Below are 57,671 nucleotides of genomic sequence, written 5' to 3'. Positions count from 1 at the left end.
GATGCATAATAACGGTCAATTCTTAACCAGTGCATCTCTCTACCTCTTCTAACTTCATCACGACCAACTACTGGTACGTTATTTTCAGAAGTACATGCTACTACACATGATCCACAACCAACACACGAATTTAAATCGATAGTCATTGCCCAACGGTGACCAACATGCTTTACAGGATGTTCTTCCCATAAATCAAATTCTTCCGTTAATTCTTCTTTATGATCCCATCCAGAATGTAAAACATGACGATGGTTGTATGCTGAAGACTCTTCAGCTTTATAAATATCAAAAGTAGTTTCTTTTAAGATCGAATTTCTTGCCATTACAGTTGCATGTGTTTGTGTACATGCAAGAATGTAAGTTTCGTTTGTATCTTCAATAGCCGCATCAAAAATGCTGAAATCGCTATTCGTTGTTAAAGCATATGCATTTTGACCGATAACATTGGTTGATGCTTCGCCATAAATACCATTTTGTTGATAAGCTGCCTTACCAATTTTCTCTCCATTAGCTCCTCTACCATATCCAACAGCGATACCGATAGTACCAGGTGCTTGACCAGGTTGAGGGAAAACTGCTAATTTAAGCGTTACGCCATTTACAGTTACGTTTACAACATTTTGAGCACTTTCTTGCCCCATTGTTTTTGCGTAACCTCTTTCATCCATATCTTCTGGAGACATTGTTACATAATTGTCCCAAGTCACTTTTGATATTGGATCTGGTAATTCTTGTAACCAAGGATTTCCAGCTTGTGTCCCTGAACCAATTCCAGCTTTTTGATATAAAGCTAATTCCCAAGTTCCACCAACTATTTTCGATTCTGCTTTACCAGCTGCAGCAAGATCACCATTAAATACAATAGCTTCTGCTTTTACTTCGCTTATATTATCAGTACTGTTATGTACAGTTTCTGACCAGTAAGATTCAAAATCAAGGTGTTTAGTTTGCATTGGGAAACCCCATTGCTTCCAAATTCCTCTTATATAATTGTAATAATTTTTACTTTCTTTACCAACATGCTCTGCTTTACCAGCCCAGATCAATAAAGATTCTGCCGCCGGACGCGTATCGTGTAATGGTCTAATTGTCGGTTGCGCTAAGGCATACTCTTCGCCTTTTGGATTGAAATCATTCCAAGCTTCTAAAGCATGACTTGCAGGACAGATAAATTTACATAAACTTGCTGTCTCATCAGCATAAGCAGACATAGACACAGAAAGACCAACTTTCGATAAACCTGTTTTGAATGCCTCAGCATTTGACAAGGTATAAACTGGGTTCGTGTTCCACATTAAAATGGCACCAACTTTACCTGCGTTCATATCTTTGACTAAAGCTGACATTTTATCATCTTCAGATTGGTACAAATTGATTGGATTATTCAACTTAATTGTACCGTTATAATTATTCAATGCGCTGTTAATTGCATTGACAATAGTTTGAATTGACTTTCTGTTTGAACCAGCAACTACGATTGATTCTCCTTTAGTTCCTTTTAATTCGTTTGCAGCTTCTTTAATATTAGCAACAACGTCTTCACTTAATGAAGAAAAATCAATTCCACTTACAGATTTCCCAGTAATTTCTCTATATAATAGAGCAACGACCTTACTTTCTTCAGAAGGTTTGATCATTGATCGGATATCCGCATTTGCTCCTGTTAAAGACATATTCGTCTCGAATTGGAAATGACGTGACATCCATTCTTTATCTGGATTTCTTGTAGATAAATAATCTCCTAAAAATTGTGTAGGTAAAACCCAAGAATTAAAGAAATCAGCGCCAATACTTACTACAGTTTTAGCTTTAGAAAAATCATAATCTGGAATTACTCGTTTTCCGAATGACTCAAGATTTGCCTCTCTAATACCATTGTATGAAATAGCATCATACTGAACGTGTTCAATATTTGAATTTGAACTTGCAGGAATTACTGCTTCTACAGCTGCTACAACATCGCCTTCAGCTACAGCCTCAGCAGCTGCCACAATAGGTTTTGGACTTGTTCCGTTTAATTCGTTTTTAAGATCTTCTATTATAGTTAAAGTAGAAGGACTAATTTCAGTGCCAGAAAGTAGAACTACCTTCTTACCACTATCAGTCACCGACTTTAATTGTTTCTTTATTGTTTCATCGATTGTATTCCAATCAGCAACTTCACCATTTACAGTTGGCTGTTGAAGTCTTTCACCATCGTACAATGATAACACCGACCCAACAATACGCGGATTAGATCCACCTTTAGTAATACCAAAATCACGGTTACCTTTAATATGGATAGGTCGACCTTCTCTTGTTTTTACTAAAATATTTGCATAAGTATCACCATCGTAATAAGTTGAAGCATACCAATTTGGCATACCTGGCGTTATCTCTTCAGGTTTTACTGCATAAGGAACTGCTTTAACAACAGGCGATTCACAAGCTGCAATAGTTGCCGCTGCTACACTAAATCCTAAAAATTTCAAAAAATCTCTTCTTCCTGTAGATGATTCCTTTAGCTTGTCGTCTGCTAAAAATTGGTCAACACTAAGTTCTTGTGGAAATTCATTTGCCGCTGTTGCTTTAAACTCCGGCGTTTGATTCAACTCCTCAAGACCTTTCCAATATTTTCTATTTGTTCCCATATCTGTATATAAGCCTCTTTAATCCTGTATTAATAGTGACATTTTGCACATTCCAAACCACCTAATTCTGCCACTGATACTTTGTCGTCTTCTAAATATTTCTGATACGTTTTCTTGTCTTTCAACAAACGTTCATGAATTACATTATAATAACTACCATCAGGTGCATTTGCAATATCAATATTTGACTCTTTATGACATTCAATACACCATCCCATTGTTAAGGTTGGCTTAGTAAATTTAACATCATTTTCATCGTAATCCGTATCAGTTACACCAACATTATTTAAATCTTCAGTAGACATCACTTTTGCCACTGTTTGTTTTTTCATATTACCGTGACATTGCTTACAATCAATTCCACCTGCAACTACGTGTTGTTGATGACTGAAATAAACGTGATCTGGTAAATTGTGAACTTTAACCCATTCGATAGGTTCAGTTTCACCTGTATAAGAACTAGTTGCTACATCATAACCAGCAGCCTTGTGAATTTTCGCTATTTCTTCCGTTCCAGTTGTTGAACCTTCAGTAACTGTTTTATGACAATTCATACATACATTCACTGAAGGAATGGTAGCATGTTTTGATTTAGTAACTGAGTTGTGACAGTATTTACAATCAATACCTAATTTGCCTGCGTGTAATTCGTGAGAATAAGAAATTGGCTGTACTGGTTTGTAGTTTTCATACACACCTAAATCTAACCATTTCACCATACCCATTGCAAGTAAACCAATTATTGCTATAAAAACAGTAACACCAAACCAGCCTCTATTTCTCCAAGCCCATGATTTTGCTGATTCCCCCATTGTAAGGTCTTGAGCCGGAGCATCACCTGCTTCTTTTCTAGCAATCGCTAATAAGTTTCCTTTAATTCCACCTACAACAGCAATCAAAGTCACCAATAAACCAGCGAATAACCACCAGTATAATGAACTTGATTCGTCTGTATTAGCAGTTACAAGACCAGTATCAGTTGGAGTCTCAGCTACAGGAGGCGTATAACCATCAATATAAGCCATAACATCATCAATCTGCTCGTTTGTTAAAGCCTGCGGCGTCATTACTGATCCCCACTTAGCAAACAAACCAGAAGCATATGAATCACCACTAGCAATTACTGCTGATGAATTTTTCACCCATGCATAGAAGTTTTCTTCTGATGAGTTTTCAATCCAACGTTCTCTCGCTCCTTTCAAAGCGGGTCCAGTCATGTCCTTGTCAGGAAAGTGACAAGAAGCACAAAAGCCACTGAATATTTTTTTCCCTTTTTCTGCATCCCCAGTTTGGGCATGAAGATTGGAAGAGAATGATACAAATACTATAAGCACTAATGCTGATAGCTTGATTTTACTAGAGATGAACAAATTTTTTAGTTTCATTTGCAAAATTTTATTCTTTTTTTGCTCGGTATATGTTACACGCAATTGCTGACAAAATTAGTAGAATGTCTGTTTATCCATAGTGTTTGGCGATAATTTTCAAGTTGGTACAGCTAATTTAAAACCATTCTAAATAATGAAACATTCGTTAATGCTTATAAAACAATTATATCTCGTAAAAAAGGTTAAAAATTAAAAGCAATTAAAGTTTGCAAACTAATCGTTATAAAGTATTTTTTTACCTTTGTTTTCAAATCATAAAATATATGTTCATTAAATTAATTCCAACATCATTACTTTTTGTAAGTACGATGGCTTACGGCCAAAATGATTGGCTTAAATTCCCAAATAGTAATGCTGATAGTGCAAAAGTTACCGTGAAGGAACTTAATTATAATGCGCCTGATGGAAAGGTAATTGTTGAAAAAGATGCAAGGCTTGATAAATTAGATGAATTTGTTAGAGCAGGCGATGGAACAATTCAAGGAGTAAAAATAGATGGTTATAGAATTCTGATATTCTTTGATCAATCCAAAACTGCAGCTGAGCAGAAAAAGGCGGTTTTTTTAAGTCAAAATAGTGGGGAGAAAGCCTATATGGATTATTCGGCTCCAAATTACAGAGTGCGCGTTGGAAATTTCAGAACTAAATTAGAAGCAGAAGCTTTAAAAGCAGAATTGATGGGTACTTTTCCAACTGCTATTGTTGTAGAAGATAAGATTCAATTACCAACTATACCAGAATAGGAATAACAACTTTATTTGATCACGACAACTTATGTGAGTTTGATTAAATCTGAATACTAGACATAAAAAAAACCAGCTCAATTATTGAGCTGGTTTTTTTTATGTCTTACTATGTTGTTATTAAAGTTTTGCTTCAACTTCCACTTCGTGGTATGCTTCAACTAAATCACCTACTTTAATATCGTTGAATTTATCAATATTCAAACCACATTCGTAATTTACTTTTACTTCTTTAACATCATCTTTGAATCGCTTCAATGAACCAAGTCCACCAGTGTAGATTACAATACCATCTCTAATAACTCTAACATCAGAATTTCTCATGATTTTACCTTCCGTTACAAAACAACCGGCAATTGTACCCACTTTAGAAATTCTGAATGTTTCTCTGATTTCTGCAATACCTAGAATCTCTTCTTTAAATTCTGGCGCTAGCATTCCTTTCATCGCTTCTTGAATTTCTTCAATCGCTTTATAGATGACAGAATATAGTCTTACATCGATTCCTTCTTTCTCAGCTAGTTTTCTAGCAATAGCAGAAGGTCTCACTTGGAATCCTATAATAATAGCTTGCGAAGCGGAAGCCAATGTAATATCAGCCTCAGAAATTTGTCCTACACCTTTATGAATGATATTCACTTGGATTTTTTCAGTTGACAATTTCAATAATGAATCAGACACAGCCTCAACCGAACCATCAACATCACCTTTCACAATAATATTTAATTCTTGGAAATCTCCAATTGCGATACGACGACCGATTTCGTCCAAAGTCATTATTTTCTGAGTACGTAATCCTTGTTCTCTGTGCAACTGCTCACGTTTGGAAGCGATTTGTTTCACTTCACGTTCGTCAGCTAAACAATGGAATTGATCACCTGCACTTGGTGCACCATTGAATCCTAAGATTGAAACTGGTGTTGAAGGACCTGCTTCTTCAACAGATTGTCCTTTATCATTATGCATCGCTTTCACTTTACCATAATGTTGACCAGCAATAATCGGATCACCAACACGCATTGTTCCAGACGAAACCAATACTGTAGTCACATAACCACGACCTTTATCAAGCAATGATTCTACGACTGTACCATTTGCACGCTTATTAGGATTCGCTTTTAATTCTAATATTTCTGCTTCAAGCAATACTTTCTCAAGTAACTCTTCAATATTTTGACCTTTCTTCGCTGAAATTTCTTGAGATTGGTATTTACCACCCCATTCTTCAACTAAGATATTCATTTGAGAAAGTTGCTCTTTTATCTTATCAGGATTTGCACCTGGTTTATCAATTTTATTAATTGCAAAAACAATTGGTACACCAGCAGCTTGCGCGTGAGATATTGCCTCTTTAGTTTGAGGCATCACATCATCATCTGCCGCAACTATAATAATTGCAATATCCGTTACTTGCGCACCACGAGCACGCATCGCTGTAAAGGCTTCGTGACCTGGAGTATCTAAGAAAGTAACTCTCTTACCACCTTTAGTCTCTACAGAATAAGCACCAATATGCTGTGTAATTCCTCCGGCCTCACCGTCAGTTACATTTGCTTGTCGAATATGATCCAATAAAGAAGTTTTACCGTGATCGACATGCCCCATAACAGTTACGATTGGTGGACGATCAGATAAATCTTCAGGTTTATCTTCTTCAACTACAATAGACTCTTGTACTTCAGCACTAATAAATTCAGTTTCAAAAGAGAATTCATCTGCAACCAATTGAATCGTTTCACGATCCAGTCTTTGATTTATTGAAGCGAATATACCTAATGACATACATGCACCAATAACCTCAGTTGGACTGACGTTCATCATTGTTGCCAATTCAGACACTGAAACGAATTCAGTAATCTTCAATATACTTTTTGCTAATTCTTCTTGTTCTAATTCCTCAGCTCTTTTATCAGCACCTAACTGACGTTTCTCTCTTCTAAATTTAGACCCTTTACTCTTTCCACCACCTTGTAAACGTGCTAGTGTATCCTTAATTTCTTTTTGGATTTCCTTATCAGTAACGACAGGTTTTTCCTTTTTCTTAAACTTGCTATTTTTATTTCTATTTGCAGCAGGCGAAGCAGATCTTTGCGTTGTTGACGGAGCTTGTTTTTCAGGATTAACCTTTTTAATTCGCTTCCTTTTCTTTCTCGAATTTGCTTTCTCTCTCTCAACAGGTAAAACAATTTTACCAACTACTCTCGGTCCTGTTAACTTTTCAGAAGTTGCTTTAATAGTCTCAATTGGTGCATTCGGTTCTTTAACCGGTTTAGCTGCAGGCTCCTCCTCTTTTTTCGGTTCAGGTTTCACCTCCTTTTTAGGCTCTTCCTTCTTCGGTTCTGGAGTTGGTGCTGGTTTAGCTTTTGGCTTTTCAGCAACTACTTTTTTCTTTTTATCTGGTCTAGTTTTTTGATTTATTGCATCTAAATCAATACGTCCGAGAACGGCTAAGCCGCTTTTGTTATCCGATTCGTCCTTTTCAATGATAGGCTTTTTGTCGATTACAGCGGCAGGCTTTTCTTCTTCGACAGGAGCTTCTTCTTTCGGCTTCTCTTCAGTTTTTGTAGGCTCTTCGGCTACAGGCTTTTCGACAACAGGCTCAGGTATAGGCGTTTCCTTTACTGCTTCTACTTTTTTAGGAGTTTCTTCAACAATTTCGTCCACATCGTCGTCGTCGTCATCATCGTCATCGTCTGAATCTTCGTCACTTGCCCCCTCTTTCTTAATATCCTTAAGTGAGATAGATTCACGTTTTTCACGCACAATCCCAGCACCTTCAGAAATTTGTTTCGCTTCCTTGTCGTCCGCGAACTCTCCTTCTAAAACACTCAAAATCTCGCCTTCGATTTTGGTATTCGGTTTAGAATCAATATCGATTCCTTTGGTTTTCAAAAAATCAACAATAGTACTAATACTAATGTTAAACTCTTTTGCCACCTTATTCAACCTTTTTGCCTTACCTGCCATTCTTATTTTTTACTTTAATGCCTCAAATGTAAAGAAATACTTTACTTATTTTTATTAATCAACTTTAATTTAATAAAATCTTATTCGAACTCTGCTCTAAGTACACGTAATATGTCTTCGATTGTTTCAAGTTCTAAATCGGTTCTTTTTGTCAGTTGTTCTACATCCAATTCAAGTACTGATTTTGCTGAATCAAGGCCAATTGATTTCAATTGTTTAATTACCCATCCTTCAATTTCATCAGAAAACTCTTCTAAATCCACATCTTCAATATCCTCAGCTCCTTCACGGTATACGTCAATTTCGTAACCACTTAATTTACCTGCTAATTTAATATTGTGACCACCTTTACCAATTGCTAATGACACCTGGTCAGTTTTTAAATAAACCTCAGCTCTATGATTCACCTCATCCAATTCGATTGAAGTTATTTTTGCTGGAGATAATGCACGTTGAATAAATAATTTTTCATTCGTTGTATAATTAATTACATCGATGTTTTCATTTTTCAACTCTCTCACTATTCCATGAATTCTTGCACCTTTCATACCAACACAAGCTCCAACTGGATCAATTCTATCATCGTAAGATTCAACTGCTACTTTTGCCCTCTCTCCTGGCTCTCTTACAATTTTCTTAATGGTAATTAAACCATCAAATACTTCTGGTACTTCTAATTCGAATAAACGCTCAAGGAATTCAGTTGCTGTACGTGAAAGTACAATTACTGGGCTATTGTTTCTTAAATCAACTCTTGCAACTACTGCACGAACAGATTCACCTTTTTTGAAATAATCAGATGGAATTTGTTCTTGTTTAGGTAAAATTAACTCGTTCCCTTCATCATCAAGGACAAGTATTTCTCTTTTCCAAACCTGATAAACTTCACCAGTAATGATTTCTCCAATACGCTCTTTATATTTTTTATAGATATGATCTTTCTCTAACTCAAGAATTCTAGAAATTAGATTTTGTCTTAATGAAAGTACGTTTCTTCTTCCAAAATCATCTAATTTCACTTCTTCTGCAACCTCTTCCCCAACTTCAAAATCAGGCTCAATTTTAATCGCGTCTGATAATGCAATTTCAATATTTACATCTTCAACCTCACCATCTGGAACAATCTCTCTATTAATCCAAATTTCCACATCACCTTTATCTGGATTGATAATCACATCAATATGCTCATCATTTCCATACTTCTTTTTAAGCATAGATCTGAAAACATCTTGTAAAATGTTCATCATCGTCTCTCTATCGATGTTCTTAAATTCCTTAAACTCTGAAAAGGATTCTATTAATTCCAACGCATTCATTCTGTATATATTTAGTTTTTTAATCAATTAAAAGAACTGCATTAGCCATAACCAGTTCAATTAATCTTTTTTAAAATGAAATAATCAATTTTGTTTCTTTTATATCTTCAAACTTTAATTCTAATTGCTTAATCTCAAGCACTTTTTTCTTTTTCCCTTCCAATCGAACCTTTTCTTGGGTCTCAACTGTAATTCCTTCTTCACTAAAGTCCTTTAATTCGCCTTCAATACTCTTCCCATGCTCTTTCAAAAACACTTGAACATTGCGACCAATATTTTTTTCGAATTGCTTTAAAACACGCAAAGGTTTGTCAAGTCCCGCAGAAGTTACCTCAAGTGAAAAATCTTCCTCCTCACGATCTAAATTATGTTCAATATTTCGACTTACTGCAATGCAATCTTGGATTGAAACAGATCCCCCCATTTTATCCAATTCAACAAGAATTAAACTATCCTTATTTATTTGTAAATCAACAATAAACAACGTCGGATCATGATCCGCAATGCGCTCATTAGCCAATTCTAATATTTGTTCTTTATCAATCATTTTAAGTACGCAAAGAGGGGACAACGTGTCCCCTCTTTTTTTATTATAATATCAATTATGGCGCAAATATAGCTATTTTCTTACAATTATGCAATCATTATTGAAAACTTCTTTAATTAATAAATTCTTCTATTAGAAGACGTTTCGACAAAAAAATATTACTCAGCAACTTTATTATAGAGCATTATTTTACTTGGTGAAGCATCATTCATGATACTTATTATTTGAAATTCTAAATGATAATTCCCGTCAGAAACAGTATTCGGCACATAAATGAGTTCCGTAATTGTTTTTGTTAAAGACGGATTTGTTGGATAATTCCAAAAAATACGATGTGCATTTAATTCGCCACCATCTACCTCCCTGTCAACAGAAGGTAAATCAACTAATAAATGCTTAATACCACTATCAACTATATATTGCATTGCACAAGCTGTAAAGTATGGAGGATTAGTATTTGAATATTGATGGGTTTTCTTTTCGGTTGAATTGGTTAAAGTTCGTATCACAAGCGCATCCACATGACTGATGTCAAGTTCACATTCTAATATACTGGCCTTGTCAATGACTAAATCATCTTCCTGATACTGTTCATTAAATACTTTTTTTGGCTGAACAGTAATCACATGTGCGTCAAAATGAAACTGTTTAAGCACATCGTTGATTGAATAAAATTCTTTTGATATATGTCCAACACACTCTGTATGCGTGCCATTACCGTGTGGATTCAGCATTACATTATTAAAATTGACTGCACCTCCTTGTTTTACAGCCCCAATAAATCCCTCACCAACCACAGGTTCTATTTTAACAGGATCACAATACCAAGCATTTACATTATTAGGACCTTCCACCAATGGAATTGATATGTCAATTCCGTTAGCTGTATCGATAAAAGTATTTTTGTCTAACCACAATTTCATTCGACTAAAGATAAATTTAAATTCTCAAAAGAGAAATAAATTATAGCTTCATATCAATATTACCCCCTTTCTATTGCGTATGATTTCTACAAATTAGATAACTTTATTTTTTTTTAGTACATTATGGCAAAGTATAAACTAATTTTAGAAGACGACTTCACGTTTGAATTGATAGGAATCTGCTCTAGCAATGCAGATTATCAACTTTGTTGGGGAATAAATAAAACATTAGGCATTCAGTTAAGTAAAATTGAAGATCTTAATCTTTTGGTAAAAAAAATTGGGGAACAAGAATTTTCCATGTATGAATATTTTGACGAAACGGAACATATCACTTATCAATTGGTCAAAAACACCTCTAATCAATTTAATCATTTGATTCCAGAAAAAGACCAAATTGATTATTTCCTTCTGATAAAAAACAATTATACGTTAGAAATTAATAATATCTTAACTTCGCTAAAAGAGTTAGATAGTATCTTAACCGCATTTATATTTGATCCAGAAGAATTAAAATCAAAATCGAATTTAATTTTTTAACTCAAAGACATAAGCCTTTAAGACAATATAGATAAAAACACAATGAAAAAGACAAAAATAGTCGCCACTATGGGGCCGGCATCGACAAGTTCGATAGAAATTTTAAAGCAAATGATTATTGAAGGTGTAAATGTATGCCGACTAAACTTCTCACATGGCAGCCATGAAGACCATAAGAGAACAATAGAAATGATTCGTGAAATTAACAAAGAAAGCGAATATGATGTTTCTATTCTTGCAGATTTGCAAGGACCTAAGATTAGAATTGGTGAGGTTGAAAATAATGGGATTGAACTAGTAGATGGTGAGAATTTAACGATTACCACGAATGAATGTATTGGCACCAAGGACAAAGTTTATTTAACATACCAAGAATTTCCACTAGATGTTTCTGTTGGAGATAAAGTATTAATGGATGATGGGAAGTTGCAATTAGAAGTTACGGCAACAAATAGAAAAGATAAAGTTGAGACAAGAATTGTTCACGGTGGAATTCTAAGTTCTAAAAAAGGAGTGAATTTACCGAACACAAAAATATCATTGCCATGTATCACCCCTAAAGATAGCGCTGATTTGGCTTTTGCACTTGCGAATCAAGTTGATTGGGTTGGACTGTCTTTTGTTCGTTCCGCTAGAGATATTATTGAATTGAAACATATCATTAGAAATGCACAAAGTCATGCTAAGGTGGTTGCAAAAATTGAAAAACCGGAAGCGATTGATGATATTGAAGACATTATTATTGCAACTGACGCTATAATGGTTGCTCGTGGAGACTTAGGTGTAGAGGTTCCAATGGAAACGGTTCCTAATCTTCAGAAAATGATGATTAAGATTTGTAGAAAATTTGCTAAACCAATCATTGTTGCAACGCAAATGATGGAAAGTATGATTACTAATTTCACCCCCACAAGAGCTGAAGTGAATGATGTGGCAAATGCTGTTTTAGATGGAACGGATGCTGTAATGTTATCTGGCGAAACTTCTGTTGGCAAGTATCCAATTGAAGTGATTAGAGCAATGACTAAAATTGTGAATGAGGTTGAAAAAAATGACGAGATTTATCACAAGGAAGAATTGCCAGAGAAAAATCAAGATAGATTTATAACTGACTCTGTCTGTTTTAACGCTACTAGACTTGCGCAACGCGTAGAAGCTAAAGGAATCATTACAATGACTTTTTCTGGATATACGGCTTATAAAATATCTTCGCAACGTCCAAAATGTTCGACTTTTGTTTTCACGGAGAACAGACAATTATTAACTCAATTGAACCTTCTTTGGGGTGTGCAAGCATTCTACTATGATAAAATGGTAAGTACTGACCATACGATTAGTGATAGCAAATACATTTTGAAGAAAAAAGGTTTATTAAAAGAAGGAGAATTGGTTATTAATATTGCCTCTGTTCCAATTGAAGATAAAGGTAAATCGAATATGGTGAAATTAAGTTATGTTTAATTAGACTTAAAAATGTCCTGCTAATACAACGGCATTTTTGTACACTTTTCTCCATCCATTTTGATCTCTTACTGTGGTATAAACGATATAGGTGCCTATACTGGCTTTAAAACCTTCATCGTTTATTCCATCCCAAGTGAATAGCGCTTCATAACCCATGAAGAAATTGTCTTCTAGTTCCTTTATCATTCTGCCTTGATTGTCATAAATTTCAATATCGATAATTAGGTCTGCTTTGATGAAATTTAACGCAATAGTCAATACATCGTTATAGCCATCATTGTCCGGAGAAAACAATTGAGGTTCGATCGTTATATCTCCTAATTCTTTTGTTTGTTGGTATTGAGAATTCCTATATCCAGGGGTTCCCCAATCTACAAACTCAGAAGCTGTATGCCAATTATCTCTATTGTTTTGGGAATCATCATAAATAATTCGCTCGAGTGATTTTCCATCAAAATCATCTAACAGTGAGAATTGCATTTTCTCAGAATAATTTAAAAAGTCTAAAATTAGATCGTCTTCGTACATCAGATATACGGTGCCTGAATCATTCGGAAAAGAAGGTAAATCTCCTTGAATAAAACTTGCGGAATTGTATATACTGTAATTCTTAACTATGCTACTTGTATCTTCAGAAACGACAATGAAATTTTGAGGCAAAAACAATGTACGCTGATTTACAATTTGTTTTGCATTGGCAATGCCTTCATCCCAATTGCCAATAAAGATTTCACTTAAGTCGATTAACTTATCAGAATTATTGTAAATTTCAATATAATCTGAAGCACCTGTTATAGGATTAAATAGTACTTCATTTAGAATTAAATCATTTGCAATTGGTTGAGAAGGTAAGCCAATTTTAGAAGTAATCAATTTATCATTCCCCCAACAATCATTTGCGTTTGTAATTGTTAAATTATACAGTTGATTAGCTGCAAGCATTGTCGTTTTTAATTCAATTATACTAGAATTGATATAGCGCCATTCTAACGCTAAGTCTCCTGGGTTAATTGAAAAGTCAACTGAAACAAATGTATCTAATGGCTCCGTAAAAATTAGTAAAAAGGAACTGTCATTAATCACCAAAAGATTCTTTAAATCTGGTGACGTAATATCAGCTTCTTCGGTCCAAACAGAATTAATATGACCAGGCGTACCGCCATTCATATCAATAGAAGCCGACCAATTCTCTGAATTTGAACATTTATCAATAATATTTTTTCGTTCCAACGTCCAACCGCCATTTATCTTATCCTCATTTTGATACCATTGCACAGTGTAAACCAAATGATCAACAACCGTTGCCTCATTATTTTTAAGTACCAATGAATCTTTTAAATTGTTTAAGTTGGGGAAACTAGCAAGTCCTAGTTTATTCTCTATATCAAAAAGCGCAAGATCATCTGTTGAACATATTAAAACATATTGATCTGGCAAGAGTAAATATTCGGACAATGATGTATTTGATAAATTATCAGAGAGAATCCACCCATTCAAATCAATCACCTTTTCAGATCGGTTATACAACTCTATAAATTCGACTTCAGGTAAACCTATGGTCGGCATTGGATCAGGAAATAGTTCAGTAAAAATGATATCGTACGCTTCACCAGTATCAATCTCAATATACTCGAATGGTATTGTCGTAGTTACTATGCTGTTTTCTGCTAAGTCCGTAACATCATTTATTGTGAGATTATAAGTCTCTAAATTAGAAAAAACAGCGTCAAATATTAATGATACATGCGAAGGATCAAGAACGTTTAAAACTGCACTAGTCGGATTTCCAATTCCGCCATCAATAATATAATTCAAGCTATTTTCAACACTTAATTCATTCATGGATTCATTGAAAAACAAATCAATTTGATTGTTGGCTACAACTTCGATTGAATTTAATAATGGTGCTGTTCCATCAACATAAGGTGAACCCAAGTCATCGAACATAAATTTATCAGAACGCGTAGCTGTATATTTCGCGTAAACACCAAAATATTCTGTGGTTAAATGCGTATTCTCGAACACCGTTCCTTCGCTTATAAAATCATGTCCTCCTAAATTATCACGGAACAGCTCCCAATTCCCAACGGCATCTCTAGTAACTTGGATGCGAACCTTCACAACATCTGTATTTACTGCATCATCAGCACCGTCAATGATTTTTGTAACTGTTAGACCAGTCTGTTGGTAGAGTGAAATCTCATCGTCCGTATTCCCGATTTGGACGAAATAACCATTCAAAGCAGAATTGAGATTAGTATTATCCGACACTAAATACACGCGTGCAAGATTAGAAGATGAAGGATTAAAATCTAGTTGTAAAAAAAAGTCCCAAACAACATCATCAATTAATGTACTGCTCACTGTCAAATAAGCAATATCGGCCTCAGTTGGTGCATTCAATTGTAAAACAGCGTCTTCATTTATTTCAAATTTCGATTCTTCTCCAATCCATTCTGGAGCAGTATCAAAATCACCATCAGAAAAGTCATCCGAGAATTGAGCGTTGGTTAGGTAACTAACAAAAAGAAATACTGCTGTTAAATAAAATTTCATTTGAAAAAGCTTCGGGCTATTTAAATATAGTAATTTTGAAGCGTTTAAAAAATATTAATGATGAAAATTGCAATTGTTGGAGCAACTGGAATGGTTGGGAGTGAAATTTTAGAGGTTTTAAAATCTTATAATTTACCGGTAGACGAATATTTATTTGTCGCATCGGAAAAATCTATTGGAAAAGAAATTTTCTATAAGGACATCGCTTATAAGTTGATAGGTTTAGCTGATGCAGTAGCTGCTCGACCTGATATTGCCATATTTTCTGCAGGTGGTGAAACATCATTGGCTTGGGCGCCTAAATTTGCGGAAGTTGGAACGACTGTAATTGACAATTCAAGTGCTTTTAGAATGATGGAAGGGCATAAATTAATTGTTCCTGAAATTAATGCTGAATTGATTACAAGTGAAGATAAAATTATTGCCAATCCTAATTGCTCGACGATTCAATTGGTAATGGTATTGGCTCCTTTGCACAAAAAATATGGTGTAAAAAGAGTCATTGTCTCTACCTATCAATCTATTTCTGGTTCAGGTATCAAAGCCGTACGTCAATTAGAAAATGAAAAAAACGGTATTGCAGGAGAAATGGCGTATCCTTATCCTATTAATGAGAACTGTTTGCCACATTGCGATTCGTTTCTAGAGAATGGGTATACCAAAGAGGAAATGAAGTTGACGAATGAAACCAAAAAAATTCTTGATCCTTCAATTAGCGTTACCGCTACTGCTGTTCGTGTGCCAGTTTCTGGAGGACATTCTGAAGCTGTCAATATCGAATTTGATTCGGAATTTGATTTGGCAGATATTCGAAAAATGTTGAGCGCTACGGAGGGCATCACATTAAAAGATGATCCGACAACCAATACCTATCCGATGCCTATTTATGCAAAAGGCAAAAATGATGTATTTGTAGGTCGTATTCGAAAAGACGAAAGTCAAAAGAATACGTTGAACTTATGGATTGTTGCTGATAATTTACGAAAAGGCGCTGCGACGAATGCGGTTCAAATCGCTAAGTATATCATTGATAAAAAAATATATTAACCTAATCTCGATTATTCATCAAGTTTCAAATTATCATAGATTCTAACGTTTTCAGCTTTATTATTAGTGAAATAAACAACTGAAAGGTCTCTATATTCTAATGCATTAATGTCAAAGTCTTTTACTGAAGGATTGACTAATCTTATGTCTATATTAAAGTATAATGGCATTACAACTGCATCATCCATTAAAATCTGATCAGCTTTGGCATAAAGCAACATTCTTGCCTCTGGATTAATTTCTCGCAAGGCTGCCTCGTACAATTCGTCAAAAGCAGGATTGGTATATCTGAAATAATTGATTGATGCTGCTTTTCCTTCAATTATGTTTTTACTATAGAATAAGTAGAGAAAGTTTGAAGGATCTGGTGAATCTGCAATCCAGCCAAATCTCCAAAAATCAACTTGACCGCGCTCAACTAGTGGATGTAATTGAGACATTGGAATTACATTCAACTGAATATTAATTCCGAGGTTCTTCTTCAACATAAAAGTAAGCGTCTCAGCTATCTTCTCATTAATACCACCACTTGCATTCAGGTTCAAAGTAATTTCCGGGAATCCTTCACCATTTGGAAAGCCTGCTTCCCGCATTAATTTTTTTGCCAATTGCGGATCGTAAAAATACCCTTTCACACTTTTAGTTGGATACCCTTTCATTTCAGGAACGAATCCATTGTGAGCAGCGCTTCCTTCTCCTTGCAAAACAAAGTCGATTAAAGAATCCCTATCAATGGCATAATTGAATGCTTTTCTCACTTTAACATTACTAAATACTTCACTTGTGTTTAAGAACCCATAATATTGGATATTCAAACTATTAATTGCTTGCACTTCAAAATCTTTATTCTTTCCATCTCTTGCATCTTCTAGCGTACCCATAATGTTTGGAATCTCCTCTACTGGAATGCCCCATAAAACATCTAGTTCACCACGTTGAAAAGATTTGAGTTCGTCATGCTTATCTTTAATAAAAGTGAAGGTAACCTTATTTAAGAAAGGCATTTGGGTACCAAATTCATCTTTTCGCCAATAATTTTCATTCCTTATAAAAATAGCACTATCACCATTGACGATAGTTTTTGGTACAAATGGACCTGATCCAATAATTTTATTTTGCATGCCTTCGTATCCATACGTGTCAATCGCTTCGACAGGATAAACGGATGCCGCGAGAATGGCTAATAAATTCGGTAAACCTGCATTTGGGTTAATTAATTCGAGTTCTAATGTATAATCGTCAACGACCCTAATCCCCGCAACATTATCAGATTTTCCTAAAGCATACGCCTCAGCACCCAATAATTTATCTCGGAATAATGAAGACCATTTATTCGACTTATGATTCGAGCAAAGAAACTCGAAACAATATTTAAAATCATGTGCTGTTATTTCTCTCCCCTTGCCTCCGGGAAAACATGGATCGTCATGATATTTAACACCTTTACGTAAATGGAAAGTGTATATTTTTTTAGAATGATCTATTTCAAAAGAAGCCGCAATTGAAGGCTCAACTTCAAGCGTTTTTTGATTCAATCTCAATAAGCCCTCATAACTTTGGCTTGCAATATGGTTCGAATAAATATCGTTAATCCCAGCTGGAAATAAGCTTGTATAATCCTCAATTGAATTTAATTTAAGGATTCCTCCCGTAAATTTCCCGCCTTCTACTTCTACTAGCGAATTTGCATTTTTATCCTCTTCAAAAGTATTAGAATCACTCCCATTACATGCAATAAGCATGATTCCAAATACTAAGCTAAATCCTATTGTCCTATAGTACTTCATTAACATAATTGGAGGTTGTCAAATATTTAAACTTATTAAATTAAATAGTTACTGCCCTTCTGAAAGGGTTTCTATGCGTATATCCATCAGGATTCGTAAATCTAATCGATAATTCAAATCCTCCTCTATAATTAGAAGCTTTAGAAAGACTTGACACATTAATATCATAAGATAATCCGAAAGAAAAATATTGCACATCTAAAATTACTTGCGGAATAATTGCATCAATTACATTTGTTATTCTTGTGGATAAACCACCTGTAATAGCCACATCTGCACCGTTTCCAGTATTTCTTGATCCCGTATTCAACATATATTTCCAAAGAGATCCCAACACTATTTGATGTTGGCCTCCTTGTATGAAAGCAGTTACATTTGGATACCAGTATAAGTCTGGTTTATTCAGAGAAAATAACATCGCGCCATGCGCTACAAATTTCATGGGTAATTTTTCACTTTTATCCGCTTGATACGAATAAGTAGGTTTGTTAACATGATAAACTGAAATACCAAATTTAGCATCTTGTGGTGTTCTACTCTTTACATTTCTATCATTTTGATAATACCAATAGCCGATACCTACCGCCATATCCAAATATTGAAAAGTAGTATAATCAACACCTTCTCCGTTGATTAATGTCGGATCAAAATTAAGTCCTTTATATTGACTTCCCCACTCCATTTTCTGTGTATTCAACCCAAAACTTCCAACAGCACTTTGCGCGCCTACCGTAATCCTTTGATTTCTGCTAATTTTAAATAACGACGAAAAACTCACACCAACATTTGTATTTCCAACTTCAATATCACCTGCTACATCACGCGAAGCGAAAAATCCAATTCCATAAAATGTCGGTTTCCTAGCACGCCCTTTTGCGAAGTTAAACTCACCCGATGCAGCATAGGTTCGAAAAGTATTATTCACCGACCTCCATTGATCTTTCCAATTCACTGTCCCTCTGAAATTACCACTAAAAGCCCCAGTAAAAGAAGGGTTTAGAATGAATGGGGCACGGTTAATTTGGGAAAAGTGAATATCCTGTCCAAAAGCATTGAACGAATAAAAAATAAGACCGATATAAAATATTATGTTTTTCAAGTACGCGTATATACTCCAATATAGCAATTTTAGTTACCAAATTGATCAATATTAACAATTAGAATTCAGAGGAAGGGTCTACTTTTCAATACAATTTACAAATTCCAAACTAAATATACAAACATAAAAAAAGCCGCCTCACAAAAGTGAAGCGGCTTCAAAGCAATTTTTTTATTTATTGAACAACAATTCTCTTTTGAATTTTTTGGTTGTCATTATTAGTTAACTCAACAATATAGGTGCCTCTAGCCCATTCATCTATTGAAATAGAAACTGGGTTATCAGCGATATTTTTATTGAAAACTATTTCACCAGCTATACCATAAATTTTGATTTGAGAAAATTCAGAAGGATTTTCTCTTTCAATCGTGATAATAGCTGTAGCAGGATTTGGATAGATATTAAAGATTCTTAAACCTAATTCATCTATTCCAAGACAATCATCTACTGTAATTGTTTGCTCATCCATATTAGAACATCCATCTTCATCTGTATATGAATACGAAATAGCATGTATCCCTGTTCCTGCGGCATCCGGATTGAATATTCCACCAGAAACACCAGCTCCTGAATAAGTACCACCTGATGGAGTCGAAGTAGGTAATTCAATAATTCCGAATCCTAAACAAACCACATCATCTGCAAAAGGAGCCATTGTTACAACAGGTAATTCATTAACAGTTACTGTAACTTCACCTTCAGTTGAACAACCATTCACTGTTCCTACAACTTCATATGTTGTGGTTACCATAGGCGATATCGTTTGACTTGCGTCAGCTCCTAATCCTTCAGACCAATCATAAGTATCAGCTCCTGAAACATTAATAGTTGCTTCATCACCTTCACAGATGGTTAAATATTCTGAAACAGTTAATTCAGGGAAATCGAATACAGTAATCATATTTTCAAAAGTAATGGTATCATTACCTCTATAACTTGCAATAGCTAAAGTCACATTATAAACACCAGCTGTTGCAAATACATGCGATGGTGCTTCTTCTTCAGATGTTTCGCCGTCACCAAAGTTCCAATTATAATAAGTTGGATCATTTTCTGATTCATTGATAAAGTCGATAGACTCACCTACACAAATTGAATCATTTAATGTACGCATATTAGCTATTGGAGATATTAATTCCCAATTAACAACTAATCGTGCTGGAAAACCACCTTCATATGAATCTGCTACTCTTCTGTCTTCATCAATTCCATCACTTTCAATAATAAATGCTAATGCATTTCCATGGACCCATCCTTCTCTGTCAACTATTTCCTGAACAATTGCAGTTAAACTTGGTGTTTGATCCATTGTTTCGCCACCAATCCATGGTGTTTCAACCGTTTGTGTCCATAGTACTGAAGCTGCTGTTCTTGTACGAGATGAAATGTTAAAATCAACTTCTTCATAAGCAACAGCATTATCCACGTTTTCACCGAAAACTGTTATGTCAACTTCTGTATCGTCTGATTCATCCGCTCTGAATTCGATATACGCATCAGTTACTATCGCCCCATTTGGAATATTTACTCCTTGGAAACGAAGACCTACAAATTGGCTATCTTCTCTATCACTTTCGTAACAAATTTCTAAATCAGAAGATGTTAAATCAATATTACCAGTAGATATATGCTCTTCAGCATCATCGTTATTATCAGCTATTCTATATTCAAGTTCAGCATTGTTCATTACTTCAACATATGCTATTTTAATTGCTTCATCTTCTCCTAAACCATTAACAATGTTTAATGAAACTGTATAAACTCCAACAGAATCATAAGCGTGAACTGGGTGTTGATCAGCAGATGTAGTTCCATCACCAAAATCCCATGTCCATGATAACATGCCTCCGTAAGATTCGTCAGTAAAGCTAACCTCTTCGTAAATTGTAGGTGTTTCATTGTTCACACTGAAGTCTGCTTCTGGAACATCTTCATAAACAATTTCCCAGTTGAAAACTAATCTCGGTGCAAATCCTCCTTCATAAGAATCAGCAACACGTTCATCATCATCAATTCCGTCACCTGTTAAAATAAATGACATTGCATTTCCTAATTCCCAACCTGGCTGATTGATTATTTCTTGCACGACAGCAGTAAGTTCAGGACTTGTAGCTCTTGTAGCACCTCCAACCCAAGCAGTTTCTTCAGAATGCAACCAAGGTGCCGTTGCCAAAGTTCTAGTTCTAGTAGAAATATCATAATTAGTTGTTGCATCATATGGTGCTGAATTTTCAGCCAATTCACCTTCAATTAATAATTCAACATCAGTATCGTCAGATTCATCCGCTCTAAAGTGTAAATATGCTTCAGTGATATAAGCACCTTGAGGTACATTTATTCCTTGGAATCTTAAACCAACATGTTGATGCTCCTCAAATCCACCGTCATAACAAAACTCAAGATCAGAAGAAGTTAAATACATACTGCCATCGGTGCCAAATTCTTCAGCATCATCGCTACCATCAATAATACTCAAGTCTAGAGTAGAAGCGCTTTGAACAATAATATAAGCGGATTTAATTTCTATCCCTGTACCGTAATCATTCGTTGATGATAAAGTGACTGTATATCTACCTGGACGTGCATATATATGTGTTGGGTGTTGTTCGATTGATGTTTCACCATCACCAAAGTCCCAAGACCAACTCGCTGGCATATTACCAGAAACATCAATAAAATCAACACTTTCTCTCATTGGTATTTCAGTTCTATTAACTGTGAAATCTGCAATAGGTGCAATTGTATCATAAACTAATACAGTTTTAAATCCAGTTGAACTTCCTTCCTCATTTGTTGCCGTCAAAGAAATAGTATGTACACCCACCTCTGAAAAAGTATGGGTTGGATCTGCTATTACAGATGTTTCACCATCTCCAAAATCCCATAACCATTCAAAAGGATCGTTAGTGGTTGTATCATCAAATATAACATCCGATCCAACAAAAATTGTATCATCACTCATTGTAAATCCTACACCAGGAAAATCACAATTAAGAATTTCAAAATAACCTAAAGGCAATGCCGCCGGTTTCCATATTTGGTCATCTAATTCAGCTGAAATACTAAATCTATCCTCTTCTGTATGTTCTGTTATAGGATCAGGATTTTGTGTATCTATAGTTCTTACTTCAATTTTACAAGCATCTACAGTAATCCAATTGAATTGGTACATAGATTCAGTTGCGATTGTCAAAGGGTGTATATCATCAGGAACACGAATCGTACCCCAAGCGCCTTCACCGATGAATCTAATTCCTTTACCTTCTTCCATATGCTCGTCTGTAAACCATTCTCCCGAACCACCAAGAGCAGTTGGATTTGCAGGTCGAACTTCTTTAGTCAATTTTGTAACATGTGCATCACTTTCCATCACTAAACGAACGTCGTTATCATAGAACAACTGAGCCCAATCGTTAAATTCATCAGCACCTTCACCTTTACTCGAGTGATGAGGAACAATCGGTCTGTGATATTGTGCAGATTTCCAAATTGCATCATCAGCTAATAAAGTTGTTTCTAACCATGCTGTTTGCGCCTCTCTTTTAGGAGCATTTGGAATCGTATGTCCAGGTAATAATTCTCCATTTAATGTATAAACTGAGAATAAATTTCCTCCAAAAGTTACTTTATAATAAACATCATAAACACAATCAAATAAATCAGAAATATACTCTGGTCCACCAGTACCATAAGCTTCGTGGTTTCCGAATGAATGCACCAATGGAATCATTTGTCCATCTTCTGTTATTGTTAACTGCCAATCATCAAACCATTGTTGTGTTGAAACATCACCCGGTGTATTTACTAAATCACCTCCAAACAAAACAGCATGAGGTCTTAGCTTAGCTACCATTTTGTTTGAGTTTTGTCTTTGTGTTACACCTGATCTAGAATCTCCACCAGAAACGAATGATAATTTTTCAGAACTGTCGTCTGGACAAGTTTTAAACCAATAACGATCACTTGTTCCTTCCGAATCTTTAATTACAAAATAATAAATAGTGTTTGGCGTTAAGTCTTCCAAAATAGCAAACTGATTATCCATTCCTTGATAAACAGTACTTCTATAAGGAGACATTGTCAAAGGATAACTTTCCCAATCTGTTCCGTGATCCGTCGTTCCATAATATACAGAAGCATCTGTACCTGATACTTGTTCCCAACCGACAGTGATTTCCGTGGCAGGGTCGTTATTAAACATTAGCCTATAGCGGTCCGTCGCCGCTTTTGAGACTGTAAATATGAGCATGAGCCCAAAAAGTGTCATAAATTTTTTCATCTGTCGATTTTTAAACATTTGTTCGATGCAAAATTATAGCGAAGGTGACAAGGCATTGTTAATTCTAAAACATCAAAAAATCAATTCAATTTTAGGTTTAAGTTAAGGATTGGTAACATGCAGTTTATTTCGAAATAGATTCCTCAAATTTGCTCTATAAATGAATAACAAACATGAAAAAACTATTGCTATCAGCCGTCTTAACATTGTCTTTATCTGGAATAACACAGGAAATTCACGAACATCCTGATCATCCAAAAGGACTGAATAGTGCAGATCAATACGAAGCTCTCCCCTTATACAATGAAGCCTGTGAATTGTATGCAAAAGGTAGACTTGAAGGTGCAAAAATATCATTATACGAAGCTATTAATACAAGCTTTGCTTTAACCGAAGCACAATTGTTTTTAGCGAAAATACTCTACGAGCAAAATAAACTTGACTCGGCAATGATTTACTTTAACAGTGGTATAGATTTCGCGGTCGAACAAGATCCTCATCATTATTTCTATTATTTCGAGACGGGTATGAAAATGGGACAATATGATCAAGTAAAACACAATCAAAAAGCCTTCAAAAAACTATATGGCGACTTGCCAAATGGTCAATATGAAAGTGATTATCCTTTTACGGTAGATGACTTTCAACTTTATCAAAGGTCTTTAGCACTCGTTACTGATTATAATTATTGGGAACCAAAAGCGACTATTTTAGATACGCTGAAGTTTAATCAATCGGCAACAACTATTGGCAATAACGAATTGTTAATCATTCATAATGATGAATTTAAACGCCTCGTAAAAAAGAAAAAGGGTGAAAAAGTAAAAAAATGGAAAGGTGATTTACCTGCCTATACTGATATTCAATTTCCTGCAGGAAATGAATATGCTTTCTTTACCAAAAATGAAGGTCATGTTTCAAGTATTTGGTTCGCGGTAAAAGAAGGTAAAAAATGGCTTCAACCTATTCAACTACCAGAAGAAATTAATACGGGTACATTTAATGGTAATCCATATTACGTTTCAGATAAAAACCTCTTGTATTTCTCGTCAGACAGAAACGGTAGCAAAGACCTTTTTGTAGCTAAACTCGATTTGGAAAATAATAAAGTTGAAGATATAGTTCCGCTCGATATAATCAATACGCCTAATTACGATGAAATCAATCCTGTCCTAAAAAGTGGGTCGTTTTATTTCTCATCTAATGGTCATGCTAATTTTGGTGGATTTGACTTATTCGAATCAAAAGATTTAATGACCTTAAATGGGATTGTTACGCCACGATCAGCAATTAATATGGGCAAACCTTTTAACACGAATAAAGACGAATTTTCTATTGATAAAGAACAAGGCCAATTTATAATTGAGCGATCATTTTACACCGGTCAAAAATGGTTTATTCGAATGAATCCTTTACAGCAAGAAGATACAATTTATTACGAAATTAAAAAAGTAGATTTAAGTGAGCATGTTGACTAGTACAATTGACAAAAGAATAAAGCGCCTATTAGGTATTTCGGTGTTATTACTAATTATTGGTAAAGGAATTTTACACCTTACAGCGAATTTACATTTTGATATTATATTTCAAAGCGGATTGGCTTTTCAAAAAGTGAATGGTATCATCCTGCTAATTCTAGCCATTTTACCTTTAATTAATAGCAGCCTTTTAATCAAAAAATATGGCTTAATTATATTCTATTTAGCATCATTTATCATTTTCATTCAGGTTTACGTTGGATATGCTAATGCAGGTTTTTTGCCCGAGCAAATTGTAGAATGTTCCATCCAAGTGGGGATTCCGATCACCTATATTCATGTAATGCGGGGTGATTTGAATAAAAGAAGATTGATTTTTATACTACAATTATTGGTATCGGCGACTTTTATTGGTCACGCATTCTATGCGATTGGTTACCATATCGTGCCTTCTAACTTCTTGGTATTAACAACAAATTCGCTCCAAATAGACACGGGTGAGGCCATTAATTTCTTGTATATTATAGGTTGGATTGATATTATCTGTGCTGTACTCATATTTATCCCTAAAATTCGACCGTATATTATTTGGTACTTAATTGTTTGGGGATTCTTAACGGCCATAGCAAGAACTTATGCTTTTGTGCATGAATCGAACGAAATAGCCTTTTTTATAAACCAAGTATTCGAAACAATTTATCGTTTACCTCACGGATTAATTCCTTTATTGATTTGGAGTATCACAATGCAGCCAACAAATTTTCAATTGAAAAATATCTTCAAAGCTAAATCCAATAAAATGTCTAGAGAATTCAGTTAGATTTTCACTGACAACTCAAAAAGAATAAAGCAAACAAAAAGGCCACTGGAAATCAGTGACCTTTTCGTTAATTTTGATAATAAAAATCTTAGTATTTTTTGATCTCGAAAGTTTCCATAAACTTAGTCGTGAAGTTCCCCGCTCTAAAGTCAGGGTCTTGCATTAATTGTTGATGAAAAGGAATTGTAGTTTTTACACCTTCAATAAAGTATTCATCTAATGCACGCACCATTTTAGTAATGGCCTCTTCTCTCGTTTGAGCAACAGTTATTAATTTAGAGATCATTGAATCGTAGTAAGGCGGTATAACATAACCGGCGTATACGTGCGTATCAATTCTGATACCGTGTCCGCCTGGTTCATGATAATCCGTTATTTTACCTGGACTTGGTCTGAAATCATTTAAAGGATCTTCTGCATTAATTCGACATTGAATTGCATGCATTGTTGGGAAATACTCTTTTCCAGTTATTTTTTCACCGTAAGCCAATTTAATTTGTTCTTTAATCAAATCATAATTAATTACCTCTTCAGTAATTGTGTGCTCTACTTGAATTCTGGTATTCATTTCCATGAAATAGAAATCACGGTTTTTATCCACAAGGAATTCGATTGTTCCAACACCTTCGTATTTAACCGCTTTAGCAGCTTTGATAGCAGCACGTCCCATTTTAGCACGCAATTTATCCGTCATAAAAGGAGAAGGTGTCTCTTCCACTAATTTTTGGTGTCTACGTTGAATAGAGCAATCTCTTTCAGATAAATGACAAGCATTACCGAATTTATCACCGGCAATTTGAATTTCAATATGTCTTGGATCTTCAATAAATTTCTCCATGTACATGCCGTCGTTTCCGAAAGCGGCTTTCGATTCTTGACGAGCTGAGTTCCATGCATCTTCCATTTCTTCATCAGACCAAACAACACGCATCCCTTTTCCACCACCACCGGCAGTTGCTTTAATCATAACTGGGTAAACAACTTTTTTAGCTGTTTCAATCGCATGATCAAGATCTTTTAAAAGACCTGCCGAACCTGGAATACAAGGTACACCAGCTTTAATCATTGTTGCTTTTGCTGAAGCTTTATCACCCATTGCATCAATCATTTCTGGACCTGCACCAATGAATTTAATTCCATTTTCAGCACAAATTCTAGAAAAAGAAGCATTTTCTGATAAAAACCCATATCCTGGATGAACAGCATCTGCATTAGTAATTTCACACGCTGCAATAATTCGAACGATATCTAGATATGATTCTGAACTTTGCGGTGGTCCAATACATACAGCCTCATCTGCAAAACGCACATGTAAACTATCTCTGTCTGCAGTTGAATAGACTGCAACTGTCTTAATCCCCATCTCCTTACACGTACGGATAACCCTAAGTGCAATTTCTCCTCTATTTGCTATAAGTATTTTTTCAAACATTATATTACAATTAAATTGAGGCCAAATGAATCAATTTTAGATTCAAATAAACCGAATAATTTAAACGTGTTTCTTTGTGTTACACGTCAGTACTACTCTATACAGAATAATACTAAAATAATTAAAAGAATCGATTATGCCGGCTCTACTAAAAATAAAGGTTGATCATACTCAATTGGAGAATTATCATCAACTAATACTTTTACTATTTTACCAGAAATCTCTGCTTCAATTTCGTTGAAAAGTTTCATTGCTTCAACAACACAAATTACATCACCAACACTAATGTTATCGCCAATATTTACGAACGCATCTTTATCAGGAGAAGGCTTACGGTAGAAAGTACCGATCATTGGTGACTTAATCGTAATTAAATTACCATTGTCATCAGCTTCTGCAGTAGTTTGTGCACCTTGATCCACGACTGGTGTTGCTACTTGATTTAGAACTGGTGGAGCTTGAATTGCTGCTTGTTGCGGCTGTTGAACAATGTATTGTTGTTCGTGTTTTTCAGCTTCAGTTTTTATAGTGATTTTAAAATCACCCTGTTCTATACTTACTTCGTTTACACCAGATTTGGCAACGAATTTTACAAGGTTTTGAATCTCTTTTATATCCATGCTCATGTTTTATTCCGTATGATTTCTAATTAAATTATTAGGGTATTAATACGCCCATTTTAAATAAATTGATCCCCATGTAAATCCTCCGCCAAAAGACGCAAGGACGAGGTTATCTCCTTTTTTTAATTTATCTTCCCATTCCCATAAACACAATGGAATGGTTCCAGCTGTTGTATTACCAAACTTCTGAATATTTACCATTACACGCTCTTTATCCAAGCCCATTCTATTTGCAGTTGCATCAATAATTCGAAGATTTGCTTGATGTGGCACTAACCAATCAACATCTTCACTTGACAATTTATTACGCTCCATTATTTCTGCAGCGACATCTGCCATATTACGCACCGCATTTTTGAAAACTGTTTGACCTTCTTGATAAACGAACTGTCCTGGAGATCCAACATTTTCTTTAGTGATTGGCTCTTTTGATCCTCCTATAGATTGCAATAAATATTCACGTCCCGATCCATCAGATCTAAGGATCGTATCTTGAATACCGTAACCTTCGTCATTTGCTTCTAAAAGAACACCGCCACCACCATCACCGAAAATAATGCAGGTTGCTCTATCTTCATAATTGATAATACTAGACATTACATCTGCACCAATTACAATTACTTTTTTATGTGTTTGATTTTCTATGTATACTCGACCGATATCTAAGGCATATAAAAACCCCGAACATGCAGCACTAAGGTCAAAACCCCAAGCATTTGTACAACCTGCTTTGTCACAGATTACATTTGCACTACTTGGAAATCTATAATCACCTGTGATTGTCCCAACAACAATCATGTCTATTTCTAATGGAGAAATTCCTCTTTTCTCACAAATCCCTTCTACTATTTTAACTCCAAAATCTGAAAGCGCTTCGCCTTTTGCGGCCATTCTACGCTCTTTTATACCAGTTCTTGAAGTAATCCATTCGTCATTTGTGTCGACCATCTTCTCAAGATCGGCATTGGTTAATATCCTTTCAGGGACATATCCTTGAACTGCTGTTATAGCTGCTGAAATTTTGTTCATACGATTTTTTGCTTACCAAAACCCGAATTCGTGTTAAATATAAACGGGGGACTAAATTTATCAAAAAAAGATCAATTCGACCATGTTTTTACTAAATCATCTGTGTTTTGACCTAAAAAAAATGAAAATCGACGTTTTTTCGATTCAAATCTAACGAGTATAAACTAAAAAAAGGATAACAATTGTAAGTTATTAAACTCACTTTTGCTACCCTTAAATAGGTTTAAATAAAAAGTACTAGTGGATCAAATTGCCACTTCTTTTTCCATTACAACTTTTCCTTTGTAATATAATTTCCCCTCATGCCAATGTGCTCTGTGGAACAAATGTGGTTGACCTGTAGTAGGGCAAGTTGAAATATTATCCGCAACTGCCTTTACATGCGTTCTTCTTTTATCTCTTCTAGTCTTAGATATTTTTCTCTTAGGATGTGCCATTTTACTTTAATTTAGTATTTCTATTTTAAATTTTTCAATGCTGACCATCTCGGGTCAATTTCGTCATTACTCTCTTCGTCTTCGTCTCCTCCGACACTCTTATTTCCTGTGCTCTCAACAATTAAATAATTATCAATCGCATTTAACATTTCTTCGTTACAACCACCTTTTTTATGCGTCCTCTTTGAAGGTAACAATAAAGAGCTGATCTCAAAAATTGGCATCGAAATATCGATTCCAATCTCATTCGGCAATACTGCAATTATTTTCTCATCATCTATGTCCTCTTCTGTAAACTTGTAGATGATCTCATCTCCTCCTTTAACTTTTACTTGACAACTGTCCGTACAACGGTCACACATCACAGTAAAGACTCCTTTAATGCTAAAATTTGCAATTAACATATTCGGCTTCTTCTCTAATGCTAAATCAACTATTAAGTCTGCATCTTCAATATCCGAATAATTAAATTCTGTAAAGAACGTATTGTCTACTTTATATTGATAGTTGTGAATGCCATCCGGCAGCCCCGTAAATTGAATATAAAATTCGCTCTTCTTCACCATCTTCAAAAAATAGACGGCAAAGGTAATAATAAAAATTCTATCAACAAAAGAATTTGAATAACTACTTTTTTGTTGTTTGTTTTTTTAATGGGTTTTCATTCATTATCGCATGCTTTTCTCTGTTGCGAAAAATATCACAAGCTAAATAATATGCATTCCTAAAAGATCGTTCTGAAGCAATTCCTTTCCCTGCTATATCGTAGGCTGTACCATGATCTGGTGAAGTTCGAACGATCTTTAATCCCGCCGTAAAATTAACGCCTTCGTCAAATGAAATCGCTTTAAATCCAGTTAATCCTTGATCGTGATACATTGCTAAAATAGCATCAAAATTCTTTGCATTTGATGATCCAAAAAAGCCATCTGCCGAATATGAACCATAAATTAACGCTCCTTCATCTCTTAATTTCTGAATTGTTGGGTTAATTATATCCAATTCTTCTTGCCCAATTGTTCCTCTATCTCCTGCATGAGGATTTAGTCCTAAAACAGCAATTTTTGGACTCGCAATTAAGAAATCTTGACGCAATGTCTTCAACATTAATCGCAACTTATTCTCTATTGATTCTTTCGTAATTAATGCCGCAACATCTTTCAATGGAACATGACCGGTAACAACGCCAACTTTTAAAGTCTCCGCCACCATAAACATCAAAACATCTTCCGAATCTGATTTACTTGCCAAATACTCTGTATGACCCGGGAATTCAAATCCTGCATCACGAACACAATCTTTATTTATAGGAGCAGTGACTAAACAATCAATCTTATTCTCCATTAAATCTTTTGTCGCCGCTTCTAATGACTTTAAAGCATAGGTTCCGCCATTGGCATTCTTCTCACCTAAAACAACTTTAGCATCCTCATTCCAAACGTTAATCAGATTCACCTTTTTAGGCTTCGCTTCCTTGGCATCATTGATGACCAAATACTTGAAATCTTTATCATCAATCGCCTTTTTATGGAACGAAATCGTTTTTGATGATCCATAAATTATAGGTGTTGAATTGGCATAAACATCACTATTGCTCAAGGCTTTTAAAATAACCTCAATTCCAACACCGTTTATATCACCAAGTGTAATACCAACTTTTATTGATTTATTTTGCTCCATTATTTTGTTCTGTTTTTCAAAAATTCAACTAATAATCTAACACCAGCTCCTGTTCCACCTAGACCTCTATATCCATCTTTCTTATGCGTGAATGCTGGTCCAGCAATATCTAAATGAATATATGGAAAGTCTGTAAAATGTTCTAAAAATTTACCTGCAGTAATCATTCCTGCAGCCGGTCCACCTAAATTCTTAAGATCGGCAATGGTAGATTGTAATTCTTCTTTATAATCGTCCCAGAAAGGAAATTCTACAATCCTATCGTGAACTTTATGTCCAGCTTTATCTAAAGCTTTCATTTCTGATTTTTTTGCATTCCCCATCGCCACAATACCAAAACTTCCAATTGCATGTGCAGCTGCACCTGTTAAAGTTGCTGCATCAATTACCAATTCTGGTTTGTATTTTTTAGCATAAGCCAAAGCATCCGCTAAAACCATTCGTCCTTCCGCGTCTGTATTCAATACTTCTACAGTCGAATTGTCAAACATGGTTACTACATCGCCAGGTGCATAAGCATTTCCGCCGGGTCTATTATCTGTAGCTGGAATTAATGTGATGATATGTAAAGGTAATTTTAATTGTGCCGCTCCGTATGTTACAGCGACCATAGTTGCTGCTCCACCCATATCACTCTTCATGAAATCCATTGAGTTAGCGGTAGGTTTTAAACTTAAACCTCCGGTATCATAAACAATACCTTTACCAACCAATACAATTGGTTTCGAATTCACCGCGTTTTTTGGTTTCCATTCAAGTATTGTAAATGTTGGAGGATCAATAGACCCTTTATTTACAGCCAAAAGACCGCCCATTTTTAGACTTTGAATTTTTTGTTTATTCAATACCTCCACTTTAATACCAACTGGTTGACATTTCTCAGCGATATCAGCAGATAATTGCTCAGCTGTTAAATAGGATAAAGGTTCATTTACTAATTCTCTTGCCCAAGCCGTAGCATCAACAATATGTCCAACCTCTGCTAATTTCGCAGATTTATTGTCCGTGAAAATTCCTTTTAATTTAATCTTAGCCTTTTTCTCAGCTGATTTGTATTTTTCAAAAGTATAAGACGAAAGTCCAACGCCTTCAGCAAACAATTCAACCGCTAATTTATTATTAGATGAAACCAATAATGCAGCACATTTGTTTTTAAGAAATTCATAGACTTCAAATCCTAAATCTCTTACTTTGTTCGCTGCTAAATCATCCTTTAGATCGCCAATTTTAGCAACCAAAACAAATTCACCAGCATTATTTATGGATGCAAATTTTTCAGCCGCTAAATTATTGGTGAAATATTGCAATGACTTCTTGTCCAAATCTAATTTTTTCAACTCTTTTTCGTCTGAAACTAGGTACAACCTATTTTTTAGCTTTGAATCTGATTTAAATTTAACGTAAATTGGCATCTTGTATTTTTTTGGCAAAGTTATCATTTTTTAACTGATGGTAATTGAATGAAGGTTTCGGATTTTCTATTTATCTACCGATTAATCAGTATTTATTGCAAGTAAATATTTTAATTCAACTATTCTCTCTGTTTTTACGTTTATCCTATACCCAAGGAGATTCATTTTTTATATCTTTGGAGGAATACTCAACATCAAAATTGAATTTGAAACATATACTACTCTATATCTGTCTGTTTTTATTGCTGCCAATCACTGGATTTGCTACGCATAATAGATCGGGTTCAATAACGTACGAACATGTTTCAGGAAACACCTACAGATTCACCGTAACTACTTGTACTCAAACAACAAGTGAAGCAGATCGGCCAGAATTAGAGATTAAATGGGGTGACGGAACACGTGATACACTATTTAGAGATAATATTGAATTTATTGCCGATTATGACGTACAAATCAATACTTATATTGGTTTGCATACATTCACGGGACCGAGTTCTTATATTATCAGTGTTGAAGATCCCAATAGAAATGCAGGTGTAATTAATATAACGAATTCAGTAGATAAGGTTTTCTGTATTCAAACGGAATTGATTATCTCTCCTTTTATGGGTACGCCAAATAACTCAATTGTTATTGAAGATTGTCCTTGTCCCGAATTTGCATGTGTCAACGAAATTTATTGTTATAATTTATCTGCTTACGATCCTGATGGGGATAGTTTAAGTTATGATATCGTACCTTGTAGAGGTGTTGATTGTCTAGAAATGTCAATTCCTACAATTTATAAATATCCAAACGAAGTTGGTTTTGGTGGTGGAACTTTATCTATCGATCCTGTTACTGGAACATTGTGCTGGGATAGACCAACAATTAGTGGAGTTTATAATATCGCGATTAAAATTTCGGAATATAGAAACGGACAATATATTGGTGCTGTTCTACAGGATATGCAGTTCGAGGTTCTACCTTGTCCGCATGATCCGCCGGTGATTGAAAATGTTCCTGACACTTGTGTTTTTGTTGGCAGTACAATCGATCTTAAAATAAAAGCTACCGATCCAACAAATGATTTAAAGATTTTTGCAACTGGTTCTATCTTTCATTTAGCTGAAAATCCAGCAATTTTTATCGATAGTACAGGTCCTTTAGAGGTTGAAGGTCGTTTTATTTGGACACCAAACTGTGATAATGCCTCTAATTCACCATATCTAGTTACGCTTCATGCGGATGATTATCATCCAGATATTCAATTGTCTGATGTTAAATCTTTCAGTATTAAAGTAAACATTCCACCGGTTGAAAATTTACGTGTTTCGCCTTTTGGTAATGTAATGAACTTGACTTGGGATCCTACAATTTGCGATGATGTCGCTTACTATAAAATTTATAGATCTTTGGACAGCTCTTTATACAATGACGAATGTTGTGATATCAGCACGCCGACTGCAATGGGTTACGAATTTTTAGATACAACACATTCGTTAGATTATACAGACGATTCTGAATTGATTGTCGGCAATAAATATTGTTATTTAGTTACTGCTGTACTTGAAAATGGTGCCGAAAGCTGTGTTTCTATTCAAGATTGTGCACACCTTAAATTTGAGGTTCCTGTTTTGACAAATGTTAGCATATTAACAACTGACGCTGCAATTGGAAAAGATTCTATTCTTTGGTCTTATCCGAAAGAATTAGATGAAGTTGTTTTCCCAGGACCTTATCATTATAAATTGTACAGAGGCGAAGGCTATGCTGATCCTGCAACACTTATCTACACTTCTGAGGACCAAGTATTGATTAATAATCCTGACACGGTATACGAAGACAATTCGTTAAATACGCAAGACTTACCTTATACTTATACTGTCGAATTGTACAGCGCTGATGTTTTAGTAGGTGCTTCGATTGCCGCATCTTCAATTTATGCCAGTTTGATACCAAATGACAATCAACTTGAAATTAGATGGGTTGAGTCAATTCCATGGGCGAATTATTCGTATGAAATTTATAAAGAGGTACCAACCGGTAGTGGTGACTTTGTATTATTGGCAACGACTACAAGTATAGGTTATATAGATACGGCCTTGGTCAACGGTAAAACTTATTGTTATAAAGTCAAAACCATTGGTGAATATACTGCAGATGGTATTGCTAAGCCATTAATCAATTGGTCGCAAGAAATTTGTGGTGAACCATTCGATTTTACACCTCCATGTGCACCAACAATACAAATTAGTGGTGATTGTGAGAAAGAAGAAACTTATTTAAATTGGACCAATCCCAACTTGTCTTGTGCGGATGATGTAACACGCTATAATCTTTATTTTGCACCGTTTGCAGGTGATAGTTTAGAATTATTAGCTTCGTTTGATAGTCCTTTAGATACAAGCTTCGTTCATGATGACAGAGGAAGTATTGCAGGCTGTTATTATATCACTGCACTCGATTCTGTTCAATACAATAACGAAAGTTTGCCATCTAATATGGTTTGTATTGATAATTGTGATGGTTATTATGTATTGCCAAATGTTTTCACACCGAACGGAAGTAATGTTAATGACCTCTATCACCCATTACTACCTTATAAATTCGTTGAAAAAATTGAATTGACCATTGTGAATAGATGGGGAACACCTGTGTTTCAAACTGAAGACCCAATGATTAATTGGGATGGATTAGATCAGAATACTGGCGAACCTTGTTCGGATGGTGTCTATTTCTATACCGTAGTTGTTTATCAAATTAAATTGGCTGGTCTCGAACCCATTTCTTACCAAGGCAATATTCAAATTATCGCCGCGCCTCGTAAGTAAATTTTACAAAAAAAAACCGAAGAACACAATGTCCTCCGGCCCCTTAGCTTCGTCGATTTACAAAAGCTTATAACCTGAACTCAGATTAATATTCGTTTGGATTGATATTCTTCTTCGCATTAATTACATTGAATCCAACAGAAATTCCGGCTAAACCACCGCCTCTACTAGAAGAATAGAATACATTCACCGGAATGTTTAAAGCTCCTGCATTAAAGGTTCTACCAAAAGCGAATAAGAATGTTGTATTGATTTTTAACGTACCTCTTGAATCGTAAAAACTACCATAATTAATTGCTCCGTCCGTTGCCGTTCCAACCGATGGTGGCGAATAAAAACCAAATTGGTCGTAGTAAGAAGAATCAGAAGCGTAAGTATTCGCTGAATATTGATCCCAATCAGCTCTAGAGAAATAAGCATTATTCCCTTTGCCAAATCTATTGTCCTTATCAAAGAAACCATCCGAAACTTTCTTCACACCAAAACCGGGACCGAATGCTAATTCCCAACCTGCTTTACCAATTCTAAACCCGTTTAAAATGGTAATTGACGGAATAAATTGTCCTTGTTCAAGACCAGAAACATTAAAAATACCTTCAACCAATGCTGAGAAATTTTCCGTTCCAACATATTGCTTTTCTACTTGATACCCAATCATGCTCATTCCAGGAAAAATATCCAACCCACCTTGATCCATTGGACGCATCGCATATTCCTGCATATCACCAACCATCATCGCATAACCAACACGCGGACCAGAATTATTAATTCGCCCAATATTATTCGATGTGATCACCTCATTATTAAATTTTAATCGATCCATCAACACCTGATCAATATCAATACCATTCATCGTTTTCAATAAAATCTCGATCATTCTCTGCAATTCAGTCTCTTGATTATCAAACTCACGCACCATTGATTTGCTGAGTTTACCTGATTTACTGTCAATCCATTTAATTGAAATTGCAATTTTATTGCTCAAGCCAGTAAAACTTGCAAAAATTACATAATCAACATTTAAATCTTTCCCCATGTTTGAAAGGCACGAGATACCAAAACAATCATTCGTATAATTCTCATTTCCTTTAATAATCTCCGCCATATCAAATTCGTCATACACATTGTATTTATCCAACTTTATTAATTCAAGCTGAATTAGTTTAGCCGCACGACTCTGTGTAATATTAATACTTTCTATATACGGATTAGCGATGGCTACTGTTTGTTTCGAATTTTGTCCAAATACTTGCTGACCAGCAATCAAAAGGACAATCATTATTACATTTTTCATATTCTATTTTTTTATGCTCTGTTCTAATTTCTGGTTCAAAATTATGGACATTCCACCGATTGGTAGAATTGAATAATACAGGTCAATAAAATTATTTGCGGAAATCGCAACAAACCAAATTCAATAAAAAGCGACAACAGAGCCGATCAATTTTTAAGAGTAAAAGTTTAGACTTATCTTTGTACAAAATTCAAAGAATGTTTACAGGAATAATTGAGACTTTAGGAAAAGTAGAAGCGATTGAGAAAGATGCGACCAATGTACACTTTACATTTTCGTGTGCTTTTACTAACGAATTAAAAATTGACCAGAGTGTGGCACATAATGGCACCTGTTTAACCGTTGTTGCGATTGATGGAGACAATTATACCCTAACAGCCATTCAAGAGACCTTAGAACGTACGAATCTAGGTTTATTGCAGATTGGTGATCTAGTAAATATCGAGCGTTGTACAAAAGTCGGTGATCGCCTAGACGGACATATCGTTCAAGGTCATGTTGACACCATCGGAACATGTAAAGAGGTTATCGAACACGACGGCAGTACAGAATATGTTTTTGAATACGATTATGATGATGTAACCGTTTCAAAAGGCTCTATCACCGTGAATGGCGTAAGTCTCACTGTTGTGCAGTCTGAGGACCAATTGTTCTCCGTTCATATCATTCCTTACACAATTGAACATACCAATTTCCACACATTCAAAGTCGGCACCAAAGTAAATTTAGAATTCGACATTATTGGGAAGTATGTGAAGAAGATGATGGGGGTTAGGGGTTAGGGGTTAGATAATAGTTGATAGGCAAAAGGAGTTAGATTTTTTTGGGCGTTACCCCGCAGTTGCGGTGTCAGGCTTTTCGCTCTAATCTTTTTATCAGTCTCCTTGCAGTCGACCGAAAAAAGGATATCCGCTGCAATCTTTAACGCGGAAATACACTGAACTTTCATTTGTCGTTGTGAAATTTTACGAATTTTAAATATGGTTTAGCAACCGCAGCAGCAAAGCTACATGCGGAGCGGGGGCAATTAAAAAATAATAAACCAATCCGCATCAGGCGGAGAGCGGATTGGTGTTTAGTTTTTAATTATCTGCGGGGCTTTGTGAATGCCTTACCAGCTTTTTTGTCTACTTCAATAGCGAAATGATTTCCTTCTAATCCTGATGAATATCTATCTCTCTCAATTTTAAGTTTATCTTGATACATATTTAAGGTTGAACATCTTACTGAAAATTTTTCCAAAAATAGATCCAACTCTAAAGATGAAATATTTGAGCTTTCATGAGCAATGACTTCATCGAAAAAAGTATCAGTTGTATCAGTAAATTAAACCAAAACTCGCAACCTAAACGAAATATCTTGACTTCTCCCTGAACCAAAATCTTCTATGCATAATACTTCAGAAAGTGAGTCAACGGACGAATAAAATAATTCAGAGTCATAGTCATTATACCGCGCGTTGGTACTGTGCAAAAATGATCCGCACATAGACCCACAGGCAAGAATTATTGCAAATATTAAGTTCATAATGTCATCATTATTTTTCTGTTGTTTTATAATTTTTGTTATACCTAAAGGTTTTGAATCAGTAGTTCCGCCCTTAACTTTTTATTCTTTACCATAATATCCCACATTATTTATCTTGCTCTGTTTTAATTTCAAAATACCTATCTGCTACATCTAAATAAATTGCATTAAGGTGATTGCAGAAATTTATATAGTTACTGTCATTAAACTCATCTTTAAGGTTAGGTTTCACTCCTTCCATCAATTCTTTAAATTTTTCTTTACTTTCAATTACTAATTTTTCAACCAATTCACCATTCTTAATATACCTTATTTCTGGGAAGCTTAAATATTCATTTTTCTCCTCAAATGGGATTAAATCATTATATGAGCTTTGAATTATATTAAAGATTGTAAATAATTTATCATCCTGCAAAGTATCATTCAATATTATGTTGTATAATCTTTTCTTTTTGATGGCAGCACTATTTCTATACTTTATTTGCTCGCTAGTAAACTCATCTGTAATTGAATCATTAGTTATAACTATTGGATAAGTGATTGAAGACTCTGTACTACACCAAATAACAACAGCATCAACCTGCGCAAAAGAAATTTTGCATGCTACTAGAAATAAATATACTAAAACTATGTTTTTCATATTATTGCATTATTTCAAAAGGAGTACAATTTGCATTCATATCGTATTTTTCAGGCTCATTATTTATCACTTGTCCCGCAGGACACGTCCTTCACTAACGACAAATTCAGAATGAACATTATTCATTCGCGCTCAACTTTTTATTCATTTCCATAATAATAAAACAAAACGCTGTGCAGGATATCCATCCTGCACCAAAACCGAATTCAGCGGATATTCATCCGCCATTAACTTTTTATTCTTTACCGTAATAATAAAACTGTCTGATTTTAGATAAGCTTGGTGTCAATGCATGTACTTTTAAAACCGATTCCATGTCTGCATAATTTGTCGCAGATGAGTAAATCCAGTCTTCAGGTTTATTTACAAATTTTGCCTTAACAGGATTATTGTGAATGTAATTTATTTTCTCCCATACAAACTTTTCGCTATAAATTTCAATTGCGTGATTTCCTGTTTGCCAAAATTTCACATTCTGATCTTTACAACTTTCTACAGCAGCTATTCCAAACAAACCCATTAACCATTCTCTTCTACTTTCTGGTTCAGTCATTATTAAATCTGTGATTGTTACACTTGTATGCCGTTTAAAATCCCTTATCGTATCTTCAAGCTTGAAATTAGGTTCCGTATTTACCAATAAATGAATATGATTCGTCATAATTACGTAGGCAAAAATGTTCAATCCTTTATTTTCCATGCAGTATTTCAGCGAATCAATCACAGTATCCTTATAAATAGGTCGCGTAAAAACATCTGCCCAACCAACAATGGTAAGCGTTAAAAAATAACTTGCTTCTTTTTTAATTGTATGTTTTAGTCCTGATCGCTTTCCCACAAATCTAAAATAATGATTTTATACAGAATAAGTTATGGTGACGCGTATCACTTTGAATTTGATTTGGGGCAGCACCTTGGATAAATATCCAAAAGATTGTGGTTTGGCGCAGGATGAATATCCTACGCAGCCTGTCTCAAAACCTACGCACCTGTGGGATGAAAATAAGAAAGACAACAGACATGTTTAAATGTTTGTTTACCATTCATACGACGACGTCTTTATTTAACATATACAAGAGGGGATTATGTGACCCCTACAGGGTCATTGAGTTCATACGAGCACTCCAAGTTAGAGATTTACGACCCCTACAGGATCGACATATACTAAATCTCGTGCCGTGTTCTGTTAATCGTCGAACTTATAGGTGATCAAATCAATTAGAATTTTGTTTATGGCAAAGTTAGCATGAATATTCTGCGCAACTTGCATCGACAAAGACTAAATTTGGTTCAGAGATTTGTTAATCTTATTGGTGATCAAACACGAAAGATAAATGCCTTCTCAACCGGAATTCCTTCTCAACAAAACCACCACAATTCACCCCACAAAAAAAGCCTTGCGTGAACAAGGCTTTTAAATATTTTATGAAGGTTAAGAATTAACCATTTAAAGCTTCTGCTCCACCAACAATTTCCAAAATTTCGTTTGTAATTGCAGCTTGACGTGCTTTATTGTATTGTAATTTCAATTCTTTATTCAATTCAGATGCGTTGTCAGTTGCTTTGTGCATTGCTGTCATCCTAGCACCATGTTCACCTGCCATAGATTCTAAAAGAATCCCGTACAATTGAACTTTAAGTGTTTTAGGCATTAAATCTTCAACGATTTCTTTCTGAGAAGGTTCGAAGATATAATCTAAACCAGTTGATTTTACTTCGCTTTCTGTTTGTTGAATAGGTAATAATTGACTTTTTTCTACAATTTGTGTAGCAACATTTAAAGAATGATTGTATACCAATACTACTTTATCAACTTTACCAGCCACATACGCTTCCATTAACTTTGCAGTAATATCAGCCGAATTATTGTAATTTAAATCATTCCAGATACCATCGACATCTGTAGGTAAAAATGTATCCTTACCAATTAAGTCAGTTTTAGAAAAAGAATCAGTTGCTTTTTTTCCTATTGGAACAATCTTTACAGATTTGCCACTATATTCTTCCTTAGCCAATCTTAATGTTTCTTTAATTACGTAGTTGTTAAAACCACCACATAAACCTCTATTCGAAACAACAGGAACTAAAACTACATTATTGATCTCACGACCATCAGCGTAAATATTATCTCCTGCATCTAAAGAAGAAGATAAACTAGAAAGAATCTCTTGAAGTTTTCTAGAATAAGGCTTCATACGATCAACAGCATCCTGCGCTCTTTTCAATTTAGCGGCAGATACCATCTTCATAGCAGAAGTAATCTGCATCGTTGACGATACAGAAGTAATCCTATTTCTTATTTCTTTTAAGTTAGCCATGCTATCCTTTTAAATCAATTGTCAAATGTGGTTGTCACCGTTAGATAACAACCACATTTTATTATTTTTAGTATTTAGAAGCTAATTCAACTGCAACTTTAGATAATACATCCGTTAAAGCGTCTGTATATTTACCTGCTGCTAATTGATCCATCACATCCTTGTGATTTGCATTCAAATAGTTAATGTATTCAGTTTCGTAAGCTTTAACTTGTTCGATTGGAACTTTAGTTAAATATCCTTTTGTTCCAGCGTAGATAATCGCAATTTGATTCTCAACACGGTAAGGATCACCTTCTTTTTGCTTTAAAATCTCAACGTTTCTTGCACCTTTATCCAATACACTTTTCGTTGCTGCATCTAAATCAGATCCGAATTTTGCGAAGGCTTCAAGCTCTCTATATTGTGCTTGATCTAGTTTCAAAGTACCAGATACCTTTTTCATTGATTTAATTTGAGCGTTACCACCAACACGAGATACAGAAATACCTACGTTAATTGCTGGACGAACACCTGCATTAAACAAGTTAGACTCTAAGAATATCTGACCATCAGTAATCGAAATTACGTTTGTTGGGATATAAGCAGAAACATCACCCGCTTGTGTTTCAATGATAGGTAGCGCAGTTAATGAACCTCCACCTTTAATTTTTCCTTTTAATGAATCTGGCACATCATTCATTTGAGCAGCAATCGCATCATCATTGATAACTTTTGCAGGACGCTCTAATAATCTTGAGTGCAAATAGAATACATCTCCAGGGTATGCCTCACGTCCCGGTGGTCTTCTTAATAACAAAGAAACCTCACGGTAAGCAACTGCTTGTTTAGATAAATCATCATAAACAATTAATGCCGGTCTACCAGTATCTCTAAAATACTCACCGATTGCAGCACCACCAAATGGAGCATAATATTGTAATGGAGCAGCATCAGATGCATTGGCAGCTACAATTGTAGTATAAGCCATTGCGCCAGCAGCTTCCAATTTAGCAACTAATCCTGCAACTGTTGATGCCTTTTGGCCAATCGCTACATAGATACAGTAAACTGGTTCTCCTTTATCGTAAAATTCTTTTTGGTTAATGATTGTATCAATACAAACAGTAGTTTTACCAGTCTGTCTATCTCCAATTACTAACTCTCTTTGTCCACGTCCAACAGGAATCATTGCGTCAATCGCTTTGATACCAGTTTGCATTGGCTCAGTAACAGGCTCACGGTAAATAACACCTGGTGCTTTACGCTCAAGTGGCATTTCGAATGTTTCTCCTTCAATAGGACCTTTTCCATCAATTGGAATTCCCATTGTATTAACAACACGTCCAACAATACCTTCTCCTACATTAATAGAAGCGATTAATCTTAATCTCTTTACAGTATCACCTTCTCTGATATCATTACCTTTTCCTAATAATACCGCTCCTACATTATCCTCTTCAAGGTTAAGAACGATTCCTCTTAATCCAGATTTGAATTCGATCATCTCACCGTATTGAACGCTAGATAATCCGTAGATACGTGCGATACCATCTCCTACTGAAAGTACGGTTCCAACTTCTTCTAATTCTGTTTCTGACTTAAATCCCGAAAGTTGTTCTCTCAAGATTGCAGTAACTTCTGCTGGTTTTACATCTGCCATTTTACTATAGATTTTAGACTAACGCTTAATACGTTCGCCTACTATTTAAATTAATTTAATAAAATATTTTTTAAACTTGCCAATTGACTAGCGATTGAAGCATCAACTTGTTGATCATCAATTCGAACAATAAATCCTCCTAAAAGGGTTGCATCAACCTCTTCTATCAATTCTATTGTTCCGTTAAAGCTTGTCTTAATCTTAGCAATAATTGTTTCTTTCGTCTTTGAATCCAATGGACTAGCAGAAATTACTTTTACATCTAGAATATTGTTTTTCTTTTTATAAAGATCTACAAATCCTTTAGCAACTTCTGGCAAAATATCTGCTCTTGAATTTTTAACAATCAAATTGATAAAATCAAGTGATACTTTTTCAATTTTCGTTGTAAAAATTGTGTTTAAGATATCAATCTTTTTTGCAGTTCCTACAATCGGACTTTTAAGCAAATTATCAAAATCTTTTGACGTTTTGCAAATTGAAGCCAATTCTACCATATCAGCATTTACTTTGTCAATATTGTTTTGCTCTACTGACAAATCAAGTAATGCCTGGGCATATCTATGTGCTACTTTGGTTACGCTCATTTTCTTAGTTTAAACTAATATCGTTTGCGATTTGTTCTGCTAACGCTTTTTGCTTGTCATCAGAAGCTAATTCTCCTTTAATAACTTTTTCAGCTATTTCTAAAGATAAAGAAGCTACTTGTGTTTTCAACTCAGCAATTGCTGCAGCTTTTTCACTTCGAATGATTTTTTGTGCCTCTTCAACAATTTTAGTTTGTTGTGTTTGACCTTCAACTCTTGCGTCTTCAATTAATTTCTTAGAAGTTGCAGTAGCATCTTTAATCATTTTATCACGCTCAATACGTGCTTCTTTCAATAAATCTTCGTTTTGAAGTTTTAAAGCTTCCATTTCAGCTTTAGTCTTCTCAGCTAAATCAATTGATTCTTGGATACTTTCTTCACGCTGATTAACGGCGCTCAACATAGGTTTCCAAGCAAATTTCTTTAAAAGGAATAATAAGATTAGAAAAACTAAACCTCCCCAAAATATCTGTCCAATCGCTGGTGTAATCAATTCCATGTTTTCTTTTTTTAATTGTTAAATAAGTCACCAAATAGGCAATCCCTAAATGGTGACTTAATTTTTTTTAGCCATTAGCTAACATTCCTACTACAACACCGAAAAGTGCAACACCTTCAATAAGTGCAGCAGCAATAATCATTGCAGTTTGAATTTTAGCAGTCGCTTCTGGTTGTCTTGCAATAGCATCCATTGCAGATCCACCAATTTTTCCGATTCCTAATCCAGCTCCTAATACAGCTAGTCCAGCTCCGATTGCTCCCATAATTTATTTATTTAGTTTAACAATTAATATACTCTTCTAATTAATGATGCGCCTCTTCCACTGCTGACCCGATAAACATCGCAGACAACATTGTAAAAATATAAGCTTGTAAGAAAGCCACCAAAAGTTCTAATACCGAAATAAACAATGCCATTGGTACAGATAATCCCGCCCAAGCCATGTTTTGGTTAATAAATATTATTCCGATTAATGATAAAATAATAATGTGTCCCGCTGTGATGTTCGCAAATAATCGAATCATCAATGCTGCCGGCTTTACCAATACACCAATTAATTCAATTGGAACCAAAATTGGCCATAAAGCAACAGGTACTCCAGGAGGCATTAAAATATGTTTCCAATAAGGACCTTTTGAATTTACCATTTGAATGATCAATGTAAACAATGCTAATAATAATGTGATTGAAATAGAACCTGTCATGTTAATTCCACCTAAAAATGGAATCAAACCGAATAGGTTACCGAAAAGAATAAAAAAGAATACCGTTAATAAATAAGGCATGAACTTTAAATATTTTCCTTCTCCAATGTTTTCTTTTGAGAAATCACGAACGAAAACAACTAATGGTTCCATAAAACCAGCTAAGCCTCTAGGTGCTCCAGCAGCTTCACCTACTTTGTATTGTTTTCCTACTGATCTAAATATTAAAAACATAATAATCGCAACACAAAAGATAGCGAATACATTTTTAGTGATAGATAAATCAACTGGTTTAACAGCATTTGCTACATGATGTTCTGCATCAAAAGCCACTGCATGTTCACCTTCGTTTAATTGATAAATCTTGCCGTGAGACTTCACGAAATTCATTCCGTTTGCTTCGACAATATGATGACCAGAATCATCGTGGTGGAACTTAGAAGACATGAATGTTACTAATCCATTCTCAGTCCAAAGAATAATTGGCAATGGAATTGAAAAAGAACTTTCTCCTGCACCCCATAAATGCACATCATGCGCATCTAAAACGTGATGAACTGGATCAATTCCAGCCTTTTCTTCTGCATGTTCAGCACTTTCGTAATGCTCCTCTGCTTCTTCAACAGGTTGCATTACTCCTCTAAGTAACTCTAATGGTAAATCTTCAATGTTTTGTGCATTTGAATTTAAACCTAAACCAAGTGTAACTGCAACAAATATGATTTTCAAACTAAACTTCATACCTAATATCTTCATGCGAACGTTCTGTTCTCTTCAAATTTTGCGGCAAAGTTACTATTTAAAAACTAATTGGCAGCAATAAAAACGGCACGAAAATTAAGAAATTCTATTTTTCTTCAGAAGGACTATTCAAAATCCCCATAAATACTACAGATTCGATAATTAGTAATGGAAAAAAAATTGCGAAAAATTGATAAACATAAGGTTTTGTAAAATCAGTTTTATCTAAAAGATCAGGTAGTAAGAATACCAAGCTAGCTAAAAACTTAATGACCGTATATGCTAATAATACTTGCGGCAGAAGCTCTTTGTTGTGTTGACGCACCTTTAGAATTCCAAGAATACCCAAAAGACTAGTGACTAATAAAAAAATATAAATGTAGATTAAACTAATATCTGTATAGTACTCAGGCAATACATATGACAGCAATAAAATATGAATGCCGCCTAAAAATAATAGTGCTGAAATTATTGTGACATACGCACTTTTAATCTGTTTTATCATTCTCCTTAGAAATTTTCATGACGTCTTTTAAAACCAAATACAATCCAATTGCTATTCCAGCTAATGAGCAAACAATTGTCCAAATAGGTTTTTCATTTTGATAATGCTCGTCTAAAGCACTTCCACCCCAAGCTCCTCCTCCTATTACTATTGCCATTTGTATGCCAGCAGAAGATAATCTTGCTATCGCATTCGGTTTCGAATCCTTTTTCTGCTCAGACATAATTGACTAATATTTAATAACGCAAGGTTAATAAACAACCTTAGCATCTTCTGCTTTGTCCATTTTAGACTTTTTCGCTAAAAGTGGAGCATCTTTTTGATTGGCATAATTACAAACACCTTGGAATACTGCACCAACTTCAATCTCGATTTTATTTGTTGTGATATTTCCAACAATTTTTGCAGTTGATTTAATGCTTAATAAACCATCGACAACTAAATCTCCTTTAATCTCTCCTTCAATATCCGCATTGGCACATTTAATTTGTCCGTCAATCTTTCCTGTTGGACCAACAACTAATTTACCCAAAGTATCCAAAGATCCCTCTAGCGTTCCTTCGATTCTGAAATTGCTATCGGCTTTAATTTCGCCAACAATAACAGTGCCTTCAACAATTCTATTTAATTTGTCTGGAGAATTTGTTTGACCCTCTTTTCCGTTTCCACCTTTAAACATTTTATGCTAAGTTTTAGATATATAACAAAGATAGCAAAAAAAGTATCGCTTCCCAATGATAAAATGTGTGATAATGTTAAAATACTTAACTGATGTGATTTTATTTAAACACGCGAAATTGCAGCGTTAAAAGTCAGAAAAACGAATCTAAACGACCAATGAACATGACACTAATTCTGACTAACCAATATGCATTATCTAACACTGCATCCTATAAACAATACAATATAAGGTTGATACAGGAATAAATGACAAGTCGGATTGTAATCTAAATGAAAATAATTACTCTTTAATCTCGACTTTTATCAAGTCAATTTTAGAGTCTGACACTTCTAATATCGTGAATGTTAATTTTTCGGTGTCAAAACTCGTTTGGGCTTCAGGAATTTCTTCTAACTCATTCAAAACAAAGCCAGCCAATGTCTCATATTCCTCTCCTTGCGGAATGGGTAGATTGTGTTCTTGAATGATATGGTCGATCTCTGTTCGTCCAGAAAAGATAAACGTAGTCTCGTCGATCTGCTCTTTAAGCTCTTCGTCATGATCGTGTTCATCTTCAATTTCTCCGAATATCTCTTCTATGATGTCCTCTACTGTAATCAAACCAGAAGTGCCACCATATTCATCCACCACAACCACAATACTACGTTTCGTTCGGGTAAACTGTGATAATAATTCCTTCGCATAAATCGCCTCTGGAACAACGCCTACTGGCAGCATCACATTCTTTATTTGATCTGGCTTATTAAATAGTTCGTAAGCATGAACATATCCTATAATATTATCAATTGTATCGCGGTAAATTAAAATCTTTGAAAGACCTGAACTAATAAACTTCTCTTTTAGACTATGAATGTCATCCTCTAGATTACAAGCTACGATATCTGTTCGCGGAACCATACAATCCCTAGCTTTTACATTAGAGAATTCCAGTGCATTGTTCAGAATTTGAATTTCATTTTCCAAATGTGCATCCTCTGCAATCCGATCATTTAAATCTCTGACATAATGATCTAAATCAACTTTCGTAAATACTTGTTGCACATTTTTAATATCCGTCTTCATCAATTTTAATATCAAATTTGAAAATGACATTACAATTAACGTTGGAATATAAAACACCCAATAAACGATGAACAACGGAATCGCGCCAATTGATAAAATACCATTGGGATTAATTCTAAAAATAGCCTTTGGCAAGAACTCAGCAGTTACCAATACAAGCAATGTTGAAAGGATGGTTTGGAGGAATAAAAGCGCTGCAGGAAATTCAGAAGCAAAGCTTAAGACCGGCTCGAGTGCAACGGCCATAAATATACCGTAAACGACAAGAGACACGTTATTTCCCAATAACATTGCACTAATAAAATTCGACGTGTTTTTTACGAAATAAGCTAAAATCTTACCACTCGTTGCCCCACTGTTTTTATCTAATTCAATTTTAAGACGATTGGCTGAAACAAAAGCGATTTCCATACCAGAGAAAAATGCGGAACACAATAGCGTTATAACAATGATCAAGTACGTCTGGGGTTCGGGGTCCATTTTTTAGTTTATGAATAATAACGAATATACAAATATATCTTTATTTTGACTCGTCAACAACATCAAAACCAATGTCTTTACGATAATAAGCTTTATCGAATGAAATTTTACCGATATTATTATATGATAATTCCAATGCTTTTTCGATGTTTTTACCGTATGAAGTTACACATAAAACACGACCGCCAGCAGAAAGAACAGTAGGTCCATCTTTTTTAGTGCCTGAATGAAAAACTAAAGAATCATGTATACTATTTATTCCCGTTACTGTTTTTTCTTTTTCGTATGCATCAGGATAACCACCCGAAACCATCATTACTGTAGCCGCAGATCTCGAATCGAACTCTACATCGCGTTCTGATAAAGTTTGCGTAGCAACACCTTCGAATAATTCAATTATATCTGATTTTAAACGAGGAATCACAACTTCCGTTTCTGGATCACCCATTCGGCAATTGTACTCTATTACGTAAGGATCATTCTTTACATTGATAATACCAAAGAAGATAAATCCACGATAATCAATACCTTCCTTTTTTAAACCTTTAACGGTTGGAATGATGATTTGATTTTCAATTTTATCCATGAATCCTTGCGTTGCAAAAGGAACAGGAGAAACAGCGCCCATACCACCAGTATTCAACCCAGTATCACCTTCTCCAATACGTTTGTAATCTTTTGCTTCAGGAAGCTTTTTATACGACTGACCGTCAGTAACAATAAATACAGATAGCTCTATTCCTTTCAAAAACTCTTCAATAACAACACGAGAAGAAGCATCACCAAATTTGGCATCTTCTAACATGTCTTTTAATTCAAGTTTCGCCTCTTCAATAGTAGGTAAAATCAACACCCCTTTTCCAGCGGCTAAACCGTCAGCTTTTAATACATAAGGTGGTTTTAAAGTTTCTAAAAACTTATATCCCTCCTCAATAGTATCTTTTGTAAATGTTGCGTATTTCGCTGTTGGAATGTTGTATTTTTTCATGAAACGCTTAGAGAAATCTTTACTTCCCTCTAATTGTGCCGCCGCTTTATTTGGTCCAATAATCGCGATATGACTAATCTCGGAATCAGCTTCAAAATAATCAGCAATCCCTAAAACTAAAGGAACTTCTGGTCCAACTAAAACTGAATCGATTTTTTCTGCTAAACAGAATGCTTTAATACCGTCAAAATCATCAACAGCTAAATCCACATTTGTTCCTTCTTGCGCAGTACCCGCATTTCCAGGAGCAATAAAAAGTTTATCAATTTGCGAACTTCTCGCAATTTTCCATGCAAAAGCATGTTCTCTTCCTCCGGATCCTAATACTAATACATTCATTCAAAAATATTTTATACAAAGTTATCGATTGAGTTGGTTTTACGCACATTTTATTATCAACAATTCAGCTTTTTTTTACCCGAAAATAGTATTCCAAAGAATTAAAAATAGAGTTGAACACAATTATATCAATCCAATTGACGTTGATAGACTATGAAATTAATAATCGCTATATTATCATTAAGCATCGTTCTAAACAACTATGCACAAGACTCTCCACATAAAAATCGTATTGGAATTATTGGGGGTTTACAAATAAATAATTTTGATTATGGTAAGTTTGGATTCGAATTTCAACATTCCATTCAACCTAAATTAAAATTAAACATTTCTGCCACCTATGACAATATCCAAAACCCTCCTTTAATGGATAATGTTTTAGCATTTGAATCAGAAATTTTAAGAATTTATAGAACACAGAAGGCTTGGGACAGATTATATATTATCCGTGGTGGTTTAGACTACGAGCCAAACAAGTATTTGAGTTTTGGAACAAATTTAGTCATAGGCTATAATAGATCAGTCAATGGGATTTATGATGAAGGAAGCGCCTATTCAACAATTACTGATACTTGGGAAGATTGTAACGAATGCGCACATGATTATCACGACAATGCCCAACGAGAGCAAGACAACGGATCCTTAAACCTAAAAAACTTAGCTTATGCACGGCCAATTGGTAAAAATCAATATTTTGTTTACGGCTTATCGTTAAATATAGGCGCAAGATTCCCCATTAAAAACCGATGGGAATTAGGTTTATTCTATTCACCTGAATTGACCCGAAATAAAATCATGAAACGGACGCTTTATTATGAAGGTACAGACCTATTAGTAAGTGAATTCAATTCTTTCACGCGCTTCCAACATTATATTGATGTGAAATTGAGATTTAAGATCTAAACAACAAAAGATTTGGTTTTACCCCTCTAAATATTCCCAATCCTTAATTGGCTCAAATCTTTTCCAAGATTCTTTAACTGAAGGATGGGTTAATACAGATTCTACCGGAACCTCAGGTAAAATGTCATCTGCCAATCCGTTTTTAACGAATATAAAATTGAACCCTAAATCATTCGCTCCAACCAATCGATAACCTTTTAATCTCGCTAAATTAACCATAGCAATTGGCGATGCTCCGTGATAAACAGGATGTTTACCTGGATAAAAATAAGCAGGATCATAAGGCACAACGATATTGCGCATACCAAATTCAATATGGGTTTCAATTATTACAACATTCGGACTAACTTGAGTTAATGCTTTCCAAACCCAATAATCATTCCCATCAATATCAATGGACATCACATCAATATCACCACTAAATCCAGCGTCCGCGACCAATTGATTAATATTCTCAGCCAATACTTTTGCGCAAGTGAATTTTGGCGCAGGCAACCAAGGATGTGGATATTTAGCGTAAAAATATTTGCCTCTTTCAATACTTCTCGGATTGCCATCTAAAAACAAACCATCATACCCGAAATTCAAAGCCAAATTTGCACAATTACTATTGATGCCATCATCTGACCCTATCTCTAAAAAGGTTTTATTCTGCATACCAATCAACGCAAGTATGTAAAGAATTTTGCCATCCTCCTCGAATTGAGAAAAAACACGGAAACCGGTATCATCAAAATTTGGCAATTGATTATCTGCCTTCGCTTTTTGATGTGCTAAAAACAATTGTCGTTGTCCAATTTGAACTGACGCAGAAAAACGATCTCTTACTTTTAAAATGTAAAATTTTCGTTTCAAGAAATCTTTTATTCTTCCCATTATTCAATTTTTTCAATAAGCCAATCCACTTCTCTCTCCCATTGCGACTTAACATCTATTGGATTTGTATTGTAAATCACTTGCTCTGGTTGCAATCCATTTTGCAATGACCCAGATGTCCATTTACCATCACCATTGGCATCTAAAATCATTCTAACCTGATGCTGTACAGGTGCTAAATTCTCAAATCTCATACTCTTAGCAAAAGGTCTTGTTGCCACAACCTCTTGTTTATCATTCAATAGTTCAATAAATACTTCCGTAATAAATGTAGTATCAATATTCAGAACTAATGTACCAAAATAAGTCAATGGTCTACTTTCAAAAAAGAATGAAGACTCAGTAGGATTCTCATATTTATAAATCGACTTAAAGGCACCTGTATCAATTACAACCTTAAAATATTCAGTACCAACCGAATCAAATTCTAACGTTCTTAAATTTTGAATTTTATACCCCGGCATTTTTAATTCAACCGAATCCCTATTGAAGAAATGAACTTTGCTCGTATCCATAAATGAAATTGGTTCTGACACCGTAATTTTTAACCGTTCTTTGGGTAATAATTTTCCGGACACAATATTGTTCTCTAATAATAAAACTTGAGGTTTACCACCTTTGGGCGTGTTTTTTAACAAAGGTTTTAAAGTATCTTTCGCATTGTTGATTTCTAAATAAAATTCAGTTTGCTCCACAGGAACAGTTTCCATCCAATAAATCAATGAATCCTCGCGTTCTGTTTCTTCCTGAACTAATTGAATTCCTGAATTATTTGTTACCCTTAAAAAATCTGGCGCTTGATTAAAAACTAAGGTTAATTTACCAGGGAATTCGAATGTCGTTGAGATTCTACGCAAGGTATCATCTGCCTCCTTAAAACTTCTCATTTCAATTTTAGGCATACTATCTATCAATTCAATAGGAAAGGTTGAACTAAAACCACGATTTTCAGAAGCATCAAGCTTTAAATTCCTGTTTTCATCATTGAAAACGAAAACATAATATGCTGCTTTCTTTAAATAATTAATCTCAAAATCACCACTTGTATTAGATTGCCCAATATAAGTCGGTTTCATTTGTAAAGGAATTGAATCGAAAGGGATAGCATGATTTGTTGGATACAAAGCCACCAAATAATTCTCTAAATTCTTATTTGTGAATCCATCTTTTATTGTCCCCCTAATAGACATCGAATCAATATAAGCACCGGTAGAGAAAACAAATTGAAATATAGAATCGTTTTGCTCAGTAATATCTTGAATTACACGATTAAAATTAATGGTATACGTAGTATTCTCCTCTAATTCTTCATTAAAAGTGAGTGAAAACTTTTTATTTTTTGCAACGACTGTAGGACGTTCTTTAAGTTGAGGTGTAACAATGATATTATCATTCGCATTATTCAATTTAATGTATTCGCTAAATTTAATCTGCACTTCATTACCAGAAAAATTTAATTGCCCATTTTTAGGACTGGATAATTCAGGATCAAAGCTAGGAGCGGTTGTGTCTTTCGGTCCACCTACTAAAGGATTGACCTGTGCACATCCAATTATCCAGAAAAGGCTAACCAATATATAAAATTGCCTATGTTTCTTCAATTGATTAAAAAACATTGGCGATTATCTTTGCTAATTTTTCGAGGTAAAATTGATCTTCCGAATCAAAATCATTCAATTGATCACTGTCAATATCCAAAACAGCTACTACTTCTTCAGATTTAAAGATGGGTATTACTATTTCAGATTTACTTTGACTGCTACAAGCAATATGTCCTGGGAATTGATCAACATCTGCAACCAATTGTGTTTGCTTGGTAGCAAAAGCTGCACCACATACACCTTTTCCATATTGAATCCTTGTACAAGCCAATTCACCTTGAAATGGCCCCAATACTAATTCGTTCTCCTTCACGAAATAAAATCCAACCCAAAAAAATCCGAATGTTTGTTTTAATATGGCGGCTAAATTTGCTGTATTAGCAATCAAATCAGGTTCCCCATCAATTAAGTGAGTGATTTGAGGCAATAATGCTTCGTATTTAGCCTTTTTAGACCCTTCTATCGTCTTTAATTCTATTGACATTGAATAATTTTGAACAAAAATAGGCTTTTTATATAAATAGATCTGCAGAAATAGCATCTGCAACATATTTTCCTTGATTGGTTAAACTATAAATCTCACCTTTTATTTCGATGTCACCCAAAGCAATCTTATCATTTAAGATTTTTTTAGTTTTCGGTAAATTTACCAATGAAATATTTGCCAAATCATCTAGATTGATTCCCCACTTTGTTCGCAATCGGGTGAGGATATAATCGTTAAAACGATCCTCAATAGTTAAGTCCTCCAACTCATAAAAATCAGTTCCTTTCTGAACCCCTTTCAAATACTTACCATTATTTGCAACATTCCATTGTCTTTGGGTATGGTTATACGAATGCGCAGAAGGACCTATTCCCAAATAAGCCTTGCCTAACCAATATGCCGAATTATGTTTCGAAATTGAATTTTCTTTCGCAAAATTTGAAATCTCATATTGCTCATAACCGAAATTCGGTAGTTCATCAATGAGATATTGAAACTGTGCTAAACTAGTTTCATCTGACGGTAAAGTCAATTCACCCTTCTTTTGCCAAGCACCAAAAACAGTGTTATTCTCAATCGTTAAACAATAGGCGGATAAATGATTGATTTGAAATGACAACATTTTATCGACTTGCTTTTTCCAGTCGTCTAAACTTAAATTAGGAATGCCATAAATCAAATCCACAGTACTGTTTTCAAACCCCATTTCACGTGACCATTCAATCGCTTCAATCGCTTGCTGACTATTATGCGCACGATTCATATACTTCAGTACTTCTTCATCAAACGATTGAATACCGATACTTAAACGGTTTATCTTTAAAGATTTTAAATCTGCCAATTTCTCCTTCGTCAGATCATCAGGATTACATTCAAAAGTGATTTCGCAATTTTCAGCAATCGCAAATCTATCTTCTATCTTTCTTAGAATTCGCTCAATTTGATTTGAAGCTAAAACACTTGGTGTTCCTCCCCCAAAATAGATCGTCTCAATGGTCTCTCCTTGCAGATAATCGGTTCGTAAATCAATTTCTAAAAGAATCGCCTCAACCAATTTTGGAATCGTAGCCAGTTGCACAGAGAAATGAAAGTCACAATAATGACATTTTACCTTACAGAAAGGTATGTGAATATATATACCAGCCATTACTTCTCTACTTCCGCAGTTGCATTAGATAGAGAATCACTCGTCCAAAAAACTTCCTTTAAGGACAAATAACTAATACTATTTGAAGATAAGTTTCTTAGATCAGCTTGCACTAAAGACATATCTTCTGCATACCATAAAGCGATAAAAGCGGCGTCTTCCATTAAATAAGCTTCAGCTTGACTGTAATAAGCATTAGCTGTTTCTTGATTGTTTGCCAATTGCCCTTTCTCAAAAAGTGCATCAAATTCTGGATTACTATATCTAGAATTATTAAAAACAGAAGCTTTTGTAGGGTCTTCTGGAACAAGCTTGCCGTAGGCCTTTGACAAAAAAGATTCAGCACTTGGATAGTCAGCTACCCAATTGGTTCTGAAAATATCTCCATTACCATTGTTTTGATTTTCAATTAACTCATTAAACTCAACACCTTGTAGATCAATATTAATTTTTAGCACATTCTGTAATTGCCTTTGAATTTCTGAAGCGACCCAATATTCATCCGTTCCTTTTTTAAATTGAAATTGAACAGAAGGAAATCCTTCACCATCCGGGTATCCAGCATCTGCTAAATATTGCCTTGCTTTTTCTGGATTGTATTTGGTATTCAACTTATTCATATGATCAAAATCGTATCCTTTAAAAACACGACTGATTGGTGGAACTAAACCATAATCTCCAGATTCATAAGCTTGATCTTTAAGAATCTTATTCACTAAACTATTCTTATCTATCGCACATGTGAATGCCTGTCTTACTAGATTATTTTGAAAAACTGGCGTTTGCATATTTAAAGCTAAAAAGGTCGTAATCAATTTGGGCTGACTGTTTAAAATATATTTAGCATTTTCACCTTTAAAATCGTTAATTCTTTCCTCTAACACTTCCGATATTTTCGAGATTGGGACTTCTGGAATAAATGCTAGGTCTTTAAGCCAAAAACGCTCCATCTTCGTGTCTGTATCTTCTTCATAAATAAAAATGACACTATCTAAATAAGGCAAACGATCTCCATTTTTGTTAACGCCATAATAATTGTTATTCTTTGCTAATTTAACCACTTCCGAATTTGAATTATCAAAATCATAATAAAAAGGACCTGTACCGATTGGAACGAAATATTCATACTCTGTTGCTTCTTTCGCAATTATCGATGCATAAACTGTTGCTGTTTTTTGCAAGAATGTCAGACTCGGCTTCACTAAAGTAAAAGTGACTTCATTACCATCAACTGTAATTCCAGAAATATGCTCGCTTGTTCCGTTTTTAAATTCTTCCCCACCAACAATCACATTCTTAAAAATTGAATAGCCAGAACCTGTATTTACGTTGGTATAGATTTTTTCAAATGTATAAATCACATCTTCTGGAACAAATTTTCGACCTTTTCCTTCTTCAAAACAAATTCCGTCATGGAAATAAACATTGTCCTCTAGTACAAATTTATAAGTTAAACCATCATCAGAAACTGACCATGATTTAGCTAAGGAAGGAACGATTTCTAAAGTTTTGGGATTGTAAGCGACTAAACCTTCAAATATTTGCTCGTATATCTGACCTGTCTCTAATTTTTGAATTTCACTGACAGAATTACAGATGAAAAAACTGGTTAATGGCATTTTAAACACACCTCCGTATACCGGTTTTTCCGCTACTTTTTCAGGCGATTTGGAACTTTTTTCTGACCCTCCGCAAGCCACAAAAATAAAGGTTGAAATAATGACCGTGATTTTCTGTAGTAAGTTCATATGAAAGACTTCGCTATTTATTATCGTGCTGATTAGATCAAATATAATCGAAATTTTCTAACTTAGTGGTGATGGATTTGATTTTTAACCTAATCTTGGTACAGGATTTGTGTATAAAAAAATAAGATTATATCCTTGTTTATTACTAAACTATACTTTATTATTGCAGTTGATTAAGCATTAGAAGAAACACCCTACCGATTTATGTCGTTGAAGAACAATATATTTTTCTTGTTAATTTTTTTAGGCGGTACATTTGTGACTTATGCAGATCTATCCCTAGAAGGACATTACCAAGGTAAAAACCTTTATGTACAAAACCCCGAAGATGAGGACGGATTCGGATTTTGTGTGACCAAAGCAACAGTAAATGGCGACCCCATTTCTGATGGATTACAATCGAGTGCTTTTGAAATCGATTTCACTGAATTCGGATTAAAAATTGGTGATCCAGTTTTTATTGTCCTTGAACATGGAATAGGTTGTAAGCCGAAAATTCTAAATCCCGAAGTTTTATTGCCGAAAAGTACTTTCGAAATCCAAAAAATTTCTTGTACGCCTGATGGTAAATTAACTTGGTCGACGATTAATGAGTCCGGAAAATTACCTTTTGTTGTTGAACAATTTCGATGGAATAAATGGGTAGTTGTTGGTGAAGTTGACGGATCTGGAAAATCTGGATCGAACGAATATGCATTTACGATAACTCCTCACTCGGGTGAAAATAAGGTGCGTGTTGTACAAACTGACCATACAGGAAAGAAACGTCCATCTGACGCAGTTCTATTCACGAATACAACGATTCAGGAACCAGAAATGGCGCCGAAAAAAGTGAAATCGTCTATCTCTTTTACATCTGGAACAAAACCTATTGAAACAAAATATGAAATCTATGACGTTTATGGCAATATTGTCAAAAAGGGCGTAGGTTCTGAAGTTGATTGCTCTAACTTGAAAAAGGGAGCTTATTATATTAATTACGACAATAAAAACGAGAAGTTTATTAAAACGTAAATTCTCGTTTGTTTATCTTTCACTTCCGATTTGGTTTTAATGCGAAAGCATCTTAAATTGAATCGGATTTTTTTTTGATTATGAAATTAGAACATATTGGTATCGCCGTTAAAAATCTTGAAGCATCAAACGAATTATTCCGCGTGCTTTTTGATACACCTCATTATAAGGTTGAATCAGTTGAATCAGAACATGTGAGTACGTCTTTCTTTAAAACTGGCGAATCTAAAATTGAACTATTAGAAGCTACTGACCCTAACAGTCCAATTGCAAAATTTATCGACAAAAAAGGTGAAGGTGTGCATCATTTAGCTTTTGAAGTAGTAGATATCGACTTCGAATTAAAACGATTACAAGCCGAAGGATTTCAATTGATTCATGAAACACCTAAAGATGGCGCTGACAACAAAAGAATCGCTTTCTTACACCCTAAATCTACGAATGGGGTACTGATTGAATTGTGTCAGGAGAAAGGTTAACGCTTTTGACTTTAAGTCTCTTCCTTTGGCGGTTCCCTACCTGGCTCGCTGAGCGATGCCGAAGCGGGCGGGCTATTTGCTCTAATCTTTTTTTGTCCTCCTGAAACGGACGGACGAAAAAAAGGATATCCGCGTCTATCCCTAACCGGAGTGATACGTGATAGGTGATAGGTGATAGGTGATAGGTGATAGGTAATAGGAAAAGGTAAAAGGTAAAAGGTAAAAGGTAAAAATTTATACCACCCTTTCAGGGTTCTAAAACTTAATTATACCAAATATCGAAGGAATGTCTTCCTCCGCTGTTGTATATCGTCCCTTCGGGACTTGGTTGGCTGGAAAGACAAATAGTGAATATGCCGTAGTTATAATAGGATTGTTTTAACCACAAACGC

General features: G+C 34.8%; 48 protein-coding genes (1 of these 48 running past the window's edge). 12 read left to right on the top strand and 36 right to left on the bottom strand.

The window, feature by feature from the left end:
* A protein-coding gene (locus tag T367_RS23380) for a TAT-variant-translocated molybdopterin oxidoreductase (RefSeq protein WP_051568710.1) crosses the window boundary here: on the bottom strand, positions 1-2,630 show its 5' portion. Its footprint begins 739 nt before the window's first position; the window shows 2,630 of its 3,369 coding nt (coding positions 1-2,630); the start codon lies at positions 2,628-2,630; its stop codon lies off the left edge, out of view.
* Between the two features lie 29 nt (positions 2,631-2,659).
* Positions 2,660-4,015 carry a c-type cytochrome gene (locus T367_RS0120290; RefSeq protein WP_157454337.1) on the bottom strand — a complete coding sequence of 452 codons (1,356 nt, stop codon included), beginning with the start codon at positions 4,013-4,015 and terminating at the stop codon, positions 2,660-2,662.
* 266 nt (positions 4,016-4,281) lie between these two features.
* On the opposite strand from T367_RS0120290, the gene T367_RS24380 reads away from it, so the two are divergent.
* Complete coding sequence (locus T367_RS24380) at positions 4,282-4,761, top strand: SPOR domain-containing protein (protein WP_051568709.1); 480 nt, start codon at positions 4,282-4,284, stop codon at positions 4,759-4,761.
* Between the two features lie 120 nt (positions 4,762-4,881).
* Here T367_RS24380 and infB read toward each other — a convergent pair whose 3' ends face one another.
* The 4 genes from infB to T367_RS0120265 form a co-directional block, all read right to left on the bottom strand.
* On the bottom strand, positions 4,882-7,728 hold the full coding sequence (gene infB / locus T367_RS0120280) for a translation initiation factor IF-2 (RefSeq protein ID WP_027421461.1): 2,847 nt from the start codon (positions 7,726-7,728) through the stop codon (positions 4,882-4,884).
* 80 nt (positions 7,729-7,808) lie between these two features.
* The gene (gene nusA / locus T367_RS0120275; protein WP_027421460.1) at positions 7,809-9,044 is read right to left on the bottom strand and encodes a transcription termination factor NusA; all 1,236 of its coding nucleotides are present in this window, start codon (positions 9,042-9,044) and stop codon (positions 7,809-7,811) included.
* Between the two features lie 70 nt (positions 9,045-9,114).
* Positions 9,115-9,591 carry a ribosome assembly cofactor RimP gene (gene rimP, locus T367_RS0120270; RefSeq protein WP_027421459.1) on the bottom strand — a complete coding sequence of 159 codons (477 nt, stop codon included), beginning with the start codon at positions 9,589-9,591 and terminating at the stop codon, positions 9,115-9,117.
* A gap of 158 nt (positions 9,592-9,749) precedes the next feature.
* On the bottom strand, positions 9,750-10,514 hold the full coding sequence (locus T367_RS0120265; protein WP_035846876.1) for a cyclase family protein: 765 nt from the start codon (positions 10,512-10,514) through the stop codon (positions 9,750-9,752).
* 123 nt (positions 10,515-10,637) lie between these two features.
* Between T367_RS0120265 and T367_RS0120260 the strand changes: the two genes are divergently transcribed.
* Positions 10,638-11,054: an IPExxxVDY family protein gene (locus tag T367_RS0120260; RefSeq protein ID WP_027421457.1), complete on the top strand. Its 417-nt coding sequence runs from the start codon at positions 10,638-10,640 to the stop codon at positions 11,052-11,054.
* A 42-nt stretch (positions 11,055-11,096) separates the two neighbouring features.
* Entirely contained in the window at positions 11,097-12,515 is a 1,419-nt protein-coding gene (gene pyk / locus T367_RS0120255) for a pyruvate kinase (protein WP_027421456.1), read from the top strand.
* 6 nt (positions 12,516-12,521) lie between these two features.
* Here the strand turns inward: pyk and T367_RS0120250 are convergent, their stop codons facing one another.
* Positions 12,522-15,074 (bottom strand): lamin tail domain-containing protein, encoded by a 2,553-nt coding sequence (locus T367_RS0120250; RefSeq protein WP_027421455.1) that lies wholly within the window; start codon positions 15,072-15,074, stop codon positions 12,522-12,524.
* A 60-nt stretch (positions 15,075-15,134) separates the two neighbouring features.
* Between T367_RS0120250 and T367_RS0120245 the strand changes: the two genes are divergently transcribed.
* Positions 15,135-16,121 carry an aspartate-semialdehyde dehydrogenase gene (locus T367_RS0120245; RefSeq protein WP_027421454.1) on the top strand — a complete coding sequence of 329 codons (987 nt, stop codon included), beginning with the start codon at positions 15,135-15,137 and terminating at the stop codon, positions 16,119-16,121.
* An 11-nt stretch (positions 16,122-16,132) separates the two neighbouring features.
* Here the strand turns inward: T367_RS0120245 and T367_RS0120240 are convergent, their stop codons facing one another.
* The 3 genes from T367_RS0120240 to T367_RS0120230 form a co-directional block, all read right to left on the bottom strand.
* A complete protein-coding gene (locus tag T367_RS0120240) occupies positions 16,133-17,908 on the bottom strand; it encodes an ABC transporter substrate-binding protein (RefSeq protein ID WP_169736095.1) in 1,776 nt (591 codons plus the stop codon).
* Between the two features lie 40 nt (positions 17,909-17,948).
* Positions 17,949-19,007 (bottom strand): PorP/SprF family type IX secretion system membrane protein, encoded by a 1,059-nt coding sequence (locus T367_RS0120235; protein WP_027421452.1) that lies wholly within the window; start codon positions 19,005-19,007, stop codon positions 17,949-17,951.
* Positions 19,008-19,182: 175 nt separating this feature from the next.
* Entirely contained in the window at positions 19,183-23,286 is a 4,104-nt protein-coding gene (locus T367_RS0120230) for a PKD domain-containing protein (RefSeq protein WP_169736094.1), read from the bottom strand.
* 173 nt (positions 23,287-23,459) lie between these two features.
* Here T367_RS0120230 and T367_RS0120220 point away from each other — a divergent pair, with 173 nt between their 5' ends.
* Positions 23,460-24,764 (top strand): PD40 domain-containing protein, encoded by a 1,305-nt coding sequence (locus tag T367_RS0120220; protein ID WP_027421450.1) that lies wholly within the window; start codon positions 23,460-23,462, stop codon positions 24,762-24,764.
* A complete protein-coding gene (locus T367_RS0120215; protein WP_027421449.1) occupies positions 24,754-25,584 on the top strand; it encodes a hypothetical protein in 831 nt (276 codons plus the stop codon). The genes T367_RS0120220 and T367_RS0120215 overlap by 11 nt, the downstream gene beginning before the upstream one ends.
* 88 nt (positions 25,585-25,672) lie before the next feature.
* On the opposite strand, the gene accC is transcribed toward T367_RS0120215, so the two are convergent.
* From accC to T367_RS0120180, 7 genes are all read right to left on the bottom strand, one after another.
* Complete coding sequence (accC, locus tag T367_RS0120210) at positions 25,673-27,016, bottom strand: acetyl-CoA carboxylase biotin carboxylase subunit (RefSeq protein WP_027421448.1); 1,344 nt, start codon at positions 27,014-27,016, stop codon at positions 25,673-25,675.
* A 134-nt stretch (positions 27,017-27,150) separates the two neighbouring features.
* The gene (accB, locus tag T367_RS0120205) at positions 27,151-27,636 is read right to left on the bottom strand and encodes an acetyl-CoA carboxylase biotin carboxyl carrier protein (RefSeq protein ID WP_027421447.1); all 486 of its coding nucleotides are present in this window, start codon (positions 27,634-27,636) and stop codon (positions 27,151-27,153) included.
* A gap of 45 nt (positions 27,637-27,681) precedes the next feature.
* On the bottom strand, positions 27,682-28,668 hold the full coding sequence (locus T367_RS0120200) for a beta-ketoacyl-ACP synthase III (protein WP_027421446.1): 987 nt from the start codon (positions 28,666-28,668) through the stop codon (positions 27,682-27,684).
* 245 nt (positions 28,669-28,913) lie between these two features.
* Entirely contained in the window at positions 28,914-29,105 is a 192-nt protein-coding gene (gene rpmF / locus T367_RS0120195) for a 50S ribosomal protein L32 (protein WP_027421445.1), read from the bottom strand.
* Between the two features lie 20 nt (positions 29,106-29,125).
* Complete coding sequence (locus T367_RS0120190; RefSeq protein WP_027421444.1) at positions 29,126-29,671, bottom strand: YceD family protein; 546 nt, start codon at positions 29,669-29,671, stop codon at positions 29,126-29,128.
* Positions 29,672-29,732: 61 nt separating this feature from the next.
* Positions 29,733-30,785 carry a 4-hydroxythreonine-4-phosphate dehydrogenase PdxA gene (pdxA, locus tag T367_RS0120185; RefSeq protein ID WP_035846857.1) on the bottom strand — a complete coding sequence of 351 codons (1,053 nt, stop codon included), beginning with the start codon at positions 30,783-30,785 and terminating at the stop codon, positions 29,733-29,735.
* A complete protein-coding gene (locus T367_RS0120180) occupies positions 30,785-32,197 on the bottom strand; it encodes a leucyl aminopeptidase family protein (protein ID WP_027421442.1) in 1,413 nt (470 codons plus the stop codon). The genes pdxA and T367_RS0120180 overlap by 1 nt, the downstream gene beginning before the upstream one ends.
* Positions 32,198-32,241: 44 nt before the next feature.
* Between T367_RS0120180 and T367_RS0120175 the strand changes: the two genes are divergently transcribed.
* The gene (locus T367_RS0120175) at positions 32,242-35,013 is read left to right on the top strand and encodes a T9SS type B sorting domain-containing protein (RefSeq protein ID WP_157454336.1); all 2,772 of its coding nucleotides are present in this window, start codon (positions 32,242-32,244) and stop codon (positions 35,011-35,013) included.
* Between the two features lie 85 nt (positions 35,014-35,098).
* On the opposite strand, the gene T367_RS0120170 is transcribed toward T367_RS0120175, so the two are convergent.
* Complete coding sequence (locus T367_RS0120170) at positions 35,099-36,307, bottom strand: hypothetical protein (RefSeq protein ID WP_027421440.1); 1,209 nt, start codon at positions 36,305-36,307, stop codon at positions 35,099-35,101.
* Between the two features lie 197 nt (positions 36,308-36,504).
* Between T367_RS0120170 and T367_RS0120165 the strand changes: the two genes are divergently transcribed.
* Positions 36,505-37,089 (top strand): riboflavin synthase, encoded by a 585-nt coding sequence (locus T367_RS0120165; protein ID WP_027421439.1) that lies wholly within the window; start codon positions 36,505-36,507, stop codon positions 37,087-37,089.
* 851 nt (positions 37,090-37,940) lie between these two features.
* Here T367_RS0120165 and T367_RS0120150 read toward each other — a convergent pair.
* Positions 37,941-38,474 (bottom strand): hypothetical protein, encoded by a 534-nt coding sequence (locus T367_RS0120150; RefSeq protein ID WP_027421438.1) that lies wholly within the window; start codon positions 38,472-38,474, stop codon positions 37,941-37,943.
* 235 nt (positions 38,475-38,709) lie between these two features.
* Positions 38,710-39,312 (bottom strand): REP-associated tyrosine transposase, encoded by a 603-nt coding sequence (locus tag T367_RS0120140; RefSeq protein WP_051568708.1) that lies wholly within the window; start codon positions 39,310-39,312, stop codon positions 38,710-38,712.
* Between the two features lie 34 nt (positions 39,313-39,346).
* Between T367_RS0120140 and T367_RS24995 the strand changes: the two genes are divergently transcribed.
* Complete coding sequence (locus T367_RS24995; protein WP_157454335.1) at positions 39,347-39,502, top strand: hypothetical protein; 156 nt, start codon at positions 39,347-39,349, stop codon at positions 39,500-39,502.
* Between the two features lie 411 nt (positions 39,503-39,913).
* Here the strand turns inward: T367_RS24995 and atpG are convergent, their stop codons facing one another.
* The 11 genes from atpG to purD all read right to left on the bottom strand — a co-directional run bounded on the left by atpG (position 39,914) and on the right by purD (position 49,024).
* Positions 39,914-40,792 carry an ATP synthase F1 subunit gamma gene (gene atpG, locus T367_RS0120130; RefSeq protein WP_027421436.1) on the bottom strand — a complete coding sequence of 293 codons (879 nt, stop codon included), beginning with the start codon at positions 40,790-40,792 and terminating at the stop codon, positions 39,914-39,916.
* A 67-nt stretch (positions 40,793-40,859) separates the two neighbouring features.
* Positions 40,860-42,434 (bottom strand): F0F1 ATP synthase subunit alpha, encoded by a 1,575-nt coding sequence (atpA, locus tag T367_RS0120125; RefSeq protein ID WP_027421435.1) that lies wholly within the window; start codon positions 42,432-42,434, stop codon positions 40,860-40,862.
* A gap of 50 nt (positions 42,435-42,484) precedes the next feature.
* On the bottom strand, positions 42,485-43,021 hold the full coding sequence (atpH, locus tag T367_RS0120120; protein WP_027421434.1) for an ATP synthase F1 subunit delta: 537 nt from the start codon (positions 43,019-43,021) through the stop codon (positions 42,485-42,487).
* A 4-nt stretch (positions 43,022-43,025) separates the two neighbouring features.
* Positions 43,026-43,520, bottom strand: a complete 495-nt coding sequence (gene atpF / locus T367_RS0120115) for a F0F1 ATP synthase subunit B (protein ID WP_027421433.1) — start codon at positions 43,518-43,520, stop codon at positions 43,026-43,028.
* A 67-nt stretch (positions 43,521-43,587) separates the two neighbouring features.
* Positions 43,588-43,785, bottom strand: coding sequence for an ATP synthase F0 subunit C (atpE, locus tag T367_RS0120110; RefSeq protein WP_035846854.1), 198 nt, complete (start codon positions 43,783-43,785; stop codon positions 43,588-43,590).
* 40 nt (positions 43,786-43,825) lie between these two features.
* Complete coding sequence (gene atpB, locus T367_RS0120105; RefSeq protein WP_027421431.1) at positions 43,826-44,983, bottom strand: F0F1 ATP synthase subunit A; 1,158 nt, start codon at positions 44,981-44,983, stop codon at positions 43,826-43,828.
* 91 nt (positions 44,984-45,074) lie between these two features.
* Positions 45,075-45,473 carry a hypothetical protein gene (locus T367_RS0120100; RefSeq protein WP_027421430.1) on the bottom strand — a complete coding sequence of 133 codons (399 nt, stop codon included), beginning with the start codon at positions 45,471-45,473 and terminating at the stop codon, positions 45,075-45,077.
* On the bottom strand, positions 45,457-45,696 hold the full coding sequence (locus T367_RS0120095) for an AtpZ/AtpI family protein (RefSeq protein WP_027421429.1): 240 nt from the start codon (positions 45,694-45,696) through the stop codon (positions 45,457-45,459). Before T367_RS0120095 ends, T367_RS0120100 begins: the two co-directional genes overlap by 17 nt.
* A gap of 27 nt (positions 45,697-45,723) precedes the next feature.
* Positions 45,724-46,152 (bottom strand): bactofilin family protein, encoded by a 429-nt coding sequence (locus tag T367_RS23370; RefSeq protein WP_051568707.1) that lies wholly within the window; start codon positions 46,150-46,152, stop codon positions 45,724-45,726.
* A 282-nt stretch (positions 46,153-46,434) separates the two neighbouring features.
* Entirely contained in the window at positions 46,435-47,697 is a 1,263-nt protein-coding gene (locus tag T367_RS0120085) for a hemolysin family protein (protein WP_027421428.1), read from the bottom strand.
* 40 nt (positions 47,698-47,737) lie between these two features.
* Positions 47,738-49,024 (bottom strand): phosphoribosylamine--glycine ligase, encoded by a 1,287-nt coding sequence (gene purD, locus T367_RS0120080; protein ID WP_027421427.1) that lies wholly within the window; start codon positions 49,022-49,024, stop codon positions 47,738-47,740.
* A 153-nt stretch (positions 49,025-49,177) separates the two neighbouring features.
* On the opposite strand from purD, the gene T367_RS0120075 reads away from it, so the two are divergent.
* Positions 49,178-49,927 carry a hypothetical protein gene (locus tag T367_RS0120075; protein WP_027421426.1) on the top strand — a complete coding sequence of 250 codons (750 nt, stop codon included), beginning with the start codon at positions 49,178-49,180 and terminating at the stop codon, positions 49,925-49,927.
* Between the two features lie 18 nt (positions 49,928-49,945).
* Here the strand turns inward: T367_RS0120075 and T367_RS23365 are convergent, their stop codons facing one another.
* From T367_RS23365 to T367_RS0120050, 5 genes are read right to left on the bottom strand one after another with little or no spacing between them, the layout of a single operon-like run.
* Complete coding sequence (locus T367_RS23365) at positions 49,946-50,803, bottom strand: hypothetical protein (protein WP_051568705.1); 858 nt, start codon at positions 50,801-50,803, stop codon at positions 49,946-49,948.
* The gene (locus T367_RS0120065) at positions 50,803-52,419 is read right to left on the bottom strand and encodes an Ig-like domain-containing protein (protein WP_027421425.1); all 1,617 of its coding nucleotides are present in this window, start codon (positions 52,417-52,419) and stop codon (positions 50,803-50,805) included. The genes T367_RS23365 and T367_RS0120065 overlap by 1 nt, the downstream gene beginning before the upstream one ends.
* On the bottom strand, positions 52,409-52,888 hold the full coding sequence (locus tag T367_RS0120060) for a GAF domain-containing protein (RefSeq protein ID WP_027421424.1): 480 nt from the start codon (positions 52,886-52,888) through the stop codon (positions 52,409-52,411). The genes T367_RS0120065 and T367_RS0120060 overlap by 11 nt, the downstream gene beginning before the upstream one ends.
* A 28-nt stretch (positions 52,889-52,916) precedes the next feature.
* A complete protein-coding gene (hemW, locus tag T367_RS0120055; RefSeq protein ID WP_027421423.1) occupies positions 52,917-54,038 on the bottom strand; it encodes a radical SAM family heme chaperone HemW in 1,122 nt (373 codons plus the stop codon).
* Positions 54,038-55,786 carry an ABC transporter substrate-binding protein gene (locus tag T367_RS0120050; RefSeq protein ID WP_084274503.1) on the bottom strand — a complete coding sequence of 583 codons (1,749 nt, stop codon included), beginning with the start codon at positions 55,784-55,786 and terminating at the stop codon, positions 54,038-54,040. The genes hemW and T367_RS0120050 overlap by 1 nt, the downstream gene beginning before the upstream one ends.
* 231 nt (positions 55,787-56,017) lie before the next feature.
* Between T367_RS0120050 and T367_RS0120045 the strand changes: the two genes are divergently transcribed.
* Together T367_RS0120045 and mce are read left to right on the top strand one after the other, a co-directional pair.
* Positions 56,018-56,800: a T9SS type A sorting domain-containing protein gene (locus T367_RS0120045; RefSeq protein WP_051568704.1), complete on the top strand. Its 783-nt coding sequence runs from the start codon at positions 56,018-56,020 to the stop codon at positions 56,798-56,800.
* Positions 56,801-56,877: 77 nt separating this feature from the next.
* A complete protein-coding gene (mce, locus tag T367_RS0120040; RefSeq protein ID WP_027421420.1) occupies positions 56,878-57,279 on the top strand; it encodes a methylmalonyl-CoA epimerase in 402 nt (133 codons plus the stop codon).
* The last annotated feature ends 392 nt before the right edge of the window (positions 57,280-57,671 follow it).

This window comes from Crocinitomix catalasitica ATCC 23190 (assembly GCF_000621625.1).
Classification (GTDB): Bacteria; Bacteroidota; Bacteroidia; order Flavobacteriales_D; family Crocinitomicaceae; genus Crocinitomix; species Crocinitomix catalasitica.
This window is presented reverse-complemented; position numbering and strand designations above follow the sequence as displayed.

What these genes read in the sequence shown, in the direction of transcription:
- T367_RS0120290 (WP_157454337.1), bottom strand. Translation starts at nt 4,015, where the DNA reads ATGAAACTAAAAAATTTGTTCATCTCTAGTAAAATCAAGCTATCAGCA.
- T367_RS24380 (WP_051568709.1), top strand. Translation starts at nt 4,282, where the DNA reads ATGTTCATTAAATTAATTCCAACATCATTACTTTTTGTAAGTACGATG.
- infB (WP_027421461.1), bottom strand. Translation starts at nt 7,728, where the DNA reads ATGGCAGGTAAGGCAAAAAGGTTGAATAAGGTGGCAAAAGAGTTTAAC.
- nusA (WP_027421460.1), bottom strand. Translation starts at nt 9,044, where the DNA reads ATGAATGCGTTGGAATTAATAGAATCCTTTTCAGAGTTTAAGGAATTT.
- rimP (WP_027421459.1), bottom strand. Translation starts at nt 9,591, where the DNA reads ATGATTGATAAAGAACAAATATTAGAATTGGCTAATGAGCGCATTGCG.
- T367_RS0120265 (WP_035846876.1), bottom strand. Translation starts at nt 10,514, where the DNA reads ATGAAATTGTGGTTAGACAAAAATACTTTTATCGATACAGCTAACGGA.
- T367_RS0120260 (WP_027421457.1), top strand. Translation starts at nt 10,638, where the DNA reads ATGGCAAAGTATAAACTAATTTTAGAAGACGACTTCACGTTTGAATTG.
- pyk (WP_027421456.1), top strand. Translation starts at nt 11,097, where the DNA reads ATGAAAAAGACAAAAATAGTCGCCACTATGGGGCCGGCATCGACAAGT.
- T367_RS0120250 (WP_027421455.1), bottom strand. Translation starts at nt 15,074, where the DNA reads ATGAAATTTTATTTAACAGCAGTATTTCTTTTTGTTAGTTACCTAACC.
- T367_RS0120245 (WP_027421454.1), top strand. Translation starts at nt 15,135, where the DNA reads ATGAAAATTGCAATTGTTGGAGCAACTGGAATGGTTGGGAGTGAAATT.
- T367_RS0120240 (WP_169736095.1), bottom strand. Translation starts at nt 17,908, where the DNA reads ATGAAGTACTATAGGACAATAGGATTTAGCTTAGTATTTGGAATCATG.
- T367_RS0120230 (WP_169736094.1), bottom strand. Translation starts at nt 23,286, where the DNA reads ATGAAAAAATTTATGACACTTTTTGGGCTCATGCTCATATTTACAGTC.
- T367_RS0120220 (WP_027421450.1), top strand. Translation starts at nt 23,460, where the DNA reads ATGAAAAAACTATTGCTATCAGCCGTCTTAACATTGTCTTTATCTGGA.
- T367_RS0120215 (WP_027421449.1), top strand. Translation starts at nt 24,754, where the DNA reads ATGTTGACTAGTACAATTGACAAAAGAATAAAGCGCCTATTAGGTATT.
- accC (WP_027421448.1), bottom strand. Translation starts at nt 27,016, where the DNA reads ATGTTTGAAAAAATACTTATAGCAAATAGAGGAGAAATTGCACTTAGG.
- accB (WP_027421447.1), bottom strand. Translation starts at nt 27,636, where the DNA reads ATGGATATAAAAGAGATTCAAAACCTTGTAAAATTCGTTGCCAAATCT.
- T367_RS0120200 (WP_027421446.1), bottom strand. Translation starts at nt 28,668, where the DNA reads ATGAACAAAATTTCAGCAGCTATAACAGCAGTTCAAGGATATGTCCCT.
- rpmF (WP_027421445.1), bottom strand. Translation starts at nt 29,105, where the DNA reads ATGGCACATCCTAAGAGAAAAATATCTAAGACTAGAAGAGATAAAAGA.
- T367_RS0120190 (WP_027421444.1), bottom strand. Translation starts at nt 29,671, where the DNA reads ATGGTGAAGAAGAGCGAATTTTATATTCAATTTACGGGGCTGCCGGAT.
- pdxA (WP_035846857.1), bottom strand. Translation starts at nt 30,785, where the DNA reads ATGGAGCAAAATAAATCAATAAAAGTTGGTATTACACTTGGTGATATA.
- T367_RS0120180 (WP_027421442.1), bottom strand. Translation starts at nt 32,197, where the DNA reads ATGCCAATTTACGTTAAATTTAAATCAGATTCAAAGCTAAAAAATAGG.
- T367_RS0120170 (WP_027421440.1), bottom strand. Translation starts at nt 36,307, where the DNA reads ATGAAAAATGTAATAATGATTGTCCTTTTGATTGCTGGTCAGCAAGTA.
- T367_RS0120165 (WP_027421439.1), top strand. Translation starts at nt 36,505, where the DNA reads ATGTTTACAGGAATAATTGAGACTTTAGGAAAAGTAGAAGCGATTGAG.
- T367_RS0120150 (WP_027421438.1), bottom strand. Translation starts at nt 38,474, where the DNA reads ATGAAAAACATAGTTTTAGTATATTTATTTCTAGTAGCATGCAAAATT.
- T367_RS24995 (WP_157454335.1), top strand. Translation starts at nt 39,347, where the DNA reads ATGGTGACGCGTATCACTTTGAATTTGATTTGGGGCAGCACCTTGGAT.
- atpG (WP_027421436.1), bottom strand. Translation starts at nt 40,792, where the DNA reads ATGGCTAACTTAAAAGAAATAAGAAATAGGATTACTTCTGTATCGTCA.
- atpA (WP_027421435.1), bottom strand. Translation starts at nt 42,434, where the DNA reads ATGGCAGATGTAAAACCAGCAGAAGTTACTGCAATCTTGAGAGAACAA.
- atpH (WP_027421434.1), bottom strand. Translation starts at nt 43,021, where the DNA reads ATGAGCGTAACCAAAGTAGCACATAGATATGCCCAGGCATTACTTGAT.
- atpF (WP_027421433.1), bottom strand. Translation starts at nt 43,520, where the DNA reads ATGGAATTGATTACACCAGCGATTGGACAGATATTTTGGGGAGGTTTA.
- atpE (WP_035846854.1), bottom strand. Translation starts at nt 43,785, where the DNA reads ATGGGAGCAATCGGAGCTGGACTAGCTGTATTAGGAGCTGGATTAGGA.
- atpB (WP_027421431.1), bottom strand. Translation starts at nt 44,983, where the DNA reads ATGAAGATATTAGGTATGAAGTTTAGTTTGAAAATCATATTTGTTGCA.
- T367_RS0120100 (WP_027421430.1), bottom strand. Translation starts at nt 45,473, where the DNA reads ATGATAAAACAGATTAAAAGTGCGTATGTCACAATAATTTCAGCACTA.
- T367_RS0120095 (WP_027421429.1), bottom strand. Translation starts at nt 45,696, where the DNA reads ATGTCTGAGCAGAAAAAGGATTCGAAACCGAATGCGATAGCAAGATTA.
- T367_RS23370 (WP_051568707.1), bottom strand. Translation starts at nt 46,152, where the DNA reads ATGTTTAAAGGTGGAAACGGAAAAGAGGGTCAAACAAATTCTCCAGAC.
- T367_RS0120085 (WP_027421428.1), bottom strand. Translation starts at nt 47,697, where the DNA reads ATGGACCCCGAACCCCAGACGTACTTGATCATTGTTATAACGCTATTG.
- purD (WP_027421427.1), bottom strand. Translation starts at nt 49,024, where the DNA reads ATGAATGTATTAGTATTAGGATCCGGAGGAAGAGAACATGCTTTTGCA.
- T367_RS0120075 (WP_027421426.1), top strand. Translation starts at nt 49,178, where the DNA reads ATGAAATTAATAATCGCTATATTATCATTAAGCATCGTTCTAAACAAC.
- T367_RS23365 (WP_051568705.1), bottom strand. Translation starts at nt 50,803, where the DNA reads ATGGGAAGAATAAAAGATTTCTTGAAACGAAAATTTTACATTTTAAAA.
- T367_RS0120065 (WP_027421425.1), bottom strand. Translation starts at nt 52,419, where the DNA reads ATGTTTTTTAATCAATTGAAGAAACATAGGCAATTTTATATATTGGTT.
- T367_RS0120060 (WP_027421424.1), bottom strand. Translation starts at nt 52,888, where the DNA reads ATGTCAATAGAATTAAAGACGATAGAAGGGTCTAAAAAGGCTAAATAC.
- hemW (WP_027421423.1), bottom strand. Translation starts at nt 54,038, where the DNA reads ATGGCTGGTATATATATTCACATACCTTTCTGTAAGGTAAAATGTCAT.
- T367_RS0120050 (WP_084274503.1), bottom strand. Translation starts at nt 55,786, where the DNA reads ATGAACTTACTACAGAAAATCACGGTCATTATTTCAACCTTTATTTTT.